General features: G+C 69.0%; 68 protein-coding genes (1 of these 68 cut by a window edge). 46 read left to right on the top strand and 22 right to left on the bottom strand.

Annotation, left to right across the window (positions count from 1 at the left end; genetic code table 11):
- The 7 genes from QF035_RS00335 to QF035_RS00310 all read right to left on the bottom strand — a co-directional run.
- A protein-coding gene (locus tag QF035_RS00335; protein WP_307517351.1) for a transcriptional regulator crosses the window boundary here: on the bottom strand, positions 1-95 show its beginning. Its footprint begins 478 nt before the window's first position; the window shows 95 of its 573 coding nt (coding positions 1-95); it begins with the start codon at positions 93-95; its stop codon lies off the left edge, out of view.
- Between the two features lie 98 nt (positions 96-193).
- Positions 194-1,726 carry a helix-turn-helix domain-containing protein gene (locus tag QF035_RS00330; protein WP_307517350.1) on the bottom strand — a complete coding sequence of 511 codons (1,533 nt, stop codon included), beginning with the start codon at positions 1,724-1,726 and terminating at the stop codon, positions 194-196.
- Complete coding sequence (locus QF035_RS00325; protein WP_307517349.1) at positions 1,723-2,760, bottom strand: hypothetical protein; 1,038 nt, start codon at positions 2,758-2,760, stop codon at positions 1,723-1,725. Before QF035_RS00325 ends, QF035_RS00330 begins: the two co-directional genes overlap by 4 nt.
- Positions 2,761-3,184: 424 nt before the next feature.
- Complete coding sequence (locus QF035_RS00320; protein ID WP_307517348.1) at positions 3,185-3,463, bottom strand: helix-turn-helix domain-containing protein; 279 nt, start codon at positions 3,461-3,463, stop codon at positions 3,185-3,187.
- 71 nt (positions 3,464-3,534) lie between these two features.
- Positions 3,535-4,173: a GIY-YIG nuclease family protein gene (locus tag QF035_RS55540; RefSeq protein ID WP_373466588.1), complete on the bottom strand. Its 639-nt coding sequence runs from the start codon at positions 4,171-4,173 to the stop codon at positions 3,535-3,537.
- Positions 4,173-4,715: a GNAT family N-acetyltransferase gene (locus QF035_RS00315; RefSeq protein ID WP_307517347.1), complete on the bottom strand. Its 543-nt coding sequence runs from the start codon at positions 4,713-4,715 to the stop codon at positions 4,173-4,175. Before QF035_RS00315 ends, QF035_RS55540 begins: the two co-directional genes overlap by 1 nt.
- A 10-nt stretch (positions 4,716-4,725) precedes the next feature.
- Positions 4,726-6,048: a hypothetical protein gene (locus QF035_RS00310; RefSeq protein ID WP_307517345.1), complete on the bottom strand. Its 1,323-nt coding sequence runs from the start codon at positions 6,046-6,048 to the stop codon at positions 4,726-4,728.
- A gap of 221 nt (positions 6,049-6,269) precedes the next feature.
- Here QF035_RS00310 and QF035_RS00305 point away from each other — a divergent pair, with 221 nt between their 5' ends.
- Positions 6,270-6,557 (top strand): hypothetical protein, encoded by a 288-nt coding sequence (locus tag QF035_RS00305; protein WP_307517344.1) that lies wholly within the window; start codon positions 6,270-6,272, stop codon positions 6,555-6,557.
- 83 nt (positions 6,558-6,640) lie between these two features.
- Here QF035_RS00305 and QF035_RS00300 read toward each other — a convergent pair whose 3' ends face one another.
- Positions 6,641-7,405 carry a GntR family transcriptional regulator gene (locus QF035_RS00300; protein WP_307517343.1) on the bottom strand — a complete coding sequence of 255 codons (765 nt, stop codon included), beginning with the start codon at positions 7,403-7,405 and terminating at the stop codon, positions 6,641-6,643.
- 3 nt (positions 7,406-7,408) lie between these two features.
- Positions 7,409-7,957 carry a GntR family transcriptional regulator gene (locus QF035_RS00295; RefSeq protein WP_307517341.1) on the bottom strand — a complete coding sequence of 183 codons (549 nt, stop codon included), beginning with the start codon at positions 7,955-7,957 and terminating at the stop codon, positions 7,409-7,411.
- 372 nt (positions 7,958-8,329) lie between these two features.
- Between QF035_RS00295 and QF035_RS00290 the strand changes: the two genes are divergently transcribed.
- The 19 genes from QF035_RS00290 to QF035_RS00200 all read left to right on the top strand — a co-directional run bounded on the left by QF035_RS00290 (position 8,330) and on the right by QF035_RS00200 (position 23,261).
- Positions 8,330-9,142: a hypothetical protein gene (locus tag QF035_RS00290; protein ID WP_307517339.1), complete on the top strand. Its 813-nt coding sequence runs from the start codon at positions 8,330-8,332 to the stop codon at positions 9,140-9,142.
- Between the two features lie 187 nt (positions 9,143-9,329).
- Positions 9,330-9,620: a hypothetical protein gene (locus tag QF035_RS00285; RefSeq protein ID WP_307517338.1), complete on the top strand. Its 291-nt coding sequence runs from the start codon at positions 9,330-9,332 to the stop codon at positions 9,618-9,620.
- Between the two features lie 141 nt (positions 9,621-9,761).
- Positions 9,762-10,034: a hypothetical protein gene (locus QF035_RS00280; protein ID WP_307517337.1), complete on the top strand. Its 273-nt coding sequence runs from the start codon at positions 9,762-9,764 to the stop codon at positions 10,032-10,034.
- On the top strand, positions 10,001-10,156 hold the full coding sequence (locus QF035_RS00275) for a hypothetical protein (RefSeq protein WP_307517335.1): 156 nt from the start codon (positions 10,001-10,003) through the stop codon (positions 10,154-10,156). The genes QF035_RS00280 and QF035_RS00275 overlap by 34 nt, the downstream gene beginning before the upstream one ends.
- A 161-nt stretch (positions 10,157-10,317) precedes the next feature.
- A complete protein-coding gene (locus tag QF035_RS00270; protein WP_307517333.1) occupies positions 10,318-10,563 on the top strand; it encodes a hypothetical protein in 246 nt (81 codons plus the stop codon).
- A 129-nt stretch (positions 10,564-10,692) separates the two neighbouring features.
- Positions 10,693-10,935: a DUF5999 family protein gene (locus QF035_RS00265; RefSeq protein WP_307517331.1), complete on the top strand. Its 243-nt coding sequence runs from the start codon at positions 10,693-10,695 to the stop codon at positions 10,933-10,935.
- A gap of 100 nt (positions 10,936-11,035) precedes the next feature.
- The gene (locus QF035_RS00260) at positions 11,036-11,851 is read left to right on the top strand and encodes a hypothetical protein (protein ID WP_307517330.1); all 816 of its coding nucleotides are present in this window, start codon (positions 11,036-11,038) and stop codon (positions 11,849-11,851) included.
- A gap of 19 nt (positions 11,852-11,870) precedes the next feature.
- The gene (locus QF035_RS00255; protein ID WP_307517328.1) at positions 11,871-13,088 is read left to right on the top strand and encodes a hypothetical protein; all 1,218 of its coding nucleotides are present in this window, start codon (positions 11,871-11,873) and stop codon (positions 13,086-13,088) included.
- Positions 13,089-13,186: 98 nt separating this feature from the next.
- Positions 13,187-14,941: an FtsK/SpoIIIE domain-containing protein gene (locus tag QF035_RS00250; RefSeq protein WP_307517327.1), complete on the top strand. Its 1,755-nt coding sequence runs from the start codon at positions 13,187-13,189 to the stop codon at positions 14,939-14,941.
- 157 nt (positions 14,942-15,098) lie between these two features.
- Positions 15,099-16,091, top strand: a complete 993-nt coding sequence (locus QF035_RS00245; RefSeq protein ID WP_307517325.1) for a C40 family peptidase — start codon at positions 15,099-15,101, stop codon at positions 16,089-16,091.
- Positions 16,092-16,094: 3 nt separating this feature from the next.
- Positions 16,095-16,370: a hypothetical protein gene (locus QF035_RS00240; RefSeq protein ID WP_307517323.1), complete on the top strand. Its 276-nt coding sequence runs from the start codon at positions 16,095-16,097 to the stop codon at positions 16,368-16,370.
- Positions 16,371-16,375: 5 nt separating this feature from the next.
- Positions 16,376-17,530: a hypothetical protein gene (locus tag QF035_RS00235; RefSeq protein WP_307517321.1), complete on the top strand. Its 1,155-nt coding sequence runs from the start codon at positions 16,376-16,378 to the stop codon at positions 17,528-17,530.
- Positions 17,531-17,638: 108 nt separating this feature from the next.
- Positions 17,639-18,712, top strand: coding sequence for a hypothetical protein (locus QF035_RS00230; protein ID WP_307517320.1), 1,074 nt, complete (start codon positions 17,639-17,641; stop codon positions 18,710-18,712).
- Entirely contained in the window at positions 18,709-20,874 is a 2,166-nt protein-coding gene (locus QF035_RS00225) for a hypothetical protein (RefSeq protein WP_307517319.1), read from the top strand. The genes QF035_RS00230 and QF035_RS00225 overlap by 4 nt, the downstream gene beginning before the upstream one ends.
- A 172-nt stretch (positions 20,875-21,046) precedes the next feature.
- Entirely contained in the window at positions 21,047-21,265 is a 219-nt protein-coding gene (locus tag QF035_RS00220; protein ID WP_307517318.1) for a hypothetical protein, read from the top strand.
- 214 nt (positions 21,266-21,479) lie between these two features.
- The gene (locus tag QF035_RS00215) at positions 21,480-21,962 is read left to right on the top strand and encodes an RRQRL motif-containing zinc-binding protein (protein ID WP_307517317.1); all 483 of its coding nucleotides are present in this window, start codon (positions 21,480-21,482) and stop codon (positions 21,960-21,962) included.
- Positions 21,959-22,162, top strand: coding sequence for a hypothetical protein (locus QF035_RS00210; protein WP_307517316.1), 204 nt, complete (start codon positions 21,959-21,961; stop codon positions 22,160-22,162). Before QF035_RS00215 ends, QF035_RS00210 begins: the two co-directional genes overlap by 4 nt.
- Before the next feature lie 18 nt (positions 22,163-22,180).
- Positions 22,181-22,639, top strand: coding sequence for a Pycsar system effector family protein (locus QF035_RS00205; RefSeq protein WP_307517315.1), 459 nt, complete (start codon positions 22,181-22,183; stop codon positions 22,637-22,639).
- A 112-nt stretch (positions 22,640-22,751) separates the two neighbouring features.
- Positions 22,752-23,261, top strand: coding sequence for a hypothetical protein (locus QF035_RS00200; protein ID WP_307517314.1), 510 nt, complete (start codon positions 22,752-22,754; stop codon positions 23,259-23,261).
- A gap of 27 nt (positions 23,262-23,288) precedes the next feature.
- Here the strand turns inward: QF035_RS00200 and QF035_RS00195 are convergent, their stop codons facing one another.
- Positions 23,289-23,444: a hypothetical protein gene (locus QF035_RS00195; protein WP_307517313.1), complete on the bottom strand. Its 156-nt coding sequence runs from the start codon at positions 23,442-23,444 to the stop codon at positions 23,289-23,291.
- A gap of 311 nt (positions 23,445-23,755) precedes the next feature.
- Here QF035_RS00195 and QF035_RS00190 point away from each other — a divergent pair, with 311 nt between their 5' ends.
- The 8 genes from QF035_RS00190 to QF035_RS00155 all read left to right on the top strand — a co-directional run bounded on the left by QF035_RS00190 (position 23,756) and on the right by QF035_RS00155 (position 29,079).
- Entirely contained in the window at positions 23,756-23,965 is a 210-nt protein-coding gene (locus QF035_RS00190; RefSeq protein WP_307517311.1) for a hypothetical protein, read from the top strand.
- A gap of 57 nt (positions 23,966-24,022) precedes the next feature.
- Entirely contained in the window at positions 24,023-24,298 is a 276-nt protein-coding gene (locus QF035_RS00185; RefSeq protein ID WP_307517310.1) for a hypothetical protein, read from the top strand.
- 199 nt (positions 24,299-24,497) lie between these two features.
- A complete protein-coding gene (locus QF035_RS00180) occupies positions 24,498-25,199 on the top strand; it encodes a GGDEF domain-containing protein (RefSeq protein WP_307517309.1) in 702 nt (233 codons plus the stop codon).
- Positions 25,196-25,477, top strand: coding sequence for a hypothetical protein (locus QF035_RS00175; RefSeq protein WP_307517308.1), 282 nt, complete (start codon positions 25,196-25,198; stop codon positions 25,475-25,477). The genes QF035_RS00180 and QF035_RS00175 overlap by 4 nt, the downstream gene beginning before the upstream one ends.
- 57 nt (positions 25,478-25,534) lie before the next feature.
- Positions 25,535-25,861 (top strand): WhiB family transcriptional regulator, encoded by a 327-nt coding sequence (locus tag QF035_RS00170; RefSeq protein WP_307517306.1) that lies wholly within the window; start codon positions 25,535-25,537, stop codon positions 25,859-25,861.
- Positions 25,861-27,654, top strand: coding sequence for a DNA cytosine methyltransferase (locus tag QF035_RS00165; protein WP_307517305.1), 1,794 nt, complete (start codon positions 25,861-25,863; stop codon positions 27,652-27,654). Before QF035_RS00170 ends, QF035_RS00165 begins: the two co-directional genes overlap by 1 nt.
- Positions 27,655-27,731: 77 nt before the next feature.
- Positions 27,732-28,220, top strand: a complete 489-nt coding sequence (locus QF035_RS00160; RefSeq protein WP_307517304.1) for an ATP-binding protein — start codon at positions 27,732-27,734, stop codon at positions 28,218-28,220.
- Between the two features lie 193 nt (positions 28,221-28,413).
- Entirely contained in the window at positions 28,414-29,079 is a 666-nt protein-coding gene (locus QF035_RS00155; RefSeq protein WP_307517303.1) for a hypothetical protein, read from the top strand.
- 29 nt (positions 29,080-29,108) lie between these two features.
- Here QF035_RS00155 and QF035_RS00150 read toward each other — a convergent pair whose 3' ends face one another.
- Complete coding sequence (locus QF035_RS00150) at positions 29,109-29,348, bottom strand: hypothetical protein (protein WP_307517302.1); 240 nt, start codon at positions 29,346-29,348, stop codon at positions 29,109-29,111.
- Here QF035_RS00150 and QF035_RS00145 point away from each other — a divergent pair.
- Together QF035_RS00145 and dnaN are read left to right on the top strand one after the other, a co-directional pair.
- The gene (locus QF035_RS00145) at positions 29,347-29,712 is read left to right on the top strand and encodes a hypothetical protein (protein WP_307517301.1); all 366 of its coding nucleotides are present in this window, start codon (positions 29,347-29,349) and stop codon (positions 29,710-29,712) included. The genes QF035_RS00150 and QF035_RS00145 overlap by 2 nt on opposite strands.
- 106 nt (positions 29,713-29,818) lie before the next feature.
- Positions 29,819-30,952 (top strand): DNA polymerase III subunit beta, encoded by a 1,134-nt coding sequence (gene dnaN, locus QF035_RS00140; RefSeq protein ID WP_307517299.1) that lies wholly within the window; start codon positions 29,819-29,821, stop codon positions 30,950-30,952.
- Between the two features lie 119 nt (positions 30,953-31,071).
- Here the strand turns inward: dnaN and QF035_RS00135 are convergent, their stop codons facing one another.
- Positions 31,072-31,542 (bottom strand): peptidoglycan-binding domain-containing protein, encoded by a 471-nt coding sequence (locus QF035_RS00135; protein ID WP_307517297.1) that lies wholly within the window; start codon positions 31,540-31,542, stop codon positions 31,072-31,074.
- Between the two features lie 623 nt (positions 31,543-32,165).
- Between QF035_RS00135 and QF035_RS00130 the strand changes: the two genes are divergently transcribed.
- The 6 genes from QF035_RS00130 (at position 32,166) to QF035_RS00105 (ending at position 36,021) form a co-directional block, all read left to right on the top strand.
- On the top strand, positions 32,166-32,540 hold the full coding sequence (locus tag QF035_RS00130) for a hypothetical protein (protein ID WP_307517296.1): 375 nt from the start codon (positions 32,166-32,168) through the stop codon (positions 32,538-32,540).
- Entirely contained in the window at positions 32,533-33,537 is a 1,005-nt protein-coding gene (locus tag QF035_RS00125) for a DUF5131 family protein (protein WP_307517295.1), read from the top strand. Before QF035_RS00130 ends, QF035_RS00125 begins: the two co-directional genes overlap by 8 nt.
- A gap of 5 nt (positions 33,538-33,542) precedes the next feature.
- Positions 33,543-33,785, top strand: coding sequence for a hypothetical protein (locus QF035_RS00120; RefSeq protein ID WP_307517293.1), 243 nt, complete (start codon positions 33,543-33,545; stop codon positions 33,783-33,785).
- The gene (locus QF035_RS00115) at positions 33,782-34,348 is read left to right on the top strand and encodes a hypothetical protein (RefSeq protein WP_307517291.1); all 567 of its coding nucleotides are present in this window, start codon (positions 33,782-33,784) and stop codon (positions 34,346-34,348) included. Before QF035_RS00120 ends, QF035_RS00115 begins: the two co-directional genes overlap by 4 nt.
- A gap of 234 nt (positions 34,349-34,582) precedes the next feature.
- Positions 34,583-35,320 carry a hypothetical protein gene (locus QF035_RS00110; RefSeq protein ID WP_307517290.1) on the top strand — a complete coding sequence of 246 codons (738 nt, stop codon included), beginning with the start codon at positions 34,583-34,585 and terminating at the stop codon, positions 35,318-35,320.
- The gene (locus QF035_RS00105; RefSeq protein WP_307517289.1) at positions 35,317-36,021 is read left to right on the top strand and encodes a hypothetical protein; all 705 of its coding nucleotides are present in this window, start codon (positions 35,317-35,319) and stop codon (positions 36,019-36,021) included. Before QF035_RS00110 ends, QF035_RS00105 begins: the two co-directional genes overlap by 4 nt.
- A gap of 91 nt (positions 36,022-36,112) precedes the next feature.
- On the opposite strand, the gene QF035_RS00100 is transcribed toward QF035_RS00105, so the two are convergent.
- A complete protein-coding gene (locus tag QF035_RS00100; protein ID WP_307517288.1) occupies positions 36,113-36,265 on the bottom strand; it encodes a hypothetical protein in 153 nt (50 codons plus the stop codon).
- 448 nt (positions 36,266-36,713) lie between these two features.
- Between QF035_RS00100 and QF035_RS00095 the strand changes: the two genes are divergently transcribed.
- The gene (locus QF035_RS00095) at positions 36,714-37,646 is read left to right on the top strand and encodes a ParA family protein (protein ID WP_307517287.1); all 933 of its coding nucleotides are present in this window, start codon (positions 36,714-36,716) and stop codon (positions 37,644-37,646) included.
- On the top strand, positions 37,646-38,581 hold the full coding sequence (locus QF035_RS00090) for a hypothetical protein (protein WP_307517286.1): 936 nt from the start codon (positions 37,646-37,648) through the stop codon (positions 38,579-38,581). Before QF035_RS00095 ends, QF035_RS00090 begins: the two co-directional genes overlap by 1 nt.
- Before the next feature lie 66 nt (positions 38,582-38,647).
- On the opposite strand, the gene QF035_RS00085 is transcribed toward QF035_RS00090, so the two are convergent.
- Complete coding sequence (locus QF035_RS00085; RefSeq protein ID WP_307517284.1) at positions 38,648-39,253, bottom strand: hypothetical protein; 606 nt, start codon at positions 39,251-39,253, stop codon at positions 38,648-38,650.
- Between the two features lie 159 nt (positions 39,254-39,412).
- Here QF035_RS00085 and QF035_RS00080 point away from each other — a divergent pair, with 159 nt between their 5' ends.
- Both QF035_RS00080 and QF035_RS00075 read left to right on the top strand, forming a co-directional pair.
- A complete protein-coding gene (locus QF035_RS00080) occupies positions 39,413-39,565 on the top strand; it encodes a hypothetical protein (RefSeq protein WP_307517283.1) in 153 nt (50 codons plus the stop codon).
- 173 nt (positions 39,566-39,738) lie between these two features.
- Positions 39,739-39,951, top strand: a complete 213-nt coding sequence (locus tag QF035_RS00075; protein ID WP_307517282.1) for a hypothetical protein — start codon at positions 39,739-39,741, stop codon at positions 39,949-39,951.
- Between the two features lie 138 nt (positions 39,952-40,089).
- Here the strand turns inward: QF035_RS00075 and QF035_RS00070 are convergent, their stop codons facing one another.
- Complete coding sequence (locus QF035_RS00070; protein WP_307517280.1) at positions 40,090-41,070, bottom strand: ATP-dependent DNA ligase; 981 nt, start codon at positions 41,068-41,070, stop codon at positions 40,090-40,092.
- 587 nt (positions 41,071-41,657) lie between these two features.
- Here QF035_RS00070 and QF035_RS00065 point away from each other — a divergent pair.
- Both QF035_RS00065 and QF035_RS00060 read left to right on the top strand, forming a co-directional pair.
- On the top strand, positions 41,658-42,086 hold the full coding sequence (locus QF035_RS00065; RefSeq protein ID WP_307517279.1) for a hypothetical protein: 429 nt from the start codon (positions 41,658-41,660) through the stop codon (positions 42,084-42,086).
- A 174-nt stretch (positions 42,087-42,260) separates the two neighbouring features.
- The gene (locus QF035_RS00060) at positions 42,261-42,473 is read left to right on the top strand and encodes a hypothetical protein (RefSeq protein WP_307517278.1); all 213 of its coding nucleotides are present in this window, start codon (positions 42,261-42,263) and stop codon (positions 42,471-42,473) included.
- 393 nt (positions 42,474-42,866) lie between these two features.
- Here QF035_RS00060 and QF035_RS00055 read toward each other — a convergent pair whose 3' ends face one another.
- The 4 genes from QF035_RS00055 to QF035_RS00040 form a co-directional block, all read right to left on the bottom strand.
- Complete coding sequence (locus QF035_RS00055; RefSeq protein ID WP_307517277.1) at positions 42,867-43,103, bottom strand: hypothetical protein; 237 nt, start codon at positions 43,101-43,103, stop codon at positions 42,867-42,869.
- A 1,122-nt stretch (positions 43,104-44,225) separates the two neighbouring features.
- Entirely contained in the window at positions 44,226-44,435 is a 210-nt protein-coding gene (locus QF035_RS00050) for a DUF6207 family protein (RefSeq protein ID WP_307517276.1), read from the bottom strand.
- A 93-nt stretch (positions 44,436-44,528) separates the two neighbouring features.
- Positions 44,529-44,741, bottom strand: a complete 213-nt coding sequence (locus QF035_RS00045) for a hypothetical protein (RefSeq protein WP_307517275.1) — start codon at positions 44,739-44,741, stop codon at positions 44,529-44,531.
- Between the two features lie 65 nt (positions 44,742-44,806).
- Positions 44,807-45,181 carry a DUF6233 domain-containing protein gene (locus QF035_RS00040; RefSeq protein ID WP_307517273.1) on the bottom strand — a complete coding sequence of 125 codons (375 nt, stop codon included), beginning with the start codon at positions 45,179-45,181 and terminating at the stop codon, positions 44,807-44,809.
- A gap of 92 nt (positions 45,182-45,273) precedes the next feature.
- Between QF035_RS00040 and QF035_RS00035 the strand changes: the two genes are divergently transcribed.
- Both QF035_RS00035 and QF035_RS00030 read left to right on the top strand, forming a co-directional pair.
- The gene (locus QF035_RS00035; RefSeq protein ID WP_307517272.1) at positions 45,274-46,332 is read left to right on the top strand and encodes a DNA polymerase Y family protein; all 1,059 of its coding nucleotides are present in this window, start codon (positions 45,274-45,276) and stop codon (positions 46,330-46,332) included.
- Positions 46,322-46,771 (top strand): DUF6292 family protein, encoded by a 450-nt coding sequence (locus tag QF035_RS00030; protein WP_307517270.1) that lies wholly within the window; start codon positions 46,322-46,324, stop codon positions 46,769-46,771. The genes QF035_RS00035 and QF035_RS00030 overlap by 11 nt, the downstream gene beginning before the upstream one ends.
- Positions 46,772-46,788: 17 nt before the next feature.
- Here the strand turns inward: QF035_RS00030 and QF035_RS00025 are convergent, their stop codons facing one another.
- Complete coding sequence (locus tag QF035_RS00025; RefSeq protein ID WP_307517269.1) at positions 46,789-47,907, bottom strand: pentapeptide repeat-containing protein; 1,119 nt, start codon at positions 47,905-47,907, stop codon at positions 46,789-46,791.
- A gap of 314 nt (positions 47,908-48,221) precedes the next feature.
- Here QF035_RS00025 and QF035_RS00020 point away from each other — a divergent pair, with 314 nt between their 5' ends.
- Together QF035_RS00020 and QF035_RS00015 are read left to right on the top strand one after the other, a co-directional pair.
- Positions 48,222-49,571, top strand: a complete 1,350-nt coding sequence (locus tag QF035_RS00020) for a replication-relaxation family protein (RefSeq protein WP_307517268.1) — start codon at positions 48,222-48,224, stop codon at positions 49,569-49,571.
- Between the two features lie 846 nt (positions 49,572-50,417).
- Entirely contained in the window at positions 50,418-50,615 is a 198-nt protein-coding gene (locus QF035_RS00015; RefSeq protein WP_307517267.1) for a hypothetical protein, read from the top strand.
- A 58-nt stretch (positions 50,616-50,673) separates the two neighbouring features.
- Here QF035_RS00015 and QF035_RS00010 read toward each other — a convergent pair whose 3' ends face one another.
- Together QF035_RS00010 and QF035_RS00005 are read right to left on the bottom strand one after the other, a co-directional pair.
- Positions 50,674-51,207 (bottom strand): hypothetical protein, encoded by a 534-nt coding sequence (locus tag QF035_RS00010; RefSeq protein WP_307517375.1) that lies wholly within the window; start codon positions 51,205-51,207, stop codon positions 50,674-50,676.
- A complete protein-coding gene (locus tag QF035_RS00005; RefSeq protein ID WP_307517374.1) occupies positions 51,207-53,750 on the bottom strand; it encodes a DEAD/DEAH box helicase in 2,544 nt (847 codons plus the stop codon). Before QF035_RS00005 ends, QF035_RS00010 begins: the two co-directional genes overlap by 1 nt.
- Between the last annotated feature and the right edge of the window lie 509 nt (positions 53,751-54,259).

The raw sequence follows: 54,259 nt of genomic DNA, 5'->3' as shown, positions 1-54,259 counted from the left end.
TAGCCGGCGAGGGCGTCCAGCTGGCGGGCGACGGCTTCGTGGCCTTTGATGCCGTGGGCGCCGTACTTGCCGAACTCGATGTTCCGCTCAGGCATGGTCTCTTCCGAATCCAGGGTGGTGGATCACTGTACGGGGCTGTGGGGGCCGTTCTCCCGCCCTGGCGAGGAGCAGGCGCCGGGGCGGGAGAACGGGGCTAGGAGGCGCCTTCAGGGGGCCTTTTGGCGGTGTTGGGGTCGGCGCCGACGGTGTAGGTGTCTTTGACCTTCACTTCGGTGACGCCGCGGCCTTCGGGGAACACCGCCCGCCAGTCGCCGGCCACGTGGAGTTCGTCGGTGCCCATGGCGCGGACGACCAGGAGGCCTTCGTCGTAGGCGCGGTGGGCTTTCCACCAGAGGTTGGCGAAGGCCTGGGAGCGGATGAGGTGCATCCAGTCGGTGCGGTAGAGCTCGCGGTTGTAGTTCGACTCCCCCAGCGTGGACACGAACTTCGAGTACATCGCCTTCACGTACTCCAGCGTCACCTCGTCGCCGTCGGCGATCGCCCGGTCCCGGGCGTCCTTCAGGGCGATGCGGAACTTCTCCAGCAGCCCCTCGGTCGCCCCCGACGTCCACGACTCGTGAATCTGCGGCGGGTCGCACAGCCCGTACTTCGGGCCGGACACGCGCAGCAGCAGACGCAGGGTCGGTTCCGTGACCCACAGCGGGCCGCCTTCGTCGCGGTTGCCGACCGGGTTGGGCAGGACCATCTCGTGGTCCCAGACGGGCGGGGTGATCAGGTGCAGGCCGGCGCGGCGGCGGTCGTGGTGGTCGCTGGTGGAGTGTTCCAGCTGCCCGAGCGGCAAATGCGTCTTGAGCGCGGACAGGTAGGCGCCGTTGATGTCCAGCGCCGTGATCTCATGCTCGCCCGCCGGGAGCTCCGGCCGGCTCCACTTGGGGCGGGCCTCCCAGACCTGGTCGGCGCCGCGGGCGGTCTGCTTGCGCAGGATGTCCGGCAGCCACGGATGCGCCACGACGTCGTAGCGGCCGCCCTTACGGGTGTGGTCCAGCAGCGCCATCGCGTCCGGGATCGCCCGCTTCACCAACGCGGCCGTGGCCGCGTCGACGTCACCGGAGTGTTCGGCGAGCGCGGCCGCGACCGCGGAGCCGATCCGGTCAGGGGCATCGGCGGCTTGCAGGCGCCGGCCGACCGGCACCACCTTCACACCGCCAGCTGCTCGCCCCGGCTTCCCGGCCGGCGCCGACTGCCGCGGCACTGTGCGGGGCGCGGGCTTCTCTGCCTGCGCGGGGACGGGCGGCGCCGGGGCGGGGGCGCACTCGGCAGGATCCAAATGCTGGGGGAAGCCTTCGACCTGATGCCGGGCCGGCTGCCCGCACAGCACACACGGCTGCGCGACGGCCAGGACGTCGGTGTCGTCCGCGGTCTGCTCGGCTTCGGCCGGCTTGTCGTCCGGGGCCTCACTGGCGGCCGCGGCCGCGGTGGTGGCGTCCAGCTTGGTGCGGGCTCCCTCGAGGAAGTACGCGTACGCCTCCCGCACTTCGCCGCTTGGGTCCCGGCCCGCCTCCCACCCGCCGACGGTCGACGGGCTCACCTTCAAGGCCTGCGCGAGCTGCGCGCGCGTGAGGTTGAGGCCTTCGCGCAGCCGGCGCCGCTCCTGGGCTGGCGGAAGCAGGGTCCGGTCCGACGACGCAGATGCGAGCAAGGCATCGATGGCCTGCAAATCGCTCATCGCGAGGCCTCCGCAGCAGCGGCTCGGTCCGGGTGACAGCGCGGGCACTTCTCTCCGCTGCCCATTTCTCCGAGGGTCCGGAATCGCGGGTTGAGACGGGCCGCTGGCGAGCCGGGACCGCACTCCTTGCACCAGTCAGGCAGGCCGGACCGGCCGCGCTTAGTGGTAGTCGCCGTGATCGGTGCAGTGGACATCTCTGCGTGCAGAACGAGGTCGGACCAGCCACGTGCCGCCATCTCCCGCGCTCGGTCACACAGCCAGGCCTCCGGCAGGCCCTGCGTCAGCAGTTCAACGGCCTGACGTTCCAGCTTGGACTTGGTGCCGTTGAGCACCGGTCGTCCCAGGGCAGCGGCGTACGACGCCACGATCCGGTCCCCTGCTGCTGCGTTTTTGCTTGAGCGCTCACGCTGCTGAGGCAGCTCAGCCTCGGAGGGGTTGGGGTTGTGTTCCTCCGGCGGAGCTTCGATCTCTCTCTCTCCGTCCGGTGAGACGTCCGTCGTGCCCTCAGGGTCCCCTGAGACAGGAGAGAGAGAAGAGGGAGTTTTAGAAGGAAGGAGAAGGGGGCCGGAATCCGACGGGGGTGCAGGGTCGGGATCCGACTGGGGGGGGGTCGGAATCCGACGGGGGGGGGTCGGAATCCGACCCTGGGGGGGGTCGGAATCCGACGGGGGGTCTGACCTGGGGTCTTCCTGGGGGACCTTGAAGGTCAGTTCTTCTACGAGAGTCGGCCCGTAGTCGGTGCGGGCCCGCTTCATGCTCGCCAGCAGCTGCAGGTTCACCCGGTACAGGTCCGCGATCCGGGCGCCGTTCTTCGGGCTGTACCGCTCGCTCGACGCCAGCAGACCGCGCTGGATCAGCTTCTGCTTGTTCGACTTCGCGGCCGACTCTTTCAAGTGCGCCTCGTCCGCCAGCTGCTGCATGGACGCGATCACGTAGCCCTTGGCGTCGGTGTGGTTGCAGCACGCCATCAGGAACGCGCCTTCACCCACGCTCAGACCATCGGCCTGGAAGACCAGGTTCATGTGCTGGATCACCGACCCACCTCCAGCACTCCGAAGCCGGCGGCGGCCTGGACAGGGAGGGCGGCATCGCTGAGGCAAGGTGCGGCCGAGGGCTGCGGCGTATCAGCCACGCGGGCCGGTGCGGTCCGCAGTGGCGGACGGTGGAACTGGCGGTGCAACTGGGTCATCTCCCCAGGTAGGGGAGCCGCGACCAGCGCATGTGACCTATCAGAATCCCGGAATAGTGGCGTTGCGCAATCTCCTGCGCATACTCTGGGTATAGGTGACCACGCGGGCTTTAGGGCCCACGGGCATCACCCGGCAGACGAGGTCACCTCGCTGCTCAACGACTCGGAGCTTGGCAAAGGCGAGCGAGTCGAACGCTGGGAAGCGGCTTCCGTTGTGGCGACGGAGGCCGCTTCGGCGTTTCTACGGTGATCGGGCAGCTACGTACACGTCAGCACGCCTCCGTGAGAGCGAAGCCTTCAGCGGCCTCAGGATGCTTGGCAGCCCACCCCTTGAGCAGCCGCAGGTAAGCAGCACGGTGCTTGGGACGCGGCATGGACTGACCGTTCTCCCAACGCAGAAAAGCCATCCGATGGACGCCGAACGCGTCGGCAACCTCTTCCTGCGTCAGACCGGACGTCTTGCGGAGCCGGGCCCGAACATCAGGCGGAGGAAGAACATCAGCGGGTCGGCTAAGTAGCGCATCCACGGCCTCGAACAGATCGGTCATCACTCCCCCTTCCACGTGAGATCCCAAACTGTACATGGATTGCTGCGCCTGATGGTGCATATGAGGCTGCGTCAGCCGAGGCGGGCGCGCCCGGATTGAGAGCTCCCCAGGGCCGCCTGACATTGAAGGCAATCCTGTGCGTATGCCAACCAGGCTGCGAGCGACCACGGCACGGTGCTTCGGAACGACGAACACTCACACGGGTCGCAAGCCGCCCACCCTGTGTTCGTAGAGATGCAGGCGTAGGGAGAAGAGCCGACATGCAAGGCCACAGAGTGGCCGCAAAGGCAACGATCTCCTGTGCCTGCTCCCTCCCGGGAGTACTCGGGAAGGCCGCTGGGAGGGCGATGGCCGTGTGTCACGGTGATGGCCGTCTCCTGGCGCGTACGCCGTCGTGAGGGCCTGTCGAGGGGGCCGTCGTGAGGTTCCTCAAGGAACTCAGCTATCTCAGCAACCCGCGTTGGCCAGTCAGAGCCTTCAAGACGGAACCACTCACCAGACATCCGACAATCGGCGAAGTGACGGTGCAGTTTGGCTTCGAGCGTTGGATCAGTTGTTTCCCGACTCCACCACACTTGTAGTGGGAGCGGCGAGGCCGTCTGCAGCTGCTGAAGTCTTTTGGCGACATCAACCGTCTTGCCGATCTTGACAGGGGCTGGTTGCTCAGCGCTGCTGATGGCGTAGAGGAAGAGAGCCCTTGATCGGGTCATCACCAGCTCCACTCGTGGGCGAGAACAGAGAACAGAACGCTGTCGCGCCACTGTCCGTTCGTGAAGACGTGGTCCCGCAGCGTGCCTTCGAGAGTGAAGCCGAGCTGCTGCACGACGGTGATTGAGGCGGCGTTGTCCGGCCCGATCGCCGCGGTGATTCGGTGGAGACCGATCTCCTTGAACGCGTATGTGACGAGAGTGCGGGCCGCGTCCGTCGCGTAGCCGCGGCCCCACTCCTTCGCCGCGATGGCGTAGCCGACCTTCCCGGCCTGGACGCCGCTGAGCCCGATCCGGGCAAATCCGATCACGCGGTCGTCCTCGCGTTTGGTCACCCCGAGGTAGAACTCGGTTCGGGGCTCCTGCTGAGCACGCTTGATCGTGCCTTCGATCATGGCGACGGCCTGCTCACGGTCGCGGCTGTCGAAGCTCAGCCACGTCGTGACGGCGTCGTCGCCGATGATTGCCAGGACATCGTCGACGTCATCGAGGGTGAACTCGCGCAGGACGACCTGGTCGCCGACGATGCGGATCGGATACGGCAACGGTGAACTCCTAGCTGGGGAGTGACTTGAGCGGCGTGCGGGTGAAGGCCTCGATCTGCTCCTGGAGCTCGCCGCCGGCTTCGGCGTGCGGTGATTCGCCGAGCGCCCGATGAACTCGTTGGGCGCAGTGGACGATGCCGTTGATCCGCTGCTCCGGTGCGAGTTCAAGCATGGGCTCGATCGCCTCCGTGGCGCCCTCCAGTTCGCCTGCCCGGATCCGGGTGATGGCCAGGGCGCTGCGTGAGCCGGCCTGGTCCCCGAACGCCCACTCGGGAGAGCTGGTGTCCTCGTACGCGGTGACGGCCCGGGCCGCGTAGTCGGCTGCGGCCGCGGTCTGGGAGGGCAGCCAGGAGAGGGCTTCGGCCGCGTAGTAGATCTGCCGGGTCCGGCCGAACGTGCAGAGTCCACCCAGTTCGTCGACTTCGTCCTCCTGAACGGAATCCCATGCGGTCTCGGCACGCTCGATGGCGGCCCGGGTCGCGTTGGCGTTGCCGAGGGCAGCCCAGGCGCGGGCTTCACTCACGGGGAGCCACACGCTGGCGGTGCTGTTCGGCGCGAACGCGGCACCAGACTGCGCATATTTGACGGACTCGCGGGTGCGGCCTGCCCAGTACGAGACCAGGCTCTGAATACCGCGGATCCACGCCCGGAGCCCGTTGTGGTCCGCGTTGTCCGCGCAGACGAACGCCGTCCGCGCCTGGGTGAGCGCGGCGTACGGATCGGCCAGGTCGTGCGAGGCCTTCGCGAGCAACCCGCCGGTCACGCCGGCCAGGAAGTAGAGCTGACGGGCCTGGTTCGGCCGACGCTGCTGCTCAAGGAGAGTGAAGAGAGTGTCCTGGGTGGTGAACAGATCAGGAAGCAGCTCAGTGAGCGGCCTCTGCGGATAGTCGGTCGCCAGCCGCTGCACGTCCTCGTGGACCTGCTCCAAGACATCAGTAGTGAGGTCGGTCTGTCCGGCTGTCAGGGCAAAGCTCTTCGCACGTCGCGCAGCCATCTCAATGAACTCCCTGTCCGCGGTGGGCTGACCCGTGGCCAGGACCAGCCCGGTCGATCCGGCGGTCGCCGCTGGAAGGACCCCGTCCCACGGGGCGAAGAGATCCTCCAGCGGCCTGCCGAACATGGCCTGCAGGACGCGACGCATGACGGGAGTGGTGTTGGTGCGCTCGCCGCTTGCCAGCCGCCGTAGATGCCGGGTGCTGAGGGTGACGTTCTCCCCTAACTCCCCCGCCAGTCGCTCGAAGTCCTGAGCGACTTCGTCGTACGTCCGCGGCTGCTCCCGCAGCAGAAACTCCAACGTGGTGCGCGGATCTCCCTGATGGGCGTTTCCGGCCACCGCTCCTCCCGAGTCACGAAATCGTGCTCTGCGGATTTCAGTGTCGTGCCGCCACGACAACAAATCAGCAGTGCACAGGACCTGGTCCCCCTCTGGTCCGGTTCATGTCCGGCCCAGGTCCCGGACCGGGCCGCTGAGGGACCTCGTCTGGTCATGCTCCCCCATCCGACGGTTGTGATCAGCAAATCAACGTGATCCGACGGCGAGTTGAGGAGGGCACCATGATCGACGAACGCCGCTTGGTGACCGATGCACACGGTCGCCCGACTGACCTCACGTCCACACCCGTCACCGGCTGCCGGTGTGGCGGGCGCGCAGACGAGGCCGGGCCGCAGGCAAGGCACTGGGCCAGGGCAGCGGTCGCCATCGTCGCGATCCTGACCACCGGGCTGCTCCTCTCGGTCTTGCTCCTTGTGGTCCGAGACATCGCCGTAGCGGTGGCCGGAAGCGGCGTCACGGGCTGGCTCCTCAAGGTCCTGTTCGCGTCGTCTGCCCAGCAGGACCGGTGAGCGCCATGGTTGGGGTACCGCATCACGAAGGCAGACAACCGACTGGTGATTTTGCCCAGAGCATCAGCCTGTTCGGCATGGGATCAGGGAACGACCAGCCGGTAGCGCATGCGGTACCGGTGCGCGGCTTTCGCGAGGAGCGACACCTCGATCGGGCGCTCATCATCCGAGAAGACGATGCGAAACGTCAGCATCACGGGCATGTCCTTGGGGAGCTCAAGGGCTACCACCTCTTCCTCCGTGGGGATCTCCGAGGAAACTTCATCCACGAATTCCCGAGGTGGGTGGCCCAATTCGCTGAGGAGCGTAGGTGTCCCTCCGCGAATCCTTCGGTGCTCCATCATGGCCGTGCCTGCGGCCAGCTCAAGCGGGTAGTACGACCGGGTCAGCTCGGTGGGCTCCCCGTCCAGGAGCAGGATCTGCTTCCGAAGGAGGGACTGGCCGCCCTCCTCCAGCCCGAGGGCCCGCGCCACCTCGTAGGGCGGGGTCACCACTGCCACCTCAAGCAGCTTCGACGAACCGCGTTGCGAACGCTTCTCGGCCTCGCTGATCCATCGGTAAGGCTCTCCTGTAGCAGCGGGTGGCATGTAGACCGCGGGCGAAATGGCTTGCTGGGTACTCCCCTTGACGAAAACGCCCTTGCCTGGCTGCCCAAGCAGAAGCTCCTCTTCTTTCAACATGAGGAGGGCCTTCTGGATTGTGGTCCCGGCGACCCCGTACTGCTCCATCAAGGCGGGAGTGGATGGAAGCTGCGCCCCTGGCGCGAGGTCTCCTCGTGTGATCTGGCGCCGCAGCCCGGCAGCGATCTTCTGGTGGGCCGACCGCTTGTCTTCGAACGATCTAGCCATGTCTCAGACGGCCTGCTTCCTCTGTCGATACTGAAGGTGTCGCGTCATGGTCATAACGCTGACCTCCATCGGTTCTCCGGCAGCGGACGTGGTGAATCGGGTCAGTACCAAGACGGGCGCGCCGGATTCCAGGCCCAGGGCCTCGCATTGGTTGGGCGTGGCCGTATCTGCGGAGACATCTTCGAGCGGGTCGTCTTCGGGAGTGAAACCCAGTGCGGCGAGCAGTGTGACTGCACCTCCAGGGATCTTGCCGCGCTCGGCCAGGCGGGTGCCATGGGCGATGTGGGCCGGATAGTACGAGTCGGCCAGTTCAACTGGCTCGCCATCGAGCAGGATCAGCCGGCGACGGACTACGACCTTCTCGCCTGGTCCCACATTGAGGAAGTCACGCACGGGGCCCGGAGGGTCCACGTCTTCGACTGCGAGCAGACGCTGGCTGCCGCGTCGGTTGTGCGCTGCGGCTTCAGCGCTCCAGGCGTCACGTTCCCCTGTCCGGCGCGGTGCGAGATACGGCTGGGCTTCACCCATCCAAGCGTCGTTGCTGCTCACCATGTGTCCCCTCGGTCTGTCGTGACCTGTCGCAACCCTAGTGCCCTGCGACTTCAGCCCGCATGGTTCGACCTTAAGGCTTGTCACCTTAAGGCGTAAGGCCTTATGGTCTCACATGTGCCGCCCTGCAAGGGGCGGACTGCACAAACCGCAAGACCGCAGGAAGCTGCCGTCCCTTCGGGGGTGGCTGGGGTGATAGCGCCACCAAATCCCCCAGGCTGCTCGGCTCTCCGGGCTATTCGGCTCCTGCATTGCACGTCGCAGTAGCGCTGATGCGCTCTCCGTCCGTCAGGGCGCCGGGGTTTCGCCGTGCGGCCTGACGGGCGGAGAGAGCACCGCGACGCACCCCGTTCCCTCCGCACGCAAGGAGTCCGTATGACCACGACGCCCGCGATGCCGACGGCCCGTAAGAGGCGCCGTAAGACCCGAACGAAGCAGGTCAGCCACCGCCCGCCGATCGTCGCCTCCACCCTCAAGGCCAACGAGATCGACCTGTGCCCCGGCAAGGAGCACCTGGTGTGCCCCGACTGCTCCACGTGGTGCCCGATCACGGGTGTCCTGGGCAAGACCCCGAAGCTGGTCCCGCACCACATCGAACGCTTCAAGACCCCGAACCCGCGCCGCTGCTCGGGCAGTAACCGCCTGGTCGACCTCAACATCGAGGTCAGCGAGTGGCGCACGGAGCTGGTGGAAGCGAACCCGAGCACCAAGTCCCGCCGCACCAACCGGGTCAACCGCAAGCCGAGCACGGCCACCGCGCCGCCGGTGAGCCGGTTCAGGAACGCTCCCAGGCAGTCCGAGTTCCTGTTGTCCTCTCTGTTGGAAGCGGCCCGTACCGCCGTCGCACGGCACCACACTTCCTGCCCGGTCTGCAGGAAAGGCGGCCGGTGCGAGACGGGCGGCGAACTGGAACTCTGGCAGGCCGAAATCCAGGCTTCCGTCCAGTTCGACCGTGAGCAACGGCAGCGGAGTGAGCGGCTGGTACGCGACCTGACCGCCAAGCGAGCAGGCGACTGGGCAGCGGTCGCCACGACCGTGCAGCGCACCGCCGTCCAGCGGCTGCGCGACGAACTCACCGCGACCTTGCGGCAGCTCGGCACTCCGCTCGATCGGTTCGAGCGGGCTGAACTCGACAGCCGGGTCATCGCGCTCACCAGGGCGCTGTACCACCCGCAGCCTCGGAAGTAGCCCTGCACTACGCCTGATCCGCAGCCTGTGCTGCCCGTCGTCGACCGTCCCCGCTTTACCACGGGCCCGGCCGGCGGCGGAGTGCGCAGGACGCACTTTCCGCCACGCATGACGAACCCCCAGGAACACCAGTCCTGGGGGTTCTTGGTGCCGTTGGCAATCCCTTTTACGAAACCGGAGCTGCAGCATGATGCCTACCGTCACCATCGCCCTGCCCCGCATCGACCAGGAGGTCGGGCCCCGCCGCCCCGGCGCGATCTACCAGAACGTGGACGGGCGCTTCGAGGTCCTGGCGCTCGTCACCGACCCGGGCGAGGCCGCGAAGCTGCTGCGCCGTGACAGCGCGCGGTGGGCGCTCATCGTCCGCGACACTCTGCGCCCGGACGGGCAGCCGTTCGCGATTGGTTCGGTGTGGACGAATTCCGATTACCTGCTGCGCGAGGGCAAGCCGGCCACGGCCTACGCGGCGGCGGCCTGACGATCCGCCACGGTCCCCCTCCCGCCCGCCGACACCGGTGCAGGTGGGAGACGGGCCGTGGCTGGTCGTCCGGCCCGCCACGGCGACGGCCCCGGAGTTGCTGCTCCGGGGCCGTCTTGGTCAGCAGGAATTGGAGTCCCTATGACCACGCAGATCATGACACGAACCCGCCCTGACACGGCAGGGACCGAGGACGCGAACCGGCGTCTCGGAGCACACCTCCTGGACGTGGTCCGCCGCCAGGACGCCGCGATCCCCGCCGACCGGCGCGCCCCGCGCACCGTCGCACAGATGCGGGCCCGGCTCGCTGCGGCTGAGGCCGCGCAAGAGGACGTCTGCCCGATGTGCGAGTACTGGCAGTGCCGCTGCGGGAGGGCCGCTTGGCAGCCCTGCAGCGGATCGGGGGCCGCCTGATGCGCCGCCTGCGCACCGTCTTACGGCGGCTCACGTACACCGCTTTCGGCTCCGGCCAGTGCTCCGAGTGCGGCGCCTGGCTGGACGGCTGGGACGGCGGCGTCTGCGGCGCCTGCGCCTGACCCGCCCCCTCTGAGCCACTGTCTCAGCCCGACACCGCCACCTCTGTCGGCTGCCTGACCCGCACGGCCCGGCCACCGCATCCCCTTCGCGGTGGCCGGGCCGTGCGCGGTCCAGGGGAGCCGAGCAGCCTGCTCACCCGACTAGCCACCAGGAGAAACCAATGGCCCGGATTACCCGTGCCCGCATGAACGCCGACGCCGACTACTGGGAGAACACGGCTGCGTCCCGTGCTGACGCGGCGGCTGCCGACGGCAAGGCCGCTGCTGCCGACCCGACCAAGTCCGCGTACCAGCGGCAGTGTGCGGCCCGCGCCGCGCAGATCCACCGCGAGCAGGCCGCCGACTACCGAGACGTCGCTGACGCCCTGCGGGCGGGAGAGGTCCCGGACGGTTACGAGTTCGACTGATCCACTCCGTCTGCCGACTGCCTGACCCGCACGGCCCGGCCCCCGCGAGATGCAGGGGCCGGGCCGTGCGGCGTCCAGGGGAGCCGCGCAGCCACGCGCCCTCAACTCGTCGACCTCCCGGAGGTTTTGATGCGCACCCTCACCCCGCCGACCGCCCCGTCCCGGCTTCAGCCCAGCAGCCGGTGCCTGCACACCCCGCCGTGTCCGACGGCTGACAGCCCCGACCGGGAGGCCGCCCGCGTGGTGGCCGCCCACCCGGAGCAGGGGTGGAGCCTGCTGTGCAACGGCGCTCTGCTCTTCGACGACACGGGCGAGCTGCTGCCCGACGGCCGGGTCATCGCCCCGCACCGCCCCCTCGCGGCCACGGCCTGACGGCCGCCCGTCACCGCCCGCACCTGCCCGCCCACCACGGCGGCCGGGGTCGGGCGATGGCGGGCCGCCGGACAGTCCGGCCGGTCAATGAGGAGAACCCATGGCACACACCCTTCCGCTCAGGGCGCCGCTGGACGACAACGGCCTGCCCCACCGCGAACCGGCACCGGCCCCCGCTCTCGTGACGGAGACGTCCACGGATCTCGGACGCGGCTACCGGATCACGCCGGAAGGCATGACCGAGATCTGGGAGCGTCTTCGGCCGCACCTGCCCACGTACCTGACGGCGGTTCACCAGCACCCGACCTGGCTGAAGTTCGAGTTCGCGCCGTTCACGGGACGCGAGAAGGAGCCGTCCACTCCGGACGTCTCCACCGACCCGAAGCTCGGCTACGGCTCGGACGACACGGCCGAGCGCGCGTTACGCAAGGCGGCCCGCGGCATCCTGCACGACCTGTACGAGCAGGCGGGGCATCAGTGGCGCGACGCCGCCTACGCCGCGGACCTGAAGGAAGTCGTCCAGGACGCCGACGCCCTCTGGAAGGCCTACCAGCGAGAGCTGACCGGCATGGAGGCCGCCTACGCCTACCTGCGCAGTCCGGAAGCCGGCGCGGAGTGGCGGCCCGCGGTCTCCCGGCTGATCGACGCGCAGGACCGCGCGCTGCGGGCCGCTGAGGCGTTCGACTGCCGTGCGGTCCGGATCGCTGAGGTCCACAGGAAGCACTTGTACGCCGACTACGGACACGCCGCGGCGCTGGCCGCCGCCGGATATCCCCGGGGCGCGGACTGGCCGATCGCGGACGCCGATGACTACGGCACCTCGCGCTCCCTGGCGGGGCAGCTGCGCCGCACCGTCGAGAACTTGAACGCCCACGTCGCCAAGGTCGCCCGCCTGTCCGGCACGGCCACCGTCTGACCGAGCAAAGGAGAAGCACGTGAAGAAGCGAGAGAACAAGCGAGAGTGGACGTGGCCGCAGGCGCCTTCCCCGCGCGGGATGGTCCTCAGCGTTCTGGGGATCGTCACCCTGGCCGTGGCGATCCTGTCGATGGCCGTCAGCTACCAGATCCTCGAACCGAAGTTCGGGGCATGGGCCGTACCGACCGTGGGCGCCCTGGACGCCCTGTGGTGCGTCTTCCAGGCAACCGAGATCCTGTCCGGCAACAACAAGGCCCGCGCCCGGCGCGTGCAGGTGGCCGGCCTGGTCCTCACCGTCGTCAACGCGGCGATCCCCACAGCCGACCTGATCATGCGGGCGTCCGGCGAGTTCGAGCTGGCCGTGATCCTCACCCCGATCGCCATCGTCGCGACCAAGACCGCATGGTGGATCGCCCTTCCGTCCCTCGGACGGAAGGTGTCGCCCGACACCCAGCAGGCCATCGCGACCAAGCGCCAGCAGGTCTCCGATCGACTGGAGACGATGGAGGCGGAAGCCGCGCACCGCATCGAGCTGCTGGAGTGCGCGACCGACCTGGAGAAGCGGGTGGCCGAAGCGGAGACCGCCTACCGCGAGTCGGTGCTCAAGACGCAGCAGAAGATGACCGAGAAGCTGCACGGCCAGGCGCAGACCACGGCGAAGACCGTCGCGGAGAAGGCGCTGCCCGCCTCGGTCGCGGCGATCCGCCTGCCGGAGCTCGGCACGTGGACGCCCACGGCGCCCGCCCTGCCCGGCACGGCCAGCCGTGACGGCTCCGGGGCCAACAGGCCCGCCCTGCCGGGCGGGCGTGCCGCATCCGGCACAGACGCCGACGGCAGTCACGCAGGCCAGAGCGATCCGGGCCACGACCGGCACAGTGAGCGGCACGGCTCGGGGCACGCCGACCGTGACGCGGGCCGTGACGCCGTCACGCTTGCGCAGCTCGCGGCCGTGGCGGGTGTGCCGACTCCGGAGCCCGGCGAGACGCTGACCGACGGTCAGCTCGCCGTGGTGCTGCGGCACCTGCGCTACCGCGACGACCCGCCGCTGTCCTACCGCGCGGCCCGCGACCTCTTCCGCGAGGGCTGCTTCGTCGGCAGCGAGAAGCGCGTGCGCCGCACCTGGGCAGCGCTGCTGTCGAAGGAAGAGAGCACCGACCAGGCCGGCCAGGAGGAAGAGGCCGACACCGACACCGAGGAAGAGCGCGCGGAGGAAGAGCCCGAAGACGCGGGCGCCTGAACCGCCTCCCCGTCCGGCACCACCAGTGAAGGCCAGCCCGCACCCCCTGCGGCCTGGCCTTTGCTGCGACTGCCGGAACCCAACAGCGCAGTCGACCGGTGCAGACCCGGCGAGTGACCTGGCGAGCGGATCCGCCGCAGACCCGGCAAGCAGACCCGGCGAGCACCGCCGAAATCCCAGAAACCACCCGAGCGCGCGGCCCCTTCCGTGTGCTCGCGACCGGAAGAAGGAGGGATATGAGCAAGAAGAAACAGCAGGTCAGTGCTGGTGAGGACCTGTATGGGCAGACCGCCGGCGGAATCGGCGGCCTGGCCGTGGTCTTCGGCATCCTGGCCGCGATCAAAGACAAGCTCGGCCTGAACTGGCCGGCCACCGTCCTGCTCACCGCAGGAACACTGGTCGCCCTCGGCTACGGAGCCTGGCAGGCCCGCAGCCGCCTCCTGGCCCTGCTGGCCAAGGAACCGGCGCAGAAGACGTCCACGGCCCCGGCACAGGATGCAGCGGCCGGTGACGGGCCCGCCCGTGAGGAGCAGCTCACCCAGGCGCTCGTAGCCAGCAAAGCCATCGGACGGGGCCAGTACGTGCGCGCGGACGAATCCGTCGTGACACCACTGCCCCACGTGCTGGGCAACCGCTACGAGTTCAAGGTCCCCGTCGGCCTCACCTACAGGCATGTGGCCGCCAAGGCCGGTGAAGTCGCCGGCGCCCTGGGGGCGACCCGGCTGCGCACGCAGGTCGAGCGCGGTGAGCCGAGCGAGCGCGACGTCGACATGACGGTGCTCGCGCAGCCGCCGTTCACCGATCCGTTCACGCCGCCGACCCGCGAGATGATCCTCGCCCACGACGGCATCCCGTTCGCGCACAGCATGACCGGTGAACTGGTCGGCATCGACGACTTCACCAAGGGCGCACTCTTCGTCGCCGGTATGACGCAGACCGGAAAGTCAACGCTGACGATCGCCCTGATCACCTGCGCGTATATCGCATACGGGCCGGAACTCGATGTGTACCTCATCGAAGGAAAACCCGGCGCTCTCGTACGCTTCGAGAAACTGGCGGTCCGCTACGAGTCGTCCAGCAGGACAGCAGTTTTCGACTCGATGGTGTGCGAACTCCTGCAGAAGCAGCAGGACCGCTACGAACTCGACAACGAGGCGATGCGCGAACGCAGGCCGAAGCCGCGCCACCGGCAAATCCTTTTCATCGCCGACGAAGTGGCCGACTACTACGTAAGCGACGGAAGCAAGGAAGCGATCAAAGAAAAGGCGCGGCTCGTGAAGAACTCTTCCGAGCTGGTGCGAAAAGGTCTCGAATGCGGCATCACTGTCGTCATGATGACTCAGCGCCCCTCCGACCGGGCGGTTCCGGTCGAGGTCCGCGACCAGTTCAAAAGGCGTATCTGCCTCTACGTGTCCGGCAAGGGCAGCGCACAGGTTGCGCTCGGATCGGACTACTTCAAGACCGAATCCCCGATCCACCCGGCGCTGATGGACGCAAGCATTCAAGGCCAGGGCGTCTACTTCGACGGTGTCGCTTCGAAACTCGTCCGAGGAATCCGCTTCAAGGACGATTTCATCTGGGAAGTCGTCGACGACATCCTGGCCCGCAAGGAAAAGCGCATCGAGGCCGCGCCGGACACCCCGGTGAAAAAGGCGATCGCGATCATGCATGAGCGGGGAGTCGACTTCATCAGGTCGAAGGACCTGGGTCCCGAGCTCGGAATCCACGAGTCCAATCCCGGAAAGCTGGGACTGGAACTCAAGGAGCTGCTGAGGGTCGGCCCGGAAGCGACCAACAAGGGGCGCGGATACAAGCTCACCGCCCTCAAGCAGGCCGCACTGTCCGACTCGTGACCCGTCATGGCAACCCGTCGTGCCCCCCGTCATGGACCCGTCGTGGACCCGGCACCGCCAGGTCAGCACGACGGACCCATGACGGGTCTCCAACGGACCGCCATGACGGACTTGATCAGCAAAAACGTGATCAACCCCGGAGGGAGAGAAAAACCCCTTGAGAGCCTCTGCAGCCGTCACCGTTGGCCTGGGCGCGACCGCGGCCGTCGCCGTGGCCGCACTCGTGACCACCGCCGGCGACAACCCCGTCGGAGCGGCGCTCAGCATGGCAGTTCCCGCCGAATACAAAAAGCTGATCGAGGACGCCGGAAATACCTGCCCCGAGGTCAGCCCGAACCTGCTCGCCGCGCTCCTGACACAGGAATCCGGATTCAATCCGGACGCGAAATCGCCGGTCGGCGCACAAGGGATAGCGCAGTTCATGCCGTCCACGTGGGAAACCCACGGAATCGACGGCAACGGGGACGGGAAACGCGATGTCAGCGACCCCGCAGACGCCATCCCCTCGGCTTCCAAGTACCTGTGCACCATCGCCGAAGACGTCAAGGACGTTCCCGGTAACAAGCAGAACAACATGCTGGCCGCCTACAACGCGGGAAGCGGCGCCGTACGCAAGTACGGCGGCGTCCCGCCCTACAAAGAGACACAGAACTACGTCCGCTCCATCAGCGCACTCGCCAACCAGTCGTCCGGCGGAAAATCCGCCACCACGAAACAGGCTGCCACCGCCATCAATACGGCGAAAGCAATGATCGGCATGCCGTATTCGTGGGGCGGCGGAAACGCTGACGGCCCCAGCAAGGGAACATGCTGCTCCCCGAGGGGCCGGTCCGGAGCATCCATCACCGGATTCGACTGCTCCGGACTCAGCCTCTACGCCTACGCGAAGGCAGGAATCAATCTGCCCCGCACGGCAGCACAGCAGTACGCCGCATCCGAACCGGTAAAACCCGGAAAGGTGCGCCCCGGGGATCTCGTCTTTTACGGCGACAGCGCCACGAACATTCACCACGTCGGCATTTACGTCGGCGGCGGCTGGATGATCGACGCCCCGAGGCCCGGCACAAAGGTCCGCTATTCCCCGCTGGATTCCATGACCGACCTGTATGCCGTCACACGGCCCGTATCCCGAAACTCCAAGGAGATCTGATCCATGCGTAAGCTCACCACCCTCGCCAAGCCCGTCGACATGTCCACCGGCTTCAAGGACTTCTTCGACACGATCGGCCTCACCGGCGGCGGTCTGGTCACCAAGGGCATCGCCGCCGTGATCGCCGTCATCGCCCTGCGGATGCTGCTGCAGCTGTCGAACGACCCCAAGGGCGCGCTGAAGAAGGGGAGCATGGCGGTCGGCACCCTGTTCGTCGCCGTCGTGTTGGCGATGTACGGGGACACGCTGTTTTCCACCGTGACCGAAGCCAAGGGCTGACCGCGGTGGCAGACAATCCGTGCGACGCCATCAAGGGCCCGGGCAAGGCGTACTGCGAACGGGGGGACTCGGACGGTCCCCCCGGCACCGGCGGCGCTGGCGGCGGTCTCACCGACGGCGCGGTCACCAGCGTCCGAGACCTCGCCGACAGCCTCATCAAGAAGATCAATGGACTGATCGCGCCGAAAGACGCGTGGGCACCGGAGAAGGCACACAGCGGGGTGTACGAGCAGTTCCTGTGGCTCGGTCAGCACCTGGCTGTCGCGATCTTCACCTGTGTCGTCGTCGTGTGCGCCCTGACCGCCTGGCAGGGCGTTCCCCGCCTCAGGCAGATGGGGGCGTCGACCGGGTGGACCTTGGCGGCCGTTGTCGGCATGGCGTCGGTCCCGGGGATCGTGATGCTGCTGAACCGGGCCGTGAGCGAGGCGTTCACGGTCGCGTTCAGCAGTGACGAGGGGACCCTGTTCGGCGTCATCAGCCAGGACATGGAGAAGGCGGCGGACAAGGAGAACCCGCTCGCCCTGCTGATCATCTTCAGTGCGCTGGTCGTGTGCCTGGCGTTTGCCGCTTTGGTGTTCATGACCCGCCAGCTCGGCATCCTCGCGTTCGTGTGCCTGGCTCCCGTGGTGCTGGCTTCGCTGGCCCGCGGGGGCGACACGGACGCGGTCAAGCGGTGGGCAACGCGGCTGCTGGGGTTGATGTTCGCCCCGTTCGCTCTGCTGCTGGTCAGCCCGTTCGCGGCACTCACCAAGGGGTCGCTCGTGGTCGACTCCGTGCTCCTGGTCGCCGCGGACGCCCTGATGCTGCGGATGATTTTCCACGGGGTGCCGTACTTCGGGCCCCGGATCGCCCGCGGTGCCCGGGCCATGGTGGAACGCCGCACTGCCAGCCCGCTGGCCCGTGCGGTCGTGCGGGCCGGTGCACCGGACGTCTATGAGCGGGAGAACGCCCCGCGGCACCCCCGCACCGTGGACAGCCCAGGCCGCGCCATGTCGCAGGACCGCGGGGTTCTGTTCGCCGCTTACGGCGTCCAGCAGAAGGAGCGGAAGGGACGGCTGACCCCCGCGTCCACCGTCGCGCGGACCCGGAGGAATGCCGCCGACCGCACGGAGCGCAACGCGCAGATGCGCGCGGCGCGAAACCAGTCCCCCAACCCGTAACGAGCCGGCTGTTCCTGGCCCTGGCGTTCGCCCTCCCGCCCCCGGCGGCGAGAACGAACGCCAGGGCCAGGGCCCTTTCGCAGCCACACACTTGAGGAGGTTCCATCCGTGTACTCCCTGACCCCCGGCTACCGCATTCCCGCCCTCCAGCGCGGACTCAGCCCCGTCGAATCCCTGCTGACGAAAGCGAACGCCGGGGTCGGGGGCGCCGTCCTGATGTCGGCGATGCTCACCCCACCCCCGATCTGGACGTTCGGCGCGGTCGGCGCGGCCGCGGCGCTGCTGAACCTGGCGCCGGGCCCGCGCTCGATTGCCCGGTGGGCGAGTGTCGGCTACCGGCACCTGCGCGAGCACACCACCCCCGACGCCATGGCCGGCCACGCGGGAGCGACCACGACCTGGCAGCTGTACCCGCAGCACGGCACCATGCAGGACCCGCAGCTGCGGGCCGCATTCCACGAGGCGTTCGCCCGCGCGCTGACGTTCGCCGGTGACCAAGCCCGCCAGGCGGGCGTGCAGGTGCACGTCACCCACCACTCCACAGCCCGCGAGCACACCACCCACACCCAGACGATCTCCGTTCACGTGCCCAAGGGTTTGGTCGGTCACCCGGGCCGGATCCTCGACAGCCTGGCGGGTGAGTTCGCCGCCCTGGGGGCGCTGACCCCGCTCACCCCCGGGCCGGTTCCCACCGTGACCGGCCGTGGGTCTGGCTGGGTCGCTCTGGACGACGGCCGCCACGCGGCCACGGCCCGCATCACCGCCTGGCCCGAAGAGACCAGCGGCGACCTCATGCCGAAGCTGCTGCTGGGTCCGGGGGCCGACCGGTCCGTCGCGGTGCTGTACCGGCCGCTGCCGGCGGGACAGTCCCGCCGGTCCGCGAAGTGGCAGCGCGCCGCGAGCGAGGCCTTCACCAACGACAAAGTGAAGGCCGACGCGCAGGACATGGCCAGCGGGACGACACACGGCGAGCTGGTCAACGGCGCGACCCTCGTCGACGTCGACGCCTACCTGACCGTGTGGGCCGACAGCCCCGAGACCGTCACCGACGCCCGCTGGCAGGCCTCGCTCGCGGCCGACCGGCACCGCATCCGTCTCGACTGGCTCGCGGGCCAGCAGCACCGCGCCCACGTGATGACCAGCCCGCACGGAGCCTCCACACGGAAAGGGGCAATCCTGTGATTCGTCTGCCCACCACCCACGCCGCGATCACGGCTCCGCTGGTCGCCTCCAGCGCCCGCTTTCCCGGTATCCCGATCGGTCGGTCCCTGCTGGACGGACGGCCCTTCCACCTCTCCCCCGTCCAGACCTCCGACAGGCTGCTGCCGTCGACGAACGTGCTCGCGCTGGGAGGTCTCGGCTCCGGCAAGAGCACCACCGCAAAGACCCGTCTGCACCGCGAGATCCGCGACCACGGCCACCAGGCCGTCGTCATCGATAGTTTCGGCGAGGACGCCAGCGGCGAGTGGGCGCCGCTCGCGCGCTCCCTGGGAGGCCGGGTCATCGAGGCCGGCTCGTTCACCCTGAACCCGGTCAGTGAACTGTTCCCGACCGAGGTGCGTGAGCAGCTGGTCCGGTCGCTGATCCTGGCGGTCGAGCCGGGCGCGCTCACCCACCAGGCCACCCACGCACTTCAGCACGCGCTGACCCACCCGAAAGCGACCTCGCTCAACGGGGTCGTGGACGCCCTGGTCAGCCCGGAAGACGGCCGCTGGCCGGCCGCGAAACTGACCGAGTGGGGCGAGGGCGCCGCGATCGGCCTGTCCCGCTTCACCGAAGGCTCGCTCCGTGGTCTCTTCGACGGCCAGGACGCGACCCTGCCCGAAACGGACCTGCCGATCATCTCCTTCGACTTCTCCCACCTGGACCGCAACAGTCCCGCGATCCCGTCGCTGATGGCCGCGGTGTCCTGCTGGGCAGAGCATGTGTGGCTGCGTCAGTCGACCGCCGTGCACCGGCACCTGGTGCTCGAAGAGGCCTGGCAGATCCTGCTGTCCCCGGCCACCTCCGAGCTGATCCAGCGGCTGCTGAAGAACTCGCGGAAAGCGGGGCTGTCGCTGGACGTGGTGATGCACACGCTGTCCGACCTGGGTGACGGCAAGGCCCAGGACCTGGCGCGGCTGTGCGAGATCGCCCACGTCGGACGCCTGGGCCCGGAAGAGGCCGCGATCGTCGGCGGCCTGCTCGGACTGCCCGCCTGGGCAGTCGACAGGATCCCCACCCTCGATCCGGGACAGGCCGTGTGGAAGGTCGGCCCCGACTACGTCGACATCGTCCAGACCATCCTGACCACGGACGAAGCCACGCTCACGGACACGTCGTCGCGGCGCCGCATGGCACAGCAGTCCCTGACCGCCGAACCGGGCGCCTCGGCAGAACCGGTCCCGGAGCTGATCGAGGACGCCAGGGTCGACGCCGACCCGACCGCTGACCCGGGCGAGGACCTGGACCTGTACGCGCCGTTCACGGCAGATAACGACGACTGGGACTGGGAGTCGATGCCGCCGAACGTCATCAACGACCTTGCCCGGCACGAGTCTGTCCTCCAGGCCGCGATGGAAGGCCGGTTCAACGAGGCCGCTCAGCTGGCAGCCGTCTGCGAGCGGGAGGACATCACCACTCACGGGCTCAACTCCGGCCAGGCCCTTGCCTGGACGGAGACCCGGGCCCAAGTGGCAGAACTGCAAGGCGATCCCGGACATGCCGCGCAGCTGCGCGCTACCGTCGCCGGCATGGGTAACGACCGTGACGCCGAGTGGTTCGAGAAGAGCGGCGGCTCCCCGGCATGGCACAGCGTCCCCGAGCCGCCCGCACCCCTACCGACGCCTGGTGACGGACAGCCTGAGCGAGGGCGTCGGCGTACCTGGCCCTACGTTGCCGCGGTCGCGGCCCTGTCCATCGCGGCTGGGGGCGTGTGGCAGCACTCTCAGAACGAGCAGGAAACCCAGGACCGCAAAGAGAAGGCCGCCGCGTACAAGGGCAGGTCAGGCGCAGCGCTGCACATCGACGGGGTCAAAGCGGACGTCGTGGCGCACTGGAACAGTGACAGGGATCGCGTCATCCTGGAACTGCGCAGCTACTTCGATCGCAACGCCAGGTATCTGCGCATCGACTCCTCAGGAGAGAGTGCCCAGAGCACCCTCGGAAACGACCGCTGGTTCCCCAAAACTCCTGAGATCGCCCTGCCGGTCGAAGACCCACTCGCCGACGTGACCGTCCGGATCGCGATCGGCGGAAAGGCCTGGAAGAAAGGCGACCGGGCAGAATCCCGCTCAATCCGCCTGTCCCCCACCGGGATCGCGTACAACGCGGAGACCGGAGAGAAGCTCCCGTCCGATCTCTGACGGACGTTCCGCTGTTGCGGAGGGCCCGCACCCCGAGGGTGCGGGCCCTCTCACGTGTTCGCTTCCGGGCATTCCGCCTGGTCCTCGCCTCACCGTGCTCCGGCGCGGGGCGCGAGGTCCGGACAGGCCTCCCGGCACACGCACCACCTCACCGATCGCAAGGAGCTCCGTCATGCCGTGGACCCGGTCCACCCCCACCACCCCGGTCCGGGGCTGGTTCATACCTGAGCCGCCCAAGCGCAGGATGCCGCTCCTGGTGCGCCTCGCGCTGATCGCCCTGATCGTGATCGCCGTCGTCCTGGCCTCCAAGAGCGGCGAGAGCGTCCCGGCGACCACGCCGTCTCCGGCCGCCACGATCCCGGCCCGCATGCCCGCCCCGGACGCGTCGTAGCCCGGCCGCCTCCACCGCTGCTTGCCGCACCGCACCACCGCGCCCGCCGACGAACACTTCGTCGGCGGGCGCGGCTGTCTCTGCTCCAACCTCTGGAGGAACCCGCCGTGCTCATCCCCCGCCCGCGCCGCCGGATCGGCCGACCCCGCCCCTTTCGGCCCGGCCCCCGCTACCCGCGGCGTCCGGCCCGGCTACCCAGCCCTTGGAGGCGGTGATGCCCCGCTCCCGGACCAGGAAGAGGCGCCACCGCGAGATCAAGCGGGTGCCCCGCAGCCGCGCGACCCTGCCGGAATACGATCGCGGCGCCGTCCCTGAAGGGCTGGTTACCTGGCGCCAGCTGAGGGATTTGAACCTCAGCCCGGGCGACAACCGCGGCCCGGACGGCAACCGTGGGCCGGTCGCGATTCTGCGCTGCGCGTGGTGCGGCTACCGGCCGCAGTATTCGTGCAACCACCCCACCCGGGGCCGGCTGTTCCGCGTCGACCTGGCGAAGCCGAAGCGGACGCCGACGCTGGCTCAGGAACGGGCGCTGGACCGTGCGATGGCCGCCCGGCAGACCTGCCCGAAGTGCAAGCGCCGCTACTACTTCTGCCTGCCCCTGCGCAGGTTCGGCTGCTGCCTGGAATGCCACGACGGCACCCCGGCCGACCCGACCACGTACACCGCTGCCCCGGCCACGCACTCGCTGGCCGCGTGACCGACGAACCCGCTCCGACAGAAGAGGACATTCGCATGGGCTTCATCGCCGACAAGACCGCCGAACTCCGGGCCGCCGTACAGGCCGGCGACAGCGGCCGCGCCGCTGAGGTCATCACGGAGACCGTCCTGGAGAACGACCGCCCCTTCGAGGAAACGATCGCCGACATGACCGCCACCGACCGCCGGCAGCACGGCTGAGAAGAGGAGCCACTGCCCATGACCACGGTCCCCGACTCCCACGTCGACACGAACCTGGACACCGCCTGCGCCGCGGTCGGCAGCGAGATCGCCCGCACCGACGGCAAGTCGAGTCTGTTGCTCGCCTTCACCGGAGCCTGCCTCGCCGGACTCACCTCCCTCGCCAACAACCAGCTGCCGGGTGTCACGCGGGTCTTCGGCGCGGCCGGCGTGCTCGCCCTGGCCGCCGCGGCCGTGCTGCTGCTCCTGGTCGTGAGGCCGCGTCTGCGCGGCGACGACCGGGCGTCGTTCCCGTACTGGGCAGGCATGGACGAAGACGGGATCCGCGCCTGCATGGACGGCGACACTCGGGCCGCCCGCATCCAGGTCCTGTCCCTCATCGCCGTGCAGAAGTTCACGTACCTGCGGCGTGCGGTCGACCTGATCCTGACCGCTCTCGCCCTCCTGCTGGTGGCCGCGATCGGCGCTCTGGCCTGACGGTCCCGCGTCCCGCCCCGCACCATGCCGCCGATCGCGGAGGCCGGTGCGGGGCCGGGCGCAGGACCGGACAGCCCGGCCCGCGCACAACCCCACCCGGACAGGAGAGCCAATGGCCGACACCCTGCACACCCCGGCCCGCCCGTACGATCCGCACTCCCCGCTGGCCCACCTGATGGAGCTCGCCGCCGAGGCCGTCGACGAGGGCTCCGAGGAAGAAGAACGCGACACAGCCGAGACGAGCGCAGCGCACTGGGTCTACCGCGCCTACACCTACTCGCTCGCTCAGGCCGTCGACCCCGACACCTGGCAGGGCTACCCCACCGTGCGCGAGCACGGAACCCGCCGCTTCGAGGCGTCCGCGGTGGCGAGCCTGGGCGGCGGCCTGTGGCTGCACCACACGCTGCACATCACGGAGGCCGACGGGGCGAGCGACGTGCTGACGCTGATCGTGCCGTGCACCTGCGGCCGCGGCTACACCGACATCGTCCTCGACACGGAAGAGGTCCTCCTGGAACTCCTCGCGGAGCTCCGGCCCACCCACGGCCTGTCCCTGCACGACGACCGCACCCCGGACTGCCACAGCGTCCAGCCGGTGCCTGCGCTGGGTGGCCGGCCGTAGCCACGGCACCTTCGGCAGCCGCCTCACTCAGTCGTCGTCATCCCAGTCGTCCGGCTCGTTGCGTTCTGCTGCCGCGTCGGCCCGCTCATCGAATCCCGACACTGCGGTCGGACTCTCCGGGTCCCGCGCCGCGGCATCGCCGATGCGGTCGGCTGACTCACGGTCCATCGGTGTGGATGCCATACGTCCATGCTCAGCCCGAACCACGGCGTCAGCCACTGGGTACCGGCCCGGGACCCCGGGGACGGCCGCAGCATCGGCTAGGTGTGGTGTCTCGGGACGTTGGTTACACGAAGTCTTCGAACGAGAGCTGCTGTGGGATGTCTACGGCTTGGCGTCCTTCGACCAGCTGCACGGCACCGGCGACGCGAAAGTCCTGGTCAGAGCCCCGGACTGAAAATCTTGAAGAATGTACCCCCCTAGGGTTGACCGTACCCCCTTAGGGGGGTACATTTACATGTGTAAGGACGACAACAGCAGAGAGGGCAGCGGAGATGAAGACCTACCAGATCGAGATCAAGAACGCCGACAAGACCCCGGTCAAGCGGTTCTACTTCAAGGTCGACGAGGACACCGCCTACGAGATGTTCGACGAGTGGGCCGCCCGCTACGACAGCACCCACAAGTTGGAGCTCAGCGACCGGCGGACCGGCCGGTTAGTCCTCGAAGGCCGGCAGAGCGGATACGCGGAGTTCATGAACTAGACCAACCGAGGGGGCCGGGAAACCGGCCCCCTCCCGCACGAAGAAACGAGAACGCCCATGACTAGGCCGGCCACACTCCCCGAACTCATCACCGCGCTCCAGCAGCTCGCCGCGCTGCCTCCCCTCGAACGGGCCCGCCGCGCCCCCGAACTGATCGACGTCGCCAAGGGCGCGCTCGCCCACGAGCGTGGCGCCGCCATCGCCGAAGCCGTCGACAGCGGCGACTGGACCCAGGCCGAGATCGCCCGGGAGTTGGGCAAGTCGCGGCAGAAGATCGGCGACATGCTCGCCGCCTACCGAGCGATGAGCAAGGCCGGGGCACCAACCTCCTGAGATGGCACAGCTAGGAGGCAGGCCGGCCGCCCCGGATGCTTCCCGTCTCCGTCGCGAGACGACAAGCACCTTCCAGCACGCCCGACCGCCTGGTCAGACCAGGAACGAATGATCAAAGACAAGAGGCGCACCCCCAAGCCTGGACAGCCGGGGTGCGCCTCTCCCATGCCCGCCCGCAAGGGCGAGAACGGAGACCATCATGCCCGGATCCGGCGCCTTACGGCTGCCGTCCCGCACACTCGTCATCGCCGCAACCGCGGTGCCGCTCGCCCTGGCGGTCCTCGCGGACGACGTCCGCGTACGCCGCCAGCTGCACACCGCCCGCCGCGACCCGCTCACCGGCCTGCCCGGCCGCGACATCCTCATCGACCGGGTCGACCGGCTTGCCCGCGCCCGCCGCGAGTACTTGCACGTCCTGGTCGCCGACGTCGACGGCCTGAAGACCGTCAACGACCGCTTCGGGCACGCCGCCGGTGACGCCCTGATCGCCGCGACCGGCCGTCGCCTGAGTGCGTGGGCCGCCGGCCGGAGCGGGCTCGCCGCCCGCCTGGGTGGTGACGAGTTCGGCGTCGCGCTGCTGCTGCCGCGCGCCGCGGCGGTCCGCGAGGTCCTCGCGCTGCGCGAGGTGCTGGCACAGCCGGTCCATCACGACGGGCAACCGCTGCGCGACATCGAGGGGCAGATCCTGCGCCCGGCGGTGTCCATCGGTATCGCCCGCGCATCCGACCTGCCCGACGCGGCCGGCGCCTCCCGGCTCCTGCGCGGCGCGGACACGGCGATGTATCAGGTCAAGACGGGCCAGCAGCCGCTCGGGTATGTGGCGACCCGTCAGGACGCCTACGCGCCCGCGGTCCACGGCCGCCGCCCAGGCCGCCCCGGCACCCATCTGCCCGCCGCATGACTGCCAGGCCCCGTAAGCCGGAGCCGTTCGAGCCGGGCCTGGTTCCGGCTCCCGGCGAGCTCCTGGTCTGGAAGCACCACCAGCATTTCGACCGCTGGCGGGACCTGCCGTGCGTGCTGTGCACGGAGCCGACGCCGATGCGCTCCCACCGTGACGAACCGGTCCACAAGGTCTGTGCCGAGGAGTGGATCACCGCCAACCCCGTGAAAGCACGGCAGGGCCGGTTTGCCTCCGACCCGCAGCCCAAGCGCGGCAAGGCCGCCGACGACCACGCCTGACGGCGCGGCACCTCTTCTCCCCTCATTCTTCGATCGCTCCGCAAGGAGGGCTCATCCATGCGCACTGCGACCGCACCGGCCCCCGAGGCCGATCCCCGGATCCCCTTCCCCCACACCAACACGACGCTGGCCTGCCGCACGGACCCCGCTCTGTTCGTCCATGAGCTCGGTCAGAACAGCAAGGACGACCGGGACCGCATCGAGCGTGCCCGCACGGCCTGCCGCGGCTGCCCGATCGCGGCCGGCTGCCTCAAGTGGGCGCTCGCCAACCCGAAGTTGACCCCCACCGGCATCTGGGCTGCGACCACCTCCTGGGACCGCGCCGGTCTGCGCCGCCGCCTCCAGCTGCGCCACGGACTCGACTGGGTCGGTGTCGTCGCCTGATGGCCCCCGTGTCCAAGAAGAAGCGCCGCACCGCCACGCACCGGCCGGCCACCAGACGCCGCCGGTTCCGCCACGACGACTACGTCGCCGTCGACTTGTTCTCCGGCTTCGGCGGCCTCACCAAAGGCATTGGGGACGCCGGGTTCACCACGATCATGGCCGCAAACCACGACCCGTACAAAGTCCAGGTCCACGAGGCGAATCACCCCGAGGCCGAGCACTGGATCGCCGACCTGGTCGACCCCGAAGCAGCCGACTACCACGACGCCCGGGACCTCCCCGCAGCGGACCTCCTGGCTGCGGGCGTGAGCTGCACCAGCCATAGCCAGGCAAACACGATCAAGGCATATGAGCAGGGCTTGACCTTGTTCGGCTTCGACGACCCCGACTATGAGGCACGGGTCACGAAGTCCGAGCGGGATCGGGCGACAGCGTCGTGCGTCCTGCACTACGCCGCCAAGCACCACCCGCGGCTGATCCTCGTTGAGTGCACGACGGAACTCACCTCGTGGGGGCCCGCGCTCCCGAACCGCCCGAAGGTCGGCGACGGCAGCACCTACCGGTGGTGGTTGCGGCAGTTCGATCTGCTCAACTACCGGCACAAGGTGCTGTACCTGAACTCGATGTTCTTCGGTGTGCCGCAGTCGCGCGACCGGCTGTACATCGCGTTCTGGGACAAGTCCTTGCCCGCCCCTGACCTCGACCACCGGCCGGTGTCGCGGTGCCTGCACTGCGACAGGGATGTTGAGGCGGTGTGGACGTGGAAGACCGGGGTCCCGGACAGCGGGTCGGTGCGCTACGGCAAGCAGTACAACTACCGGTGCCCGAGCTGCCGCCGTGAAGTCGTCCCGCCGATGACGCCGTCGCTGGCTGCGCTCGATCTAAGCGACCTCGGGATTCGGATCGGCGACAAGCCGGTCAAGACGTTCAAGGACGGGTTCACCGGGCCGCTCGCACGGTCGACGATGGCCCGCGCGGAACGGTGCCGCCAGCGGTTCGCCGACTTCCCCGCGGTGCTCATTCCGTCGCCGGCCGTGCACGGCTCCGGGCGGCATCCGTGGCAGCCGGTGGTGACGCAGACCAGCCGGCAGGAGCCCTCGATGCTGTCGACCGGCGCGATCATCGCCGCCGCCGGGAACACATTCGAGCGTCCGGGATCCAACTGCCGTTCGCGTGGCTTCGACCAGCCGTTGTGGGCTCAGCCTGCCACCAACACCACGGGGCTCCTCACGCCGCCGGTCGCGATCGCGGTCGACAACTTCCAGGGCGGCCCGCGCGGTGTCGGCGAGCCGCTGCCCACCCAGGTCGGCTCGGAGACCCTCGCCGTGGTGTCCTCCGGAGTCGTCCCCTACCGGAAGAACACCGTCCCTGCGGTGCACACCGAGGCGATGCCGACGTTCACTGCCGAGCAGATCCCCGGCGTCGTCTCTGCCGCCGGCTGGTTCAAGCAGAACGGCGCCACAGGGAACGAGACCGCGCCGCACCCGCTCAGTGACCCGCTGGGCACGCTCACCGCCCGCGACACGACTGCTCTGCTCATGGCGCAGTGGCGGGCCGCGCTCACGGATCTGCCGCTTGAGGACTGCTACTTCCGCATGATGGCTGCCCATGAGATCGGCCGAGGCTGCGGCTTCGACGTGAATTTCCGCGACTACCGCGGCACCTTCACCGTCTGGGGTCCCGCCAGCGGCCAGGTCGACGGGTTCGGTAACGCCGTATCCCCGCAGGTCGGAGCGTGGATCGGGTCCCGGCTTCGAGCCGTCATCCACACGTTTGACCGTACTTCCGGCTGACCGCCGCCCACCCGCCCCGAGCGCCGTGCCCGCCGCCGTGCAGGCACGGCCGGGGCCCCTTCCACTGAAAGGACCCGATGCAACCGCTGACCCTGCCCGCCGGCACCGTGTGCGCCCTGGTCGGCCCGCCCGGCTGCGGCAAGTCGACCTTCGCCGCCCGGTACCCCGCCAGCTGGCGCATCTGCCTCGATCTTTACCGGCTGGCCGCGACCGACTCCGAGGCCGACCAGACCGCAACCCCGGTCGCAGCCAAGATCCAGAACCTGCTCCTGGACGCGCGGCTGGCCCGGAACCTCTGCACGATTCTCGACTCCACCAACGTCATGGCGCACGTGAGAGCCGGACTACTGGCCCGCGCCCGCTACTGGCAACGCCCCACCACAGCAGTCCTGTTCGACGTCCCGCTCGCCACGGTGGAGACACAGAACACCGCCCGCGACCGGGTTGTTCCGCCGCACGTCGTACGCGAACTCCATGAGCTGACGCCCACCCGCGAGCAGCTGCTCGCCGAAGGCTTCGGCACCGTCCACCTGGCTTCCGAGCTCGCTGAACCGTCCGTGAGTTGAGCGCACTCTGCGTTGTCCCGGCCGGCTCCCGCAGGGACCGGGACAGTACAGCGGCTGGAGGAGCCCCTCCAGCTGGACCAACTCCAGCGACTTCGACCTCAAGTTCCGCCCTGGGACAGCCGCCTGTGCTTGGCGGCTAGTCGGCTGCCCCGGGCCCATCCATCCCGTACGAGACGAGAGGGAGGACCCCAGTATGGCGTCCCACCTGAGCGCTGCCCCCGTCGCGGACAGCCCACTGCTCACCCGGCTGTCCCGCGAAGCCATCCCCACCGGCACCTACTTCCGCACCCGCACCCCGGCCGGGGCACGGCCGCTGACCTCCCAGCAGCAGCACCACAACCTCCAACTGCTCGCCACGGCCTCCAACCGGCCCAAGACCGTGCCCGACCACGACCGCACTCCGCTGCGCTGCCTGACCATCCGGCCGCCCTGGTCGGACCTGATCGCCATCGAGGACGACCGGGTCGCCAAGCGGATCGAGAACCGCGTCTGGTCCACGCACTGGCGCGGCACCCTGCTCATCCACGCCGGAGCCGAAGTCGACCTCCGGGCCACGACTCTGCCCTATGTACGCGCGAGGCTGGACGACAACTACGAGCCGGTGCGCGGGGCGGTGGTCGCCGTCGCCGACCTCACCGGCATCCACGACGACGACGGGCCGTGCACGTTCTGGTCCGATCCCGGCTGCTTCCACTGGGAGCTCGCGCGGGTGCAGCGGCTGACGACGCCGGTCCCCGCCCGCGGCGCACAGCGCCTGTGGCGCCCCACCCCGAAGCTGCTGCGCCAGATCACCGACGCCAACCCGCACCTGAGCGGCCGACTGACCGCCCCGTACACGGCACAGGGGGCCGGCGCGTGACTGCCACACACACGACACCCCCGAAGCTCTTACGCATTGCCGAGGACGAACTGCAACGCCTGCGCGGCCAGATGGCCGTAGTCGCCGCGTTCATCCACGACCCCACCCACGACCTGTCCGCCCGCCACGCCCTCGCGCGGCGCCTCCAACTCCCCCAGCCCGCACCAACCGGCCCTGCCGTGCAGGCAGTCGAGCGCGGCGAGATCCCCTCGCCCCGCCTCCCGTCGACCACTGAGCACATGCCGCCCTCGAGGAAGGACCCCGAGCATGCAGTCCATCGTTGACCGTCTCATCGGGCCCAAGCGCGCCGCCCGGGTCATCCAGCCTCTGGTCCGCGAGCTGATGACGGACGATCTGCTGCCGGAGACCGTCGCGTACCGGGTCGTCTGCGAGGGCGTCCTCGCCGGGGACCCGTGGCTGCTGGCAGAGCCCGGCCAGGGATGGGCACTGCGTCCCGACGTCACCGACCCGGCCCCCGCACTGCTGGTCATCGTCCGTAGGGACACCGACCAGCTCACCGTCGAAGACCCGTACGGACAGCGCCTCCAGATCCCGCTGTGCGCGCTGTCCGCCTACGAGTTGGAGCAGTGGTGCTGGATGCGACCCGACGACGACCCGCACCACACGCCCTGACGCACTCCCCTCCTTCTGCACCCCCACGGCCCGGGCGGGGCCGCCTGCAACCAGGCGGTCCCGCCCGGACCGTTTCCCGACCATCGACACAGAACAGGACCCCTTCGTGCAGTTCACCGTCGACCACACCGACCTTGCCGCCGCCGTCAGCTACGCCGCTCAAAGCCTGCCCGCCCGGCCGCCCGTCCCCGTGCTGGCCGGTCTGCTCCTGGACGCTGCCGAGGACACGCTGCGCATCAGCGGCTTCGACTACGAGACCTCCACCGACATCACCGTCGCCGCCACCGTTGCCGAGCCCGGCCGCGCTCTCGTGTCGGGTCGGCTGCTCGCCGACATCGCCGCCCGCGTCCGCGGCGTCGTGCAGTTCGAACTTGCCGGGCCCCGCCTGATCCTGTCGGCGGGCAGTGCCCGCTTCACGCTGCCCACCCTGCCGATCGAGGAATACCCGCAGCTCCCCCAGCCCGGACCCGCCTCTGGGACGCTGTCCGGCGGGACGTTCGCCGAAGCCGTCAGCCAGGTCGCCTGCGCGGCCAGCAACGACACCGCGGTTCCGTCCCTCGCCGGAATCTCGCTTGGCCACGACCAGGACGCCGGCACCCTCACGCTCACCGCTACCGACCGCTACCGGTTCGCCGTGCGCACCATCAGCTGGAAACACTGCAACCTGGACGCCGACCACACCGCCCTCGCCCCCGGCAAGGACCTCCTGGACGCCGCCAAGGCAGCTGCCGAAGCCGCCACCCTGGACCTGACGCTGGCCGGGACCCCCGGCGCCAGCGGCCTGTTCACCCTGCGCGACGCCCACCACACCACCACCCTGCGCGGCCTCGAAGGCTCCCTGCCCGCCTACAGTGCGCTGTTCCCCTCCGAGTTTGCTCACACCGCCACGGTGGACATCGCCCCGCTCAAGGAGGCCGTCCAGCGCGTCGCCCTGGTCGCCACCGGGAACACCCCGGTGCGGCTGACCTTCACCACCGACGGCACTCTCGTGCTGGAGGCCGGGACCAGCGACGAAGCCCAGGCCGTCGACAACGTGACCACCGCCCTCGAAGGCGGCGACCTGAACATCGCCTTCAACCCGGGCTTCCTCATCGACGGCCTCAACGCCCTCACCACAGAGGCTGCTGAGGCCGTCGATTTCCACTTCACCTCCAGCGTCAAGCCGGCCATCCTGCGCGGCCACGGCAGCGACGACCAGGGCCTGCGCTACGCGCTCATGCCCGTCCGGCTCACCGGCTGACCGACCGGCCCCTGACGTCTGCGGGGCGGCCGTGGACACCGGCTCCGGCCGCCCCGCAGCACCATCCCGCCCGCACACTCCGAGAAGGGCAAGAGGCGAGCTCCCCATGGTTCTACGCGTCAGTTGACCGACTCGCAGCCGCTGCGGTCACCGTTGATCTCCCGGTATCGCGGAAACTTCAAGTACTCACGACTTTGAGTGCCGTATATGCCGTCAGCGGTGATGCGCTCTTGCTGCTGGGCGGACGCAAGGGCACTGCGAGTGTTCGACCCGAACTCGCCGTCCGTCGCGAGGTTGAACCCATAGCAGGAGTTGAGCGTGAACTGGAGCCACTCCACGCCGAATCCCCTGCTGCCGTAATCCATCCAACAGTTGGCCGTTCTGCTGTAGCTGCCTTCAGGCATGTAAGCCGGCCGAGTGATGGAGTAGCCGGGGGTGACACCGACCGATGTCACCTGATTGACATTGCAGTGCCCGGCATAGGCAGCAGCTGCTGGGGAAGCGAAGACTGCGGAGCCTCCAAGGAGGCTGGCGGTGAGGGCGCCGATTGTCATAACGCCCTTGACTCGTCGGATCGAGCGGATACTCATGGAAATTCCTCTCGTGGATGGGGAGTTGGCCCTGGTGACAGGCGCGCGGTGAGCCTTTCCATCCTTGGTCTGAGCTGGCGTGATGCAGGCAGGGGATGGCCTGGACAAGGCTCGTGATGCGGGTGTGTTAGACCCCTCGCTCTGGCCTCGTCCAGGGACCTTAGGATCATCGTGGGCTTGGGACTGTGTCGTCCGTGCAGGGAACTTCGTCAGTCGTGCAGCGCCTCAAGTTGACGCCACATCAGGCGAGGGTCGCCCTGCAAGTGAGGTCATGCGCGACCGCCATGGCCGGTGTCAGCCCCGTACGACGAGCACCGTAGCCCGGCCCGGTCGCTGAGCGTGCCGGTCGTTTGACCCACAAGGAACAGCCGACCGGACCCACCCCCGGCGATGACGCTTTCCTGCCCCTACGCACCACTGTCGTCCTGGCCCACCACCGAGTCTGCTGAAGCCGTCGACTTCCACTTCACCTCCAGCGTTCAAGCCGGCCATCCAGCGACGAACAGGGCCTGCGCTACGCGCTCATGCCCGTCCGTCTCACCCGCTGACCCCAACCCGCCCCGCCCGGGGCGGCCGCCACCGCGCGGGCCGCCCCGGGCTTCACCACGTCCAGGAAGGGACCCATGCGTCACCACACCGCCCACACCACCGTCTCCCGCCCGTCGATCGTTGTCCTGTGCGGATCGACCCGATTCTGGGAGCAGTTCACCGAAGCCGCCCTGTACGAGACCGTGGCCGGCCGGATCGTCCTCGCCCCCGGCTGCAACCTCAAAGAGCAGCACCCCCTGTGGGACACCGCCGCCAAAGCGGACCGCCTCAAGCAGGTCCTGGACGACCTGCACCTGCGGAAGATCGACCTCGCCGACGAAGTCCTCGTGGTCAACCCCGGCGGCTACATCGGCGACAGCACCCGCCGCGAGATCGACTACGCCCGCAGTATCGGCAAGCCCATCCGCTACACCCACCCCGCACCCGACGGGGAGGCGAGCCGTGGCTGACACCACCGGCATCGAGTGGACCGACAGCACGTGGAATCCGGTCACCGGCTGTACGAAGATCTCCGACGGATGCACGCACTGCTACGCGGCGACCTTCGCCGAACGGTGGCGCGGCATCCCGGGCCACCACTTCGAGGCCGGCTTCGACATCATCCTGCGCCCCGAACGCCTGCGGCTGCCGATGACCTGGACCAAGCCCCGCCGGATCTTCCTCGACTCCATGTCCGACCTGTTCCACCAGGACATCCCCGACACGTACATCGCCCAAGTCTTCGCGATCATGGCGCTCACCCCGCGCCACACCTACCAGGTCCTCACCAAGAGGCACGCGCGCATGAAGGCGCTGCTGTCCCGGGCGACGTTCTGGCACGACGTCGCGCAGCAGGGCCGCGAGCACTTCGCCCGCTGCCAGGAGGACTGGCTCGCAGCCGGCGCGATGCTGGGAGGCAAGCCGCTGCCCAACGTGTGGCTGGGAGTCTCGGTCGAAGACCAGAAATGGGCCGACATCCGGATCCCCGCCCTGCTGGGAACCCCGGCCGCCGTACGGTTCCTCTCCTGCGAACCGCTGTTGGGGCCCGTCAACCTCAAACGGGCCGTCATCACCATGGGCAGCGAACGCGGTCACGGGCTCACCGCCTCCTACGTCCACGCCGCCGGCTGCTGCGAGAGCGGCCTCCACGGCATCGACTGGGTGATCGCGGGAGGAGAGAGCGGACCCGGGGCACGCCCCATGCACCCACAGTGGGCCCGCCACCTGCGTGATCAGTGCACATGGGCAGGAGTGCCGTTCTTCCTCAAGCAATGGGGAGAACACGCCCCCGAGGACCACGGACACGACCGCGGCGCCATCACCCTCATCGACACCCAGGGCCGCACCTGGAACGGCAGGGAGGCCCTCGCCCCACCCGACGCTGTCCGTATGCGCCGCGTGGGCAAGAAGGCAGCCGGACGGCTCCTGGACGGCGCGAGCTACGACGCTGCCCCGGCCGCCCGGTGAGTGGCATGACCGGCCGGGTGTACCTCGAACGCGGCCGTCCCGTCACCGTCGTCACCCCGTACTGCGCCCGTCGCGCCCCCGAACTCACCGGCGACTGGCTGCACTTCCAGTGGCCCGGCCGGCGCCCCGCTGCCGGGCCGCGCAACGTGGCGATCCGCCGCGCCGACGGATCCACCACGGTCCGCCCCTTCCGGGGCCTGACCCGGCCCCCGAGCCACCCCAACGCATCTGAGGAGAACAGCCGATGACCGGCCCCACCACCGACCAGCCCGTCGTACCGGGCTGGCTTGCCGCCGCCGAAGCCGCCCACCAGGAGCAGCAGATCGACATCGTGGCCCAGGGCCTGCTGCGTGCCCGGCGCCACGCCGACCTGATCAACACGCGCCTCGCCGACCTTGGCATCGAGCCGATCGCGGCCGCCGGCATCGACGGCTCCGGCAAGTTGCGGCCCGCCCACCTGACCGACGCCGATTTCGACGGGGACCCCTACTACGAGGTGCGCGCGGCGTGGAGCGAGGACGACAGGGAAGTCGAACTGCACACCGCCGACTGGGAGGACGACCGCCCGGTCTTCGGACGGGTCGGGCTGCTGACCTCGCTGGCCGACATCGCCGCAGCCCGCCGTCAACTCCCCGTGTTCCCTGCCCCTCCACGCGAGTACCGCCGGGAGGCGATCCGGGCGATGGACGGCCTCAACGTCGACCATCTCAACGACGCCGGCGCCGAAGCGATCGCGACGGCCATCCACGGCAACACCGCGGCGCTGCTGCACCTCGCCGACACCATCGCCCGCACCAGCACCACCATCTGAAGGCCCCGGACAGGGCTCGCCGTGCTGCACAGCGACGAAGCCTTCGAGGACGCGCTGCGCCACCTCCTCATGCCCGTCCCTCTCTCAGGCTGACCACCACCCACCCGTGCCCCGGCCCCGCTTCGGCGGGCCGGGGCACCGCCATGCCTGCGGGGCGGCCGCCGACACCGGCCGCCCCGCAGCACGACACCGGCACCCGCCGACGCCAGCACCTTCTCGAAGGAGACCCTCTTCATGACGGACAGCACCACCCAACTCACACGCCTGCGCGCACGGATGCTGGCCACCGCGTACAGCAACGCCGACATCTGGACCCGCCGCAGCGCCTTCCTCACCGACCAGGCCGTGGCCGCGCTCGCCCGCTGCGACCGGGCCGCAGCCGAAACCCTGGCCGCGCAGCTGCTGGCCCCCGAGTTCCTCAGCGACCCCCAGATCCTGGGAGCGGCGATCGAGGCCGGGATCGACACCAACGGCTGGGAAGAGCGCCGCGAGAAGACCCGCACCTACACCCGCGAGGCCCACGAACTGGCCCCGCGGTTCGACCCGGAAACCGAAGCCACACGGATTTGGTCATCGCTCTACGACCACTACCCGCAGATCGCGGCCGCCCTGGCCGCCTTCCTCAGCGAGATGCCGCCCACCTGGCGCGAGGACCTGTTCACCAACAGCAGTCCATACTCCCCCGCCGTGCACCGGCAGGTATCGGAGCGTCCCGGACCGGAGACCGCGCCGTATGACGCCCTGGGCTGGGAGGACTGCCCGGCCTGCGCTGAAGCCCAGGACCAGTGCCGCTACCACGCGGGCTTCTTCGCCGGCATGGAATACCAGCGCGACCTGATCCAGACCGCGTTGACCGACCACACGGCCATCGACCATCTCCAGCAGCGCCACACCGAACTCGAAGGGAGCGCCGGCCAAGCGGCGGCCGCCGACGTGAGCACACCCCTCCACGAACAGGAGGCCGCCCGATGAAGCGCGCCTTCTTTCGCCGCTGCGGCCACGCGCCGCCTGAAGCCCTCGCTCCCGAGGACCAGGCGGTCGTCGACGCGTTCCGTGCGTTGCTTGCGGCCCGCAAGAATCCGCAGGCCTGGACGCCGGGCTGCAACCAGGACGCCGCGGTCAGGGTCGGCCCGTTCATCGAGCGCGTCCGTCCCCGGCCCGGCGACGACCACGGCCCGGACCTCATCGCCGTCTGCCTGGAACACCCCGGCTACCCGTACACGCCCTACCCCCACCGCTACACCCGCAAGGGCTGGCTGCGCTGCGAGACGAAGGCGATCCTCGGAGTGTGGAATCCGGCCTACCAGATGCTCACCCACGCCGCCGCGGGCCTGGACCTCCCCGACGACGTCGGCATGGCACCGGCGCTCTACGGCGTCCACGTCGAAGCCCGCCGGAAGAACAACCGCGGCTACATCCTGCTGCGCCTCGGTCCCTACACCCAGGCCCGGCACACGGACCGGGACGTCGACCGCCTCAGCGCCCACCTGGAGGGGAAGGCTGACACAGTCCTGCCCGGCTTCACGCTCACCGTGAAGGGCGCCGTGTTCGACGTCAGCGACCACCTCGCCTACTGCGACCCGTACGAAGCCGACGCCCTCGCGCTCCTGGCGGCCGCGGTCGGCAGGGAGGGAGCCACGGACATCCCGGGCCGCGGCGCTCCCGTTACCTGAATGCTCTGACGCACACGACCACCAAGGAAGAGGCCCGTACCCCCGACAGCGTTTGTCGGGGGTACGGGCCTCTTTTGCGTTCCGGGCCCACTCACGTCTTCAAGACCAGCATCAGCGCCGTGAACGCCGCCAGCGTGATCCCGAGCACCGGCATGAGGGTCGGGGCGACCACCACGGTGACGCCGGCGACAGCGGCACCGATCGAAGCCACCGTGACGATCAGGGTGCGGTCGGTGGACGGCATGAATATCTCCTCAGTCTCCAGAAAAAAGGTGTCCCCTCCGGGCACTCCGAACTGTGTGCGTAACCGGAGTTAGCGGCGCAACTTCCTTGCGCCGGACGGGAACTGAGCGCAGTCCACCGCCGACAGCATCGGGATTCAATGCGCACCGCTCTTGAATGCCGGGCCCGTCTCTGCCTCCGGCCAGCCGCACAAGATCAGCTAGGTGCAGCCGCCAGCCCGCCCCATCGATCCCGCCGGGCACGGCAGCAGCACCGGCGCGCCCGGTTCCGGGGCTGGAGAACGTCAACTCCCCACCGTCCACCGCTCGATGGATCATGCAGTCCGAGTGGACTCCCCAATAGGGGAGTGATGCCCGCAAGCCAGTGCTGGCAAGGAATGAGGGTGTGCCAAGATGCCTCTTGTGCCGCGCACGGCGCGGTCCACAATGAGCAACAAGGAAGGGCACCTCGTGCTGAACCAGAGTGCCGGGCAAGCGATCGAGCCCCCTGACAAAAGCATCGCTGTCGGCACCGGCAAGGGCGGTGTCGGCAAGAGCACCGTGGCCGCGCACCTTGCCGGTCACTCCGCGGAAGCCGGGTACCGCACCCTCCTCATCTGTGTGACGGGCCAGGACGACGACGACCTCGGCATCAAGCGCTTCGGCCGCGGTGTCCACCCGCCGGGACCTTCCGCCATAGACGGCCAGGGCCTGTACCGGGCGATCCACGACCGCGTCCCGCTCCAGCCGATCCGCGAAGTCCGCCCCAACCTTGACGTGCTGCCCGGCGGCCCGCAGGTCGCGGACATCTCGAACCTGCTGATGCTGCGCATGATGCAGGAAGGTGCCGGCGTCGTCCTCAGCCTCGCCCGCTCCCTCGCGCCGATCGCCCCCCTGTACGACCGCATCATCTTCGACAGCGCCCCGGAACAGGACTCCCTTGAGCAGCTGGTCCTCGGCAGCGCCCGGACACTGATCGTTCCGACCCGCTCCGACGATTCGTCCATCTCGGGCATGGAGCGAATCAGCAAGAACTTCAAGGTCGTCAAGCAGCAGGTGAACCCCCACCTCCAGATGGCCGGGGCGTTCCTCTACGGCTCGAACCGTGCGGCCACCCTCATGCACGCAGACGTCCGCAAGGACATCCGCGCGACGCTCGGCGAGGGCACCCCGATCCTGGACACGATCGTCGGCTACCGCGAAGTCCCGGCCCGCAACGCCCGTAAGAAGGGGCTGCTGTTCAGCGAGTACGCCGATCTGCTGCCGGTGTCCGCGACACCGGCTGACGTGAGAGCCGGCCGCGCGACCGGGGCCGACATAGTTCCTGACACGATCACCCCGCTCTCCAAGGAGATGCGGGAACTGACCACTGAGATCTTCGAGCACTGCGGGAGCGTGGCCTGATGGCTGGCCTGTTCGACGTCGACACCACACAAGCACAGCAGCCTCAGGCCGGCGGCCTGTTCGGCGGCCTGCCCGCTACCGCCGCCGCGGCGAGCGTCGTCGTGAAGCCGCTCCCCGGCACGGCCCTGTCCCTGATCCCGGCCCCGTATCAGCCGCACAGCGACGACGAACTCTCTGACAAGGAGCGCGAGGATCTCGAAGCCTGCAAGGCCGGAGTCGACAACCTCCGTACAGCTTTCTGGATCGCGGGCAAGTCGTTCGAGACCATGAGCACCGCCAAGCTGCACCGCGAGGAGAACCCCAACTTCGCCGAATGGGTGTGGGACACCTGGGAGGTCTCCGAATCCCAGCTCTACCGGCTGATCGACGAATGGCGCGTCGGCGAGGCCCTCGCCAACCTCGGTCACAAGCCGCTGGAGTTCCACGTCCGCAAGATGACCGAGCTGCGCCGTCAGACGAACGACAAGGTCGCCATCACGGTCTACGACACCATCGCCCGGTGCAGGACCCGCGTCACCGGCGAGATTGTCGAAAAAGTGGTCAACGGTCTCGGGTTCCTTCCCAAGGACGCCGACGCCGCCGACATCGGCCGTCGTGTCCGAAGCCTCCTGGACACCCCGGACGACAAGCCCGGCAGCGGCGAGAAGGACGACTCGGTCCCCGACATCAGCTCGCTCGGCACGGACTCCCCAAAAGGGGAGCGCAGCCCGGAGCCCAGTAACAGCAACGCCGGCCCTCTCGCAGCGAAGGACATCGAGCGCCTGCACGCCACCCTTGCCGCACTCCAGGAAGCTGCGAAGAAGGTGAACAAGGCAGCAGCCCGCCGGGCTGTCGAAGCGCAGCCAGACGTTGCCGTCCCACTCATCCAGGAGATCGGGGCGACCCTCCAGCAGATCGACAGGGCCGTCGCCATCCGACTCCCGAAGCCAGAGTGAACTGAACACGTGGACGCAGGACTAGCCGCCGTCATCGCGGGAGCATCGGGGGCGGCTGGCGCGGCATCAGTCCCAGCCGGACCATCCGTACGGGCCACCATGCCGACGGACGTACCTGCGTAGGCTCAGCCGCTTCAGCGGCCCAAGGCGCCGTCTGCGGCCATCATCAGGATGCAGCGCTTCACGGCATGCTGCCGTGAAGCGCTCCACCTTCTCTTCCGCGCGGCCACTAAGCTCAACGATGATTTTGCGCTGATGATCAGGCCGTCCCAGTTCGAGCCACCAGGCCAGTTCGTCCAGCCATGCACTGAGGAGCTCGGCGGCACTCATCGCGGCATCGGTCACCGCCTCAGGACCCTCAACGGCGACCGCGCCCACCGTCGTCCCAATGTCGTCGTGAAGCGCTTGAGCCCGCGCTACCCGCTGCTTCGCCCTGTCCCCGTCCAAGTCGGGAACGTTCAAGGTGCTCATCAGTCGTCGAGCTGCGTCTCGCTGCACCAGGAGGGCGGCAGCACAGGCGCTGTAAGCGACACGCCTCGACTTCAGGTCCTCAACAGACGCCTGGGCGCGAGCGTTGATCCCCGCCGTCCGGACAGCGCCCACCACACCGGCCACCGCGGCGATCACGGTCCCCGCTACTCCGATCAGCGCCACCAGCGTTACCGGGTCCATCTGCGCATTGTGCGGGGACTTGAGTACGGAAAACCGGCGCACTCGCCCCTAGCCCTCGCGGCTACTTCATTCGGGTCACCCCGGACCAGTGCGCAGGAACGGCAGGCGCGCCGGACGGTCGCCTACCGGCTTGCTGCCTGTGACGGACTGCCCCGTCCGGTGAGGGTGGCGGCAGCCGCGGCGCTGGAGGTCATCGATGCGGGTCTGGACAGGAACGAGGCCCGGGACGCGGTGAATGAGCTGGCAATCCTGATCTACGGCTTGCGCAGCGGGCGCCCGGCCGCGGACGCGTACGGCGACGAACTGCGCTGACGGGGCCTACGCACGGCATGACGCGCCGGCGCTCGCAGGAGTTCTCCGGTCCGGCTGAGCGTAGCCAGGCGGTCAGTGCCGCCTGGACGGCTGCACCCGAAGCGGTCATGCCCTCGCAGCGGGGTGAACTTGAGGGCGAGCAGGGCGGCCCGTCCGGCCGGAGCTCAGACCCAGTGGACGCGGCGCTGCAGCTGCTGAATGCGGCGCGGCAGGCAGTCGAGGACGCAACAGAGGACAAAGTCGCGAGCAAGGCCCGTAGCGGCGAAGGAGCCCAGCGACAGCAAGACACCATCCGCCGCATCGGCCGAATCCTCAGCAAGGTGAAGGTCGACGCCGACACCGTCGACGGGGACGTCATCGTGGATGCCGAACTCGTTGAGGGCTGATCCCCACCTGAGCGGGACTTCCCCAATTGGGGAAGTCCCGCGGATTTTGGCGGCACCAGCTCTGTGCTCCCATCAACCCCTGTCGGGCCGAAGGTTCCAAACTGACGCACACAGAGCAGCGGCCGGGGAGCCGGGAGACTATCCAGGGCTGCCGAAGAGCGTGACGTCGCCAGGGAAGAGGTCGGGCCGCATGCGGTGCCAGCGGGCCGGGTGCCGCCAGCGCCCGGAACCGTCCCGGGCGACGTCGACGCCGACTTCCACGACCAGTTCGGGCCGGACCAGGGTGACGTCCAGCGTCTCCCGGCTGCCCCACCCGGCAGAGAAGGACCAGCCCGTCCACGGGTGACCGGCCTCTGCAGGAGTGAGCAGAGCGGCGACCGTGCGGCCGACCGTCTGGGGGAGTGTGGTGGTGCGGCCGGTGTACTGGAAGTGGCCGGCGGTGTCGTATCTGCCGAGCAGAAGCGTGCGCGGGGCCGTCGGTGGGCCGATGACCGCGCCAACGATGGCCTCGGTCGTCTCGCGCACTTTGTACTTCAACCACCCTTTGACTGAGGGTCGGTACGGGCTGTCGAGCCTTTTGAAGACGACGCCTTCGAGGCCGGCTGCGGTCCACGATGTCAGCCACTCGCGCACGGTGTCCGGGTCGGTGGTCGACGGGCACAGTGCCCACGGCGCCGTCAGCTGATGCTCGCGGAACAGTTTCTCAAGTGCGGCGCGGCGCCGCGAGTAGGGCCACGTCAGGGTGGTGGTGCCTGCCAGGCGCAGGACGTCGAAGGCGACGAAGTGCGCCGGCTGCTGTGCGGCGGCCTGGAGGGCTGCGGGGCCGCGGCGGTGCAGCCGGTTCTGCAGCTGCTCGAACGCGAGACGCCCGCCCGTGTCCCACACGATGAGTTCGCCGTCCAGGGCGGTGGCGTCCGGCAGCTGCGCGGCGCCGGCCACGACTTCGGGGAACGCGGGTGCCATCTGGGTGCCGCGGCGTGAGCGCAGCACCACCTGGCCGTCGTCGACGGAGAGGGCGGCCCGGAATCCGTCCCACTTCGGCTCCGCGGCCGACGACGCCGGCAGGGCGGGGCTGCGTACCGCGTCGGTGAGCATCGGCTCCGGCAGAGTCCATGGCATCTGGGATGCCTTCCACCCTCCCAGGCAGCTGCGGGCGTGGTCAGCCGAGTGGTTGTATGCCGCCACCGGGTCGCCGCCGCGGCTACGACTGACTTGCCCTACGACTTGCCCTACGAGTTGCCCTACGAGTTGCCCTACGACTTGCCGTACGAGTAGCCCTACGACTTGCCCCACGCCCACGTCGGGGCTGTCGCGGACAAGGGGTCTGAGCAGGAAGACAAGGGGTCGCGGCGGGAGCTCCCGGGCGCCGACTACTTCTCTACGGCACCCCTCGCCGTGGTCGGGGTTGCGACAAGGGTTGCGCTGGAGGTTGCGCCTAGGGGGTGCGACAACTGTTGCGCGGGCTTTCGAGTTGTCGCAGGCCACCACGCGGTTTCGGCTCTGACATCCCCTCTACGCCCGCTTTCCGCCCCTTGGACCTGGTGAAGAGAGAGGTGGGGAGGCAAGGAAACGGCGGCGCGGGCGGGCGAGGGGACCGGCGACCGGTGGGCCCGTTCCGCGCGGCGCGGGGGCCGCGCGGCCGGACGCCTGGGAGCAGGCGCCCGGACCGGGCTGACGAGGAGCCCGCCGGTCCGTACCGTGGCGCTATGACTCCTGATCAGATCCTGCGGGCCGTCGACTACATATGGGCGGTCACGGGAGGCGATGACGCGACGATGGCGCGCCTCGATGACCACGGCATGCCTCCGACCAGGTTCCTGCTCGTCGACTTCCTGGACCTGGTCGTCACCTCCGCGGGCATTGTGGAAGCAGCGGCGGACCAGGCCCCGCCGGCCGAACGGCAGGATCTGGCGGCAGCGCTCTCCAGCGTGCTGGTCCGCGGCATGAGGGAGTGGGCACAGACGGCGCGGGAGGACCCGGACTCGCCCGGCGACTTCACAGAGGCGTCCGAGGGGATCGCGCGGACCATCGCGGACTTCCTCCTGGTCTCACTCGCCGGTCCCCCCGGAGACCTTGAGCCGCGTCTGGAAGCCTTCCGGACGGTGGCAGCCGCGATGCCCCGCACCACGGATTGATCGTCGTGCTGCCGGTTGCTCCGTCCCGGAGGCCAGGAGTCGGCGCATCGGCGCAACCCCGCGGTTCCGGCCGTTTGTACGTCCTTTGTTGCCATCCCCCGGCATATGCGCTGCCCGTCGAATCCGTGCTCGCTACATCTGAACCAAAGGGTGCGCGTTCGGAGGAGGGGGCTCATGGTTCTGACGATCAATGTGGCGGTTCTCCTGGCGGTCATCATCATTGTCCGGCTTCGGCGCCGAGTTCAGGCGCGGAAGCGGTCCGACGAACAGCTGACCGTTGTCATCGTGTTGGTGTTCGGCGTGCTGGTCGCTCCGACGGCCTTCGGGCAGGGAATCGCCGATGTGGTCGGGCAGCTCGCGGACGGCATTACCGACTCAGGCCGCTGAGGTACCTCCGGTCTGGTCCCAGCGGATGCCTGTGCCGGGAACATCCGCAGGAGCGCGCTGGTTACAGGAAGCGTGGTTGTGGAGGGGACAGTGTCCCCGGGCCTCAACTATTGCCCATGAGGACGATCGTTCGGCTGAAGCCTCATGGAGCGTTCCGCCGCGTAGGCGACCGCCCTTCACGACCACGTTCTTCGTTGCAGCCGCTGCCCGGGATCTGTCCCGTGCGGCGGCTGTTTCGCGTGGGGCTGCGCAGCGCGCCCCGACCACGGCGCCCTGTACCCCGACCATGAGCCCGTCCATGGCAGGTCAGCGTGTTGCCGACTCTCGCTGGGGAGGCGGCACGGTGCCGGGTCTACAGCCGAATGAGACGGTCCCGCGAGCAGCAGATCTGCTTCACATGCCTCGGACCGAGATCATCTGGTCCACGGCTTTCTGAACCTTCGGCAGGAACGCCGCGATGGTCTCGCTGTTGGGTTCCTCGCCGAGCTGGTCCAGAGCGGTCGCGCGGGTGAGGACGATGTCGGCCTGGTAGACCAGGCCTGCGGCCCACACGTCCAACTCCGCTTCGGTGCCCCCGTCGCCAGGACCGTAGTTGATGTACAGAACGGGGAGCTCAGCGGAAGAGTCCAAAAGGGTACGGATGTCTGTGACCGTAACCTGCGGCGCTGGCCTGTCGACGGTCGGTTCCACGGTGTGACGCTCCTCCGGCTGATAGTTGAGTCAGCCTCTGCCCGCTTCAGCGATCACACTTCAGTGTCACAATCCGGCGTTGATCAACCTTCAGTGGCAACCGGCCAAGGCTCAGTGCCAGAGGACAAAGAGTCAGGTGACCGCTCTCATCCAATCGAGGCGTTTACTCAGCGAACCCAGTCGTTGAGCCTTCCGTCTCAGTGAACCTAGTCGTGCCGTGAGCGCGCTGGGGGTGGCGGGTGGCCGTACAGGCTGGGGTGGATCTTGCAGGTCCGTACGTTGAGCTGTCGTACCTGGACTCGGTACGTGAAGGCGTTACGGGCAGAGCCTGTCCCTATGCCGCCGCCACGCTCCGATACGCGGAAAGTAGATCGCGTATCGCATCACTGGTTTCACCTTCGACCATCGCGGCATAACGGACGATTCCCAGAGCGGACTCACGTCCAAAGTCGGCGACGAAGTCATCAGGGGTTCCCACGACTATGTCCGCTCGATAGGCCACGGCCCTTACAGGATCGGGGTCGTCACGGGACAACCTGGCAACGGAGATCCCGGAACCACCACAGAACCGCCCCAGCAACTCGACATGCGCGAGCGTGCTCGCCTCCCCAGCGGTGATCAGGTGCACAACGCCTGCCGTCGACTGCGTCCCTAGCTCCCGTGCTGCCCGCATGAGAACCACACTCGCCGCCGCGAAGCGGGTCTCGATCTGCTCCTGCTCCCTCTTGGAAGCGAGGAGCCCCGGACCACTTCGCTTCTTTCGCCACCTGAACAAATCGCCCCCTGCATACACGGCCGACCCGTCGGACGGCGAACCGCCGCAGCAGCCTGCTCGAACAGTGCCAACATGATGGCAAACCCAGTCTGGGACCGCTCCCGAACGGAGAGACGGCATCGCCATGCTGCGGTGCGGTTGGCTGAGGAATGTCGTTTGGCCCCGTCTCATCTAAGCCAGTCCATGCAGGTCAGCGGTACTCAGCGGAGACTAACTTCGTTGAGACAGGACATCAGGGGCGCGTGACTTCCGTTCTCGCGTACACAGCCACGGGTGCGTGACCGGTGCTATGGGGTGAGTTCCTGGCGTACGTCCAGGTAGCAGCGCAGCCGTACGCCCGGCTGGCCGGGCTCGCGGGTTGTACGGTCTGCCGTCGCGGTCGCCCACCGTGTGGCGAGCAGCTGCTGGACGGCGAGCGCGGTGTCGTCATCGGCGGCGATGACCTCGACCACGGCCAGTCCCGGCTCTGCCACATGTGTTTCGTTGATCGGCCCCATGCACGGCATGACGTGCCGGCGCTCGCAGAAGTTCTCCGGTCCGGGCCTCTTCACCCGACCGTGTGGAGGCCCGGGCACGCAGGCCCTGGCCGGTCAGCTCGCCTGTGTGCGGGTGCTGGTGAAGCGGACGCCGGCACCCCAGTTCTCCCGGGCGGTGGTCATGCACCAGTGGCACAGGGGCAGGCCGCCGCTGCTGTATTTATGGGTGCTGCGCTGACAGCCGGAACAGGGTCCGACCATGCTGCTGGAACAGGTGAAGGTGGACGGGTCCGGCTCACTGATCGGTGGCGGGAAAGCACTGGTCATCAGGGACAGCCTGTTCTGGGGGAGGGGCGGGTGCAGTGGACGTGACCGGAGGGGGCCGGGGCCGGTCAGCGCGCTGTAGCGGCGAGGGCCGGCCGGGAGGCTAAGCCGAGGATGCCCAGGGCGGTGCCGGGCTGGCAATGGCTGCAGGCCCGCACTCCTGACGCGAGGAGCCGGCGGGCTTCGTCCCGGCCCACCGGGCGCCGTCGTTTGCCCGCGGCGTAGCAGCCGCCCACGTGGACCTCGGCGGGCGGCCGTCCGTCACCGATGCCGAGTTCGACGATCCACTCCGGCTCCGCGGGCCGGGCCTGCCGCCCGTGCTGCTGCTCGGCTTCCCGCTGCCGGAGAGCGGCGATCTTGTCGTCGATGCGCTGCAGCCACATGGCATGCCAGGTCCTCAAGGCCAGCAGTCGTCCCAGGTCAGGGGGCAGGTCGTCCAGCATGGTCCGTCCCGGGGATCTTCGGCTGTGGGGGCTGCATCTCTCGCGTGTTCGAATACTAGTTCTATATGGTGAGTGTAGTGGAGGTGGGTGTCATGGCGGCGGAAGCGGTGTCGGGAGATCGGCGGGTGTCGAGTGTGATGCATGTGCGCTGCCCCGACCGGTTGCCGGAAGAGACGTACCGGCAGGTCCTGGAACTGCTCGCGGACCTGTCCCCGGTCGTCCAGGCTCTGCCCCCTACGGCGGCCCTGGTGGAGCTGAAGGGTGGCCTGCGCTACCACGGCACCGATGCCCGCCACCTCGGAGAGGTACTGCGGGTAAGGACCCTCTCCCGCCTCGGCATCGACGTGCGGGTGGGCGTCGGGCCGACGATCACGGTCGCGGCCACCGCCTCCGGCCAGATCGACGCCCCCGGCGGCGTCCTCGCCATCGACCCCGACCACGTCGCCGACTGGCTCGGTCCGCTGCCCGTCGAAGCCCTGCACGGCATCGGCCCGAAACAGGCGGCGGCGCTGCACGACTACGGCGTGCACTGCGTGGGCCTGCTCGCCACGGTCCCGCCGGCCACCGTGCAGCGCCTGCTCGGCGGCCGCGCCGGACGGATGGCCGCCGACCGGGCCCGCGGCATCGACCCCCGCCCCGTCGCCCCACGCGCCATGCCCGCCACCCTGACCGTGCGCCACAGCTTCGCCCAACACACCCTGGACGGCGCTCCGGTCCGCGCCGCTCTGCTCGACCTGGTCGTGCAGCTCGGACGCCAGCTGCGCGGCCGCGGCCAGGTGGCTCGCGGCCTGACCCTGGTACTGCGGTTCGCCGGCGGGGCCTCGTGGGAGAAGACGCGCCGTCTGCCGGAGGCCTCCGCGCACGAGGACGACCTGCGAACCCTGGCGTATCGCATCTTCGATGCTGCGGGCCTGCAGCGCGGCCGCCTGACCGGACTGGTCCTCAAGGGCGAGGACCTGGTCGACGCCGACCAGGTTGCCCAGCAGATCAGCCTGGACCAGGCGCGGGAGGACCGTCTGGTCGCTGAGGCTGTAAGCGATCGGATCCGCGCGAAGTTCGGCCCGGCGCGATCGGCCCGGCCTCCACCTTCCTGCGCGCCTCATGACGCAGATTCCCGGCCCGCAGGTGGAGGTGAGAGGGATGCTGCTTGATCCGCCCGGCTGGCCGGGCTGTGCTCAAGGGCTGCCGCACTGGCCCTACCTCCAGGCCGTCGACCAGGCCCTCACCGCCCGCGGGATCCCGCCCGGCGCGGTCTGTATCGACCGGGCAGGCCGCGCGCACGGCGACACCATGTCCATGGAGCTGAGCTGGGATGTCAGCCGCACCGCCGGACCGGGAGGCGTCCGGTTCCACTGGGATGAGGACACCGGCTGGTCCTACGCCACGGTCCGCCTCATCCGCGATGGCGCCCTCCCGCGCCGTCCTCTGGTCCCGCTCCAACGCGTCTTCGCGGCACCGGAGGCGGTGGCGGACACCGCGGAGAGTCTGGTGCGGTCCTGGCGTACGCCCACCGGCGAGTACGGCGCGGAGTGGGACCAGGCCCGCGAGGTGCGCACCGCGATCAGCGCATTCCGGCAGTCGGTCCGTTAAGCCTGTGCCCGTACGGCCTAAGCACCTGGCGGGACCGGGAACGGACCCCACGAGAACACGGTTCCGCGGAACGCCGCGTCGCTGAAGTCGACCGTGCCGCCGGGGTTTGTCGCGCCGTAGAAGTCGACCGTGCCGCCGGAGAACTCCGCGCGGTTGAAGGTGACCGTGCCGTCGGAGAACGTCGCGGCGCCGAAGTCGACCGTGCCGCCGGAGAACCTCGCGCGGCTGAAGTAGACCCGGCAGTCGTCGGAGAACAGCGCGCCGCCGAAGCTGACCGTGCCGCTGGAGAACGTCGCGCCGCTGAAGTCGACCCAGCCGTTGGAGAACGTCGCGCGGTTGAAGTTGACCGTGCCGTTGGAGAACGTCGCGCGGTTGAAGTCGATCGCTCCGAGGAAGTGGCTGTTCGACAGGTCGCCGCCGTCGAAGGTCGCGCCGGTGAAGTCGAGGGAGTGCGTGCACCAGGAGGTGGGGTCGGTGGGGTCGTTCAGGTGGTCGCGGATGACGCGGATGATCGTCCAGCGGACTTCCCGTTCACCGGCCTTGTGTCCGGCTGCTTCCGGGTCGGGTTGGTAGGGCATGCGGAGGTAGGCGCACAGTACGTCGATGCAGACCTGGCGTTGTTCTTCCCAGTCGTCGGCGAGGCGGGCGAGGGCGTAGACGCCGGCGAGGCGTACGGCGGCCTGGTCGTGGCCGAGCTGTTCGGCGGCGGTGGTGTACCGCTCGGCGAGCTGGCTCGCGTCGGCGCGGTGGGCGTCGCCCTCGGACAGGAGCTGTTTGCGGTAGGCGTAGAGGCCGGCGAGGACGGCACCGACCAGGGTCAGCGCGGTGACGGTGGCTTTGAGGACGTCGTTGACGTTGACCGGCTTGGGCGGTTTCTGGTCGGCGGCCGCCTGCGCGAAGTAGTCGTGGGCGAACTGGTAGATGCCCCAGCCGAGGAGGAGGGCGAGGACCAGGGCCGCGGGGGCGACGAGCCAGACCGGCCAGAGGTTGGGGGTGTACCGGCCCCGGGGAGCCTCGCGCCTGCGCAGTGAGAGTGCCACGTCCAGAGCATGGAGCCGGGCGGCCGCCCGGTGCAGCGAGTTGCCGAAACACACCGCGGGGTCCCGGCCGGGTCGGAGGCGGCTGCCGTCGGGCAAGCCTCCAATCCCCCTACCGGTCTCCCTACCGATCCCCCTACCAACTCCCCTACCGGTGCCCGTAGTAGGCTGCGCATGCTTTGCGCAGGTCAGCCCCCTTGACCGGCCCCGACCACGAACTCCGACAACCCTCTTCTCTCTCCTTGCCTGTACCTGCTTGCTGGGGGATGGATTGTCTGTGGCAGGTGGCAGGCTGGGCGCGTCGTGATCAGAGGGTTCGGGGCGGCGTGTGCGGGTTGCGGCCCGGCGCGGCCGGTCCGCCGCGGCGCCCGTGGGCACCGCGAAGGGGTGAGCGAGGGAAGGAGCGGGCTGGGGTGGGTGGTTCGAAGGCGTACCCGTACGGATCCACATCAGCGGTGCGCGGGCACGTCCTGGCCGCGCTCGGAGTGTTGAAGGTGGCGAGCGCCGGTCAGATCCACCGGCTGATGGCACCGGGCCATAAGGACAACAAGGCGTTCCGCAACGCGCTGCTGGATCTGGCCCGGCACGGCCTCACGGTCTCGGAGGGCAGCAGCCGGGACGGCAACAAGCTGTGGTCGCTGACACCCCACGGCCTGGACGCGGCCGCCGAAGCCCTCGGCAGACCGGCGGACCAGATGGGCGGCACCGCACGCGGCGCCGCCCGCTCCGGTGCCCCGCACGCCATGGCGGTCAACGAGACCATCATCGCGATCACCCGCACCCCCGCCGCCCCGACCAGTCCCGTGCCCCGGCCGCGAACCGAACCCGCCTCCCCGCCAGCGGCCGTGGAAGCAGACATGGTGGGACCGGAGGGGATCGGTACGGTCGGCTCCTGGTCGACGGAGGTCTCGCTGAATCTGCCCAGCAGCAGAGGCACCCGCACCGCCGTGCGCGCCGACGCGGTTCTCCAGGCCCCGGAAGCCGGCCTGCCGGTGCTGTTCGTGGAGGTCGACAACTGCACGGAGACTCCCGAGCGGCTGGCCGCGAAGTTCGAGAAGTACCGCACCTACTTCCGCCTCAAGACCAAGACCACGCAGGGCCGCGAGCTCCCGGTGTGGCGCTCCCGCTACGCGGCGACCGGGCGGGACGGCCATCCGCCCGTCGCCGTGGTGTTCAACCCCGGCACCCGCACCGGCCCCGAAAGCCTGAAGAACCGCATGAACACCGTCCTCCAGCAGACCCGCGACGTGTGGTCCGGCACCTACCGGTGGCACGGCACCTACGGGGTGGGTGAGGAACGGGACGGCTACTACGACTACGCGGACGCGATCCCCGTCCTGTTCACCACCCTCGACAGACTCCAGACCGACCCGCACGGAGCGGTATGGCGTCGCTGCGGACACGGCCAGTTCGAGACCCTCCCCGACGCCCTCGCCAACCCCAAAGACCACGACGCCTGGGCCGCCCGCGAAGAAACACGGCGCCGACAACGCGACGCGGAGCGCGAAGAACAACAGCAGGCCTGGGGTGTCCAGCGTGAACGCTGGACGCAGGAACCCGACCCCGCACCCGCACCCGCACCCGCGCCTGAACCGGAGCCGTGCGAACGCTGCGGGCTCCCGATCACCGGCCAGCCAGGCATCCTCTACGACAACGCGCCACCACAAGACGGCCGCCACTGCCCCACCTGCCGCACCGACCTCCGACAGCAGCCCATGACGCTGCGCCAAGCCATCTTCGGGAAGAGCACACGCAGCCGGTAGAGGACCAGGAACAGCTCAGGCCGTCGGCACATATGGGGGCCCGGGACCGGGCAGGATTCGGGCCCCCACGATGCGCACCTGGCGGGGGAGCCGGTGTGCTGGATCTGTCCAACGACTTCCGCCGGTATTGGATGCACGGCTGGGGGCCGTGCCGGTTCCGTCCGGCACGGACCCCGCGCCGAACCTACCGGGCCGCCGACCGAGGCATCCCCTTGGGTCATGGAGCGGTGTCACGCTTGTGGGTGATGACAGCCACCCGGTTCGGCGGGACGCTCGGCAGAAAGCCAGTGGGGGACCGGCCGTGTGAGCGCGGCCGGTCTCGCGCCGTCAGGCGAGCATTGCGCAGACTGCCCCGCACCCGCTCGTCCGCGAGTGCGGGGCAGTTGCAGGTAGGGGGCCCGGGACCGGGCAGGCTTCGGGCCCCCACAACGCACACCGACGCGGAGGCGGTGCGCTGGATCTGCCCAACGACGCCCGCGCTTGGGGGATACGCAGGGACGTGGCGCTAGTCGGCCACCGGTATCGGGGTCTGGGGTGGCGGGCGGCCTGACCGACTGCGGGGTCGCGGCAACCAGCTGACGCCAGCCCAGTGCTCACCACCGGACGGATCTCCGGCTCTGCAAAGCAGCCGGATGACAAGGAGGGAGAAGGGCCGCTTCAACCTCCCCAGGCGTGGCGGCCCTTCCCCGAGCAGGCACAGCCCGACTACCCAGACGATTGCCGCCCACACCCCGTCTGCCACTTTCGACCACCGCCGAAGTGATGGTGGTGAGCCCGGCAGGAACGCGAGGATGGCGTAACGGCGGTCTGACCAGGCCGCCCGGCGTCAAGCCAGGGGAAAACCTCATGCGCACTGTTGCTCGCCTGTCCGCCGGCCTGCTGGCCGCCGTGGCACTCACCATGGGCTCTATATCCGGCGCCGCCGCAGCCGAGCCCGGCCGCACCGCTCCCGCCAAGCCGCTGCCCTGGGAGGCCTCCCAGCTCCCCACCGGAGCTGGAGAGTTCACCACTCTCTGCGGCGGCCTCTGCCCCCAAAGGCCGTAGCCTTAAGCAGCGCCGGCGCTGCCCCGCACTCACCAGATCGCGAGTGCGGGGCAGCCGGTCAGCGTGGGGTGAAGGCGTCGACCGTCAGGGTGCCGTCGTTGTCCATGCGGACCCGGTCGGCGAGCTGGGCCAGGACCTGCTCCGGCTCAAGGCCGGTGCGGGCGGCGATCGCGCGCAGCCGGCGGCTCACATCGGCCGACAGCCACACCTGCGCCTTCAGCTCATCACGCGCATCCTGCCGCTCCATCTGCCAGGCAGCGCGACGGGCGAGAGCGCCCTCGCGTTGTGCGTCGCGTTCCCGCGCCCACGTGCTGCCCTTCACGTCCTGCTCCGCGTTGTAGGTGGGCCAGCCCTGGTCGTCCATCAGGGCGGCGATGCGGCGCCATTCGGCATGCCGCGCCACCCACTGCTCGGCAAGGTCTGCCGGGTCGCCGTCGTACGGACCACGGTCGACGGCAGGGGAGTGCAGCTGCTGCCGGGTCTCCCGCTCACGCCGCTCCGCTTCCGCGACCTTGTCCGCGACCTGCGCCACGCTCAGCCCCTCGCCCTGCCGCCGGACCGTAGCCCGGGCCACGTCCTCAGCACTCCACATCACGCGCTCCCCTCCTGCGCCGCCCACTCCAGACCGAGGCTGGCCAACTGCGCACGACGCTCGGGGCTCAGCTTCGCGGCCCTCTTGCGGGTGTTGTCGAGCCATGCCCCAAGCTTCACGGCCTCCTGCTCACCCTCCCCACCACCGTCCACGTTGATCAGTTCGACGTGCTTACGAGGGGGCCGCAGGTGGCCTTCGCGGCCGTGGAACTGGCGGGCGGCCGCGAGGTTGGTGTTCCACCGTTCGTCCTGCGACCGACGCACCGGCCCGAGCGTCTCGCCCTCACCTGCGGGCTCGATGCCGAGGGTCTCCAGCAGGTACCGCTGCGCGGGCATCAGCCGCTCCCACCCCACCCGCTGCCCGGCGATCCACGCCCCCAGGTCCTCGCCCTGCACGACCAGCTCGCCCGCCCCCGCAGGGAGGCTGCCACCGGCCTTCACGTGCGCGAGCGCCAACCGATAGTTGCGCTGCCATCCGATCTCCCACGCCACCGGGCACCACCCGGGATCAATCTCTGTCAAAGCCTCCTGACGACTCTCAGAGAGCTCTCCGGCGTACGGGACGCCCGTTTCCCCGGCCTCACGCCGTGCGGCGTTCTCCACCGTCTTCCGGGCCGCCCCGCGCTGATTCTTCATCCAGGTCCCCAGCGGGAACGACTCCCAGACGACAGACGCGGCAGGCAGACAGTGCCCGTGCACGGCCGCGTACGAGCGGGCGACTTCGAGGCCGGCGTCCCACGCCGACGCGTGCACCGACCACACCATCCCCAGCCGCTCCAACTCCGCGACCCGCGAGGCCTCCAGCGTCCCGGCCGCGTAGTACCGGCGCTGATCCGCCACCCACGCCCCCAGCGGATGGGCGCTCACGGCTCCCCAATCCTCCGGCGAGACGTAGGTGAACGGCACCCTCAACTCCGAGTTGCCGGTCTCCCGCAGCCACCTGGTGGCGGCCTCGATGCCGCGCCGCCAGTACGCGCCCTCCGGGTCGATCACCCGCAGCTGCACGAACCGGCTGAGCGCGGCCGGGTCGCGTTCCTCGCTGAACCGCAGCACCCCCGAAGCCCGTTCGGACACCCGCTGCGTTTCCCGGTCACCGTCGTCGTCCTGGTCGTCCTCCTCACCGACCGGCAGACCGTCCCCACCGTCACCGTCAGCGTCGGCGGCGGGTCGGCTGTTGCGCAGACGAGGATCCGCGAGAGCCTCGATCGTCTCCGCATCGTGCGCCCGCAGAGCTCCAAGGATCTTACTCAAGGCCGTATAAGCCTCCGAAGTGAGCAACTCATTCGGATCTTCGCCCGGCCCAAGGAACACCGGAACGACCAAGGTAGCGAGCTTTCCATGATCCGGATTCAGCCGCAGAGCACGCCCAACCATCTGCACAATATCGACCATCGAGCCGCGCGCATCCGAGAAAAGCACAGCGTCACACTCGGCAGTATCAACACCTTCTCCGAGAACACGAACCGAGGAAAGAACCCGCAATTCTGCACGCACATTCACGCCTTCAAGATCAGGCCCTCCGAGGAAGTCAGAGGCGAATTCATCGAGCACCTGACGGCGGTGCCCGGGAGCATGCTCGCCGTACAACCAGTCCGCCCACACCTGCCCCACCGGCGGGTACGTGTCCGGGTCATCCTCGGCGAGCCGCGCCGCGACCGCCGGCACCGAAACCGCCATCGCCTCGGCCTCACTGACCCGGCTGTGGAACGACAGCACCCGCCGGAAACGCTCCTCAACCGCCGCGCGCATCAGCCCCGTCTGCACTGCCGCCAGCCGGGCCCCGCGCACGGCATCGGAGCCGGTGGCCTCCGTGCTCAGCGCCGCGTAGAGGCCGGGGTCGCGGATGTCGAGACACAGCACCTGGTAGGGCGCCACGATGCCCCGACCGACCGCCTCGGACAACGTCAGCTTGTACGCCACCGGACCGAACACCGGCGAACCGTCCTCCATCGACGCCACCAACCGCGGCCGCTCACCCTCCGCCTCCCACACGCGAGCAGTAGCCGTCATGTACAGCCGGCGCTCGGCAGGCAACTGCGCCTGGTCGTGCACCGCCGCCCACGGCTTCAGACCATCCCCACTGGTCCGGTGGGCCTCATCCACGACCATCAGGCTCCACACACCCAAGCCAGCGGCATGCGCGCGCTGGAGGATGCCGAGCCCGACCGCGGCGTACGTCGCGAACACCGTGACGGTCTCCAGCCCAGACATCCACGCGAGCAGCTCGTCGGGGTCGGTCGTGCACGGCAGCCCCTGACTCTCCTCTGCCCGCAGGGAACACACCCCGAGCATTGCTCCGGACCGGCCCGCCCGACGCCAGGCACCGGCCATCTGCGTCAGCAGGTCCAACGTCGGCACCAAAACCAGCACACGCCGGGCCGCAAGCCGGTGCGCTGATTCCGCGCCGATCAGGGTTTTCCCGGATCCCGTAGCGGCAATTACCTGGGTCCTCAGACCCTCCGGAGGCATACAACCTCCGGGCGGCATACCGAGAATGCGAACGACGTTATCGACCGCCTCAGCCTGATGCGGACGCAATTCCATCTGAGCCACGAGACCTCACATTCTCGATACTTGGAGAGGTAGTCTTCCCTTAACCCAGATTTCATCCAGGCTCCAAAATGACGAATTCTTCAATTCCGACAGTGCAAGCGATTATGCAGCCTCCAGGAAGGGATCGGTACCTAGTCATCATCCCAGAACCAAGCCGCATCCAAAAGTGACGCACACAGTTTGACCAGAAGTGGCTGAAACTTGTTCGGTAGTGACTGAACCTGACAGGAGGTCAGGGCGACACGCTGGCCGCACCCTCTTCCCCTGCCAGCCGCTTTCCTGACGCGCCCGGAGGGTGCGTCAGTTCTGGTGCGGGACTGCGGAGCAGGCCTGTACCGGGTTTTGATCCGGCGTCAGCCGGATCTGCCTGGATCGCGGAGCGATTCCGGGCAGGGCGGGACGGAGTTCCGCCGCATTGCGCGGAGCGCAATGCTCCATCGCGAAGCGATGGTAACGCCGCGTAGCGGCGTCGCGTCGTGTCTGCGGAGCAGACCGCGCGC

It is taken from the genome of Streptomyces umbrinus, assembly GCF_030817415.1.
Taxonomy (GTDB): domain Bacteria; phylum Actinomycetota; class Actinomycetes; order Streptomycetales; family Streptomycetaceae; genus Streptomyces; species Streptomyces umbrinus_A.
This window is presented reverse-complemented; position numbering and strand designations above follow the sequence as displayed.

Bases quoted from the DNA above. Each gene is read 5' to 3' on its own strand.
- QF035_RS00330 (WP_307517350.1), bottom strand. From the start codon at position 1,726: ATGAGCGATTTGCAGGCCATCGATGCCTTGCTCGCATCTGCGTCGTCG.
- QF035_RS00320 (WP_307517348.1), bottom strand. From the start codon at position 3,463: ATGACCGATCTGTTCGAGGCCGTGGATGCGCTACTTAGCCGACCCGCT.
- QF035_RS55540 (WP_373466588.1), bottom strand. From the start codon at position 4,173: ATGACCCGATCAAGGGCTCTCTTCCTCTACGCCATCAGCAGCGCTGAG.
- QF035_RS00305 (WP_307517344.1), top strand. From the start codon at position 6,270: ATGATCGACGAACGCCGCTTGGTGACCGATGCACACGGTCGCCCGACT.
- QF035_RS00300 (WP_307517343.1), bottom strand. From the start codon at position 7,405: ATGGCTAGATCGTTCGAAGACAAGCGGTCGGCCCACCAGAAGATCGCT.
- QF035_RS00295 (WP_307517341.1), bottom strand. From the start codon at position 7,957: ATGGTGAGCAGCAACGACGCTTGGATGGGTGAAGCCCAGCCGTATCTC.
- QF035_RS00290 (WP_307517339.1), top strand. From the start codon at position 8,330: ATGACCACGACGCCCGCGATGCCGACGGCCCGTAAGAGGCGCCGTAAG.
- QF035_RS00285 (WP_307517338.1), top strand. From the start codon at position 9,330: ATGATGCCTACCGTCACCATCGCCCTGCCCCGCATCGACCAGGAGGTC.
- QF035_RS00280 (WP_307517337.1), top strand. From the start codon at position 9,762: ATGACCACGCAGATCATGACACGAACCCGCCCTGACACGGCAGGGACC.
- QF035_RS00270 (WP_307517333.1), top strand. From the start codon at position 10,318: ATGGCCCGGATTACCCGTGCCCGCATGAACGCCGACGCCGACTACTGG.
- QF035_RS00265 (WP_307517331.1), top strand. From the start codon at position 10,693: ATGCGCACCCTCACCCCGCCGACCGCCCCGTCCCGGCTTCAGCCCAGC.
- QF035_RS00260 (WP_307517330.1), top strand. From the start codon at position 11,036: ATGGCACACACCCTTCCGCTCAGGGCGCCGCTGGACGACAACGGCCTG.
- QF035_RS00240 (WP_307517323.1), top strand. From the start codon at position 16,095: ATGCGTAAGCTCACCACCCTCGCCAAGCCCGTCGACATGTCCACCGGC.
- QF035_RS00220 (WP_307517318.1), top strand. From the start codon at position 21,047: ATGCCGTGGACCCGGTCCACCCCCACCACCCCGGTCCGGGGCTGGTTC.
- QF035_RS00215 (WP_307517317.1), top strand. From the start codon at position 21,480: ATGCCCCGCTCCCGGACCAGGAAGAGGCGCCACCGCGAGATCAAGCGG.
- QF035_RS00205 (WP_307517315.1), top strand. From the start codon at position 22,181: ATGACCACGGTCCCCGACTCCCACGTCGACACGAACCTGGACACCGCC.
- QF035_RS00200 (WP_307517314.1), top strand. From the start codon at position 22,752: ATGGCCGACACCCTGCACACCCCGGCCCGCCCGTACGATCCGCACTCC.
- QF035_RS00195 (WP_307517313.1), bottom strand. From the start codon at position 23,444: ATGGCATCCACACCGATGGACCGTGAGTCAGCCGACCGCATCGGCGAT.
- QF035_RS00190 (WP_307517311.1), top strand. From the start codon at position 23,756: ATGAAGACCTACCAGATCGAGATCAAGAACGCCGACAAGACCCCGGTC.
- QF035_RS00185 (WP_307517310.1), top strand. From the start codon at position 24,023: ATGACTAGGCCGGCCACACTCCCCGAACTCATCACCGCGCTCCAGCAG.
- QF035_RS00180 (WP_307517309.1), top strand. From the start codon at position 24,498: ATGCCCGGATCCGGCGCCTTACGGCTGCCGTCCCGCACACTCGTCATC.
- QF035_RS00175 (WP_307517308.1), top strand. From the start codon at position 25,196: ATGACTGCCAGGCCCCGTAAGCCGGAGCCGTTCGAGCCGGGCCTGGTT.
- QF035_RS00170 (WP_307517306.1), top strand. From the start codon at position 25,535: ATGCGCACTGCGACCGCACCGGCCCCCGAGGCCGATCCCCGGATCCCC.
- QF035_RS00165 (WP_307517305.1), top strand. From the start codon at position 25,861: ATGGCCCCCGTGTCCAAGAAGAAGCGCCGCACCGCCACGCACCGGCCG.
- QF035_RS00160 (WP_307517304.1), top strand. From the start codon at position 27,732: ATGCAACCGCTGACCCTGCCCGCCGGCACCGTGTGCGCCCTGGTCGGC.
- QF035_RS00155 (WP_307517303.1), top strand. From the start codon at position 28,414: ATGGCGTCCCACCTGAGCGCTGCCCCCGTCGCGGACAGCCCACTGCTC.
- QF035_RS00145 (WP_307517301.1), top strand. From the start codon at position 29,347: ATGCAGTCCATCGTTGACCGTCTCATCGGGCCCAAGCGCGCCGCCCGG.
- QF035_RS00150 (WP_307517302.1), bottom strand. From the start codon at position 29,348: ATGCTCGGGGTCCTTCCTCGAGGGCGGCATGTGCTCAGTGGTCGACGG.
- QF035_RS00135 (WP_307517297.1), bottom strand. From the start codon at position 31,542: ATGAGTATCCGCTCGATCCGACGAGTCAAGGGCGTTATGACAATCGGC.
- QF035_RS00130 (WP_307517296.1), top strand. From the start codon at position 32,166: ATGCGTCACCACACCGCCCACACCACCGTCTCCCGCCCGTCGATCGTT.
- QF035_RS00120 (WP_307517293.1), top strand. From the start codon at position 33,543: ATGACCGGCCGGGTGTACCTCGAACGCGGCCGTCCCGTCACCGTCGTC.
- QF035_RS00115 (WP_307517291.1), top strand. From the start codon at position 33,782: ATGACCGGCCCCACCACCGACCAGCCCGTCGTACCGGGCTGGCTTGCC.
- QF035_RS00110 (WP_307517290.1), top strand. From the start codon at position 34,583: ATGACGGACAGCACCACCCAACTCACACGCCTGCGCGCACGGATGCTG.
- QF035_RS00105 (WP_307517289.1), top strand. From the start codon at position 35,317: ATGAAGCGCGCCTTCTTTCGCCGCTGCGGCCACGCGCCGCCTGAAGCC.
- QF035_RS00100 (WP_307517288.1), bottom strand. From the start codon at position 36,265: ATGCCGTCCACCGACCGCACCCTGATCGTCACGGTGGCTTCGATCGGT.
- QF035_RS00090 (WP_307517286.1), top strand. From the start codon at position 37,646: ATGGCTGGCCTGTTCGACGTCGACACCACACAAGCACAGCAGCCTCAG.
- QF035_RS00085 (WP_307517284.1), bottom strand. From the start codon at position 39,253: ATGGACCCGGTAACGCTGGTGGCGCTGATCGGAGTAGCGGGGACCGTG.
- QF035_RS00070 (WP_307517280.1), bottom strand. From the start codon at position 41,070: ATGCCATGGACTCTGCCGGAGCCGATGCTCACCGACGCGGTACGCAGC.
- QF035_RS00065 (WP_307517279.1), top strand. From the start codon at position 41,658: ATGACTCCTGATCAGATCCTGCGGGCCGTCGACTACATATGGGCGGTC.
- QF035_RS00060 (WP_307517278.1), top strand. From the start codon at position 42,261: ATGGTTCTGACGATCAATGTGGCGGTTCTCCTGGCGGTCATCATCATT.
- QF035_RS00050 (WP_307517276.1), bottom strand. From the start codon at position 44,435: ATGGGGCCGATCAACGAAACACATGTGGCAGAGCCGGGACTGGCCGTG.
- QF035_RS00045 (WP_307517275.1), bottom strand. From the start codon at position 44,741: ATGACCAGTGCTTTCCCGCCACCGATCAGTGAGCCGGACCCGTCCACC.
- QF035_RS00040 (WP_307517273.1), bottom strand. From the start codon at position 45,181: ATGCTGGACGACCTGCCCCCTGACCTGGGACGACTGCTGGCCTTGAGG.
- QF035_RS00035 (WP_307517272.1), top strand. From the start codon at position 45,274: ATGGCGGCGGAAGCGGTGTCGGGAGATCGGCGGGTGTCGAGTGTGATG.
- QF035_RS00030 (WP_307517270.1), top strand. From the start codon at position 46,322: ATGCTGCTTGATCCGCCCGGCTGGCCGGGCTGTGCTCAAGGGCTGCCG.
- QF035_RS00015 (WP_307517267.1), top strand. From the start codon at position 50,418: ATGCGCACTGTTGCTCGCCTGTCCGCCGGCCTGCTGGCCGCCGTGGCA.
- QF035_RS00010 (WP_307517375.1), bottom strand. From the start codon at position 51,207: ATGTGGAGTGCTGAGGACGTGGCCCGGGCTACGGTCCGGCGGCAGGGC.
- QF035_RS00005 (WP_307517374.1), bottom strand. From the start codon at position 53,750: ATGGAATTGCGTCCGCATCAGGCTGAGGCGGTCGATAACGTCGTTCGC.